This is a genomic window from Halomonas sp. 3H (assembly GCF_024206005.1).
Lineage (GTDB): Bacteria > Pseudomonadota > Gammaproteobacteria > Pseudomonadales > Halomonadaceae > Halomonas > Halomonas campaniensis.
Genome location: NZ_CP100360.1, coordinates 1,233,289 through 1,289,807 on the forward strand (window position 1 = coordinate 1,233,289; position 56,519 = coordinate 1,289,807).

Here is a 56,519-nt window from a genome sequence, read left to right on the forward strand (position 1 = left end):
CCGACCGCGGGGCCAAGCCGGCGGTGGACGAGGCCTCGCGTCGGGCGCTGCTCGAGGAGCTGGGGCCGCGCCTGGCCGACCAGGGGGTGGTGGTGCACGCCATCGCCTTCTCCGACGACGCCGACCTGGCCCTGGTCGAGCGGCTCGCCCAGTCCACCGGCGGCCTGCCGGCCCTGGCCGAGACCCCCGAGGGCCTGCTCGGCGCCTTCCTCGACATCGTCGAGCGCATCTTCCCCGCCGACCAGGTCCCCCTGGAGGCGGGGCGCTTCGTGATCGAACCCGGCGTCGAGGCCTTCACCGCGCTGCTCTTCCACGAGCCCGACGGCGAACCGCTTGCCCTGGAGGCCCCGGACGGCACCGTCTACCGGGCCGACGACCCGCCGCCCGGCGGGCAGTGGCAGGTGGAGCCGCGCTTCGACCTGATCCGCGTGCCAGACCCCGCCGCCGGCGAGTGGCGTCTGGAGGGCGAGATCGCCTCCGACAGCCGTATCGGCGTGACCTCCTCCCTGACCCTGCGCACCGGCGATCTGCCGGCGACCCTCTACCTGGGCTTCCCGGTGCCGGTGGAGGCCTGGCTGGAGCGTGCCGGCGAGCCCTATGGCGCCGAGCTCGAGTCGCTGGCGCTGCACGTGGAGCTGCGGGACCCGGAGAACGAGGTGCTGGCGGCCCTGCGGCTGCAGCCTCGCGGCGAGCGCTTCGTCGGCGAGCTGCCGGCGCCGGCGCTGGTGGGCGGCGCCCGCCTGCTGATCCGGGCGGAGGCCGACGGCCTCACCCGCCAGCGCTGGCAGGCGGTCAACGTGCTGCCGGCCATCGCCGCGCGCCACGAGCCGGCCGCCTCCCGGGTGGTGCTCGAGGCCGAGCACCCGGACCTGGACCACGACAATACCGAACTGGCGGCGGAGCTGGCCGGCGAGCGCCTGGCCGCCGAGGCGGTGGGCGAGCGGCGCTGGCACATCGAGCTGCCGCCGCTGGATGACAGCATCAGCCAGCCGCTGCTGCTGGCGGCCCGGGTCACCCTGGACGGCGATACCCGCGACATTCGCCTGCCCCGGCTGCTGCTCTTCCCCGAGGCACAGACCGGCCTGGGCCTGGCCCGGGACGCCGAGGGCCGCCCCCTGGCCGAGCGCTTCCACGAGGACCTCGACACCGGGCGCCGGGGCGGGGCGATGCCCGACAGCGCCGCCGACCGCTTCGTGGCCTTCGTCAACGACCTGCCGGCGCAGGCCAGGGCCCTGTGGCAGGCGGGATGGCCCGGCGTACAGCGGCTCGCCGAGGCCCATGGCCGCGACCCGCGCCTCTGGGCGGTCGGCCTGGCGTTGCTGCTGCTGATCGTGATTCTCCTGGCGGTGCGGCGCTCGCGTCGCACCCGCCGGGTCGTGCACCGGGAGGAACCCCATGTGTGAACTGCTGGGCATGAGTGCCAACGTGCCCACCGACATCTGCTTCAGCTTCACCGGCTTCCTGCATCGCGGCGGCGGCACCGGGCCGCATCGCGACGGCTGGGGCATCGCCTTCTACGAGGAGGGGGGCTATCGCGACTTCCGCGATCCCCACCCCTCGGTGGGGTCGCCCATCGCCCGGCTGATCACCGACTACCCGATCAAGTCGAACATTGTCATCAGCCATATCCGCCAGGCCAATGTCGGCCAGGTGCGGCTGGCCAATACCCACCCCTTCGTGCGCGAGATGTGGGGGCGCCCCTGGTGCTATGCCCACAATGGCCAGTTGGACGGCTGGCGGGGGATGCCGCTTACCTACTACCGCCCCATCGGCGACACCGACAGTGAGCACGCCTTCTGCTGGCTGCTGGGCGAGCTGCGCAGCCGCTTTCCCGAGCGACCGACAAGCGATGCCGAGCGCCAGGGGCTGTGGCGACTGCTTCACCAGCTCTGCGAGCGGCTGCGCGGCCTCGGGGTCTTCAACCTGCTGCTGGCCGACGGCGACTACCTCTACACCTTCTGCTCTACCAAGCTGGCGCACATCACCCGCCGGGCGCCGTTCGGGCGGGCGAGCCTGTCGGACGCCGAGCTCACGGTGAACTTCGCCGAGCACACCACGACCCGGGATATCGTCTCGGTGATCGCCACCGAGCCGCTCACCGACAACGAGGCCTGGGAGCGCATGGCGCCCGGTGATCTGCTGGTCTGGCGGGACGGGGTGATCCAGGCGCGCATCGGCCAGCGGGCCGCCTGAGCGGCTCGCATGCCCCTCCGTCATGGGGCGAGGGCGGTGCCGGTCGGCAGGCAAACAAGGGTTTCAATCGACCGTTTTACAGCGTGGGCCCGCCGGTATAAGGTAGGGCCCCGGGACAACAAGAAGCGTCGATGATCCATCGGCAACATCGCGGAGACTACGCCTATGAGTGAGCATGCCAACGCCCCGATCCTGTCCGGCCCCGAGCTCACGGGGCTGGAGGAGTACCACGCGGTCACCGATGTCTTCCATGCCGCCGTGAAGCGCTACGCCGACCGGCCCGCCTTCTCGTGCATGGGGCAGACCCTCACCTTCGCCGACCTGGATCGCCTCTCCGGCGACTTCGCCGCCTGGCTGCAGCACGAGACCACGCTGCAGCCGGGGGACCGCATCGCCATCCAGCTGCCCAACGTGCTGCAGTTCCCGGTCGCGGTGTTCGGCGCCATGCGCGCCGGGCTGGTGGTGGTGAACACCAACCCGCTCTACACCGAGCGGGAGATGGCCCACCAGTTCAAGGACTCCGGCGCCCGGGCGATCGTGATCCTCGCCAACATGGCCGACAAGCTCGAGAAGGTCCTCGACCGCACCGACATTCAGCACGTGGTGGTCACCCAGCTCGGCGACCTGCACGGCTTTCCCAAGCGCCCGCTGATCAACGCCGTGGTCAAGTACGTCAAGAAGATGGTGCCCCCGTTCCGGCTGCCCGGCCACACGCCCTTCCGCCAGGCGCTCAAGGAGGGGGCGGCACGCCAGCACCGCGAGGTCCCCCGCGAGCTCGACGACATTGCCGCGCTGCAGTACACCGGGGGCACCACGGGCCTGGCCAAGGGCACCATGCTCACCCATCGCAACCTGGTGGCCAACATGCTGCAGGCCGGCCAGGCCATCGGGCCGGGCCTCAACAACGGCGAGGAGGTGGTGATCGCGCCGCTGCCGGTCTACCACATCTATACCTTCACGGTGAACTGCCTGTTCCTGATGGAGACCGGCAACCACTCGATCCTGATCACCAACCCCCGCGACCTGCCCAACTTCGTCAAGGAGCTGAAGAGCCTGCCGTTCACCGCCTTCATCGGCCTGAACACCCTGTTCAACGCCCTGTGCAACCGTGAGGACTTCCGCGCGCTGGACTTCTCCAGGCTGCACCTGACCATCTCCGGCGGCATGGCGCTGACCAAGGCGGCGGCGGACCGCTGGAAGGAGGTCACCGGCTGCGATATCGCCGAGGGCTACGGGCTCACCGAGACCTCGCCGGTGGTCAGCTTCAACCCGGTGGATGCCATCCAGATCGGCACCATCGGCAAGCCGGTGGCCGGCACCCGGGTCAAGGTGGTGGACGCCGACGGCAATGACCTGCCCTTCGGCGAGCCGGGCGAGCTCTGCGTGCAGGGCCCCCAGGTGATGAAGGGCTACTGGAACCGCGACGACGAGACCATCAAGGTGATCGACGACGACGGCTGGTTCCACACCGGCGACATCGCCGTGCTCCAGGACGATGGCTACATCCGCATCGTCGACCGCAAGAAGGACATGATCCTGGTCTCGGGCTTCAACGTGTACCCCAACGAGGTCGAGGACGTCGTCGCCACCCACCCCGGCGTGCTGGAGTCCGCCGCGGTGGGGGTGGCCGACGAGGCCAGCGGCGAGGCGATCAAGCTGTTCGTGGTGCCCCGCGGCGATGACCTCGACCCCGAGGAGCTGCGCGCCTGGTGCAAGAAGGAGATGACCGGCTACAAGGTGCCCAAGTACGTGGAGCTGCGCGACGAGCTGCCCAAGACGAATGTGGGGAAGGTACTGCGCCGCCAGCTGCGCGATGAAGAGCGCGAGAAGGCCAAGACGGCCGGCTAGCCAGCGCGCTGCCCAAGACGCTCACATGTGCGGGAAGTGCTGCGCCGCCAGCTGCGTGACGAGGAGCGCGAGAAGGCCAAGGCCGCCTCCTGAGCGCTGGCCCGGCGATAGTCTGGCGGGCCGGACATCATAGCCAGTTTCAATGGCCTCGATTAGGCGCCGCCACGACCGCGGCGTTACAATGGACTGCCCGCCACGGCCACCGTGGCGGGCAGTTTCCTTTCCTTCTTACGGAGTCGCCGTGTCCGACGTGCCCACTGCCGCTTCCTCCACCGACACCGCCCCCCTGGCCGCCGCCGAGCGCCTGCGGGCCCTGCAGCGTGGCCTGGAGGATGCCATGCTGCGCGACCTGCCGACGCTGGAGAAGCGCCTGCGCGGGCTCGCGCGGCGGGTCCGGGAGGGCAAGCCGGTGGACCGCGGGCTGGCCGAGGTCGAGAAGGCCCTGGCGCGCTCCCGCGGGCTGGTGGCCCGGCGCCGCGAGCGCCCGGTCACCCTCGACTACCCGCCGTCGCTGCCGGTGGTCGAGCGTCGCGAGGAGATCCTCGCCGCCCTGCGTGACCACCAGGTGGTGGTGGTGGCCGGCGAGACCGGCTCCGGCAAGACCACCCAGCTGCCCAAGCTCTGCCTGGAGCTGGGGCTGGGGCGTCGCGGGCTGATCGGCCACACCCAGCCGCGCCGCCTGGCGGCGCGCTCGGTGGCCACGCGGCTGGCCGAGGAGATGGCCGTGCCGCTGGGCGACCAGGTGGGCTACCAGGTGCGCTTCACCGACCAGAGCGGCGACGACACCCTGGTCAAGCTGATGACCGACGGCATCCTGCTGGCCGAGACCCGCCACGACCCGGACCTGCGCCGCTACGAGGCGATCATCATCGACGAGGCCCACGAGCGCAGCCTCAATATCGACTTCCTGCTCGGCTACCTGAAGCGGCTCACCGCCCGGCGCCCCGACCTCAAGGTGATCATCACCTCGGCGACCATCGACGTGGAGCGCTTCGCCGAGCACTTCGGCAACCGCGACGCCCAGGGCGAACCGCGGCCGGCGCCGGTGGTGGAGGTCTCGGGCCGCACCTACCCGGTGGAGGTCCACTACCGTCCGCTGGTGCGGGAGGCCGACGACGAGGAGGATCGCACCCTGCAGGAGGGCATCCTCCATGCGGTGGAGGAGGTCGAGCGCATCGAGCGCGAGAAGCGCTGGTTCCACGGGCCGCGCGACATCCTGGTGTTCCTGCCCGGCGAGCGAGAGATCCGCGAGACCGCCGACACCCTGCGCCGCGCGGACCTCCGGGGCACCGAGATCCTGCCGCTCTATGCCCGGCTCTCCAACGCCGAGCAGAACCGGGTCTTCGCCCCCCACGCCGGGCGGCGCATCGTGCTCTCCACCAACGTGGCCGAGACCTCGCTGACCGTGCCCGGCATCCGCTACGTGATCGACCCGGGCCTGGTGCGCATCAGCCGCTACAGCTACCGCTCGAAGATCCAGCGCCTGCCGGTGGAGCCGATCAGCCAGGCCAGCGCCGACCAGCGCAAAGGGCGCTGCGGCCGGGTCGCCGAGGGGGTCTGCATCCGCCTCTACGACGAGGAGGACTTCCTCTCCCGGTCCGCCTTCACCGACCCGGAGATCCGGCGCACCAACCTGGCCTCGGTGATCCTCTCGATGCTGTCGTTGAAGCTCGGTGACATCGAGGCCTTCCCCTTCGTCGACCCGCCCGACTCGCGCTTCGTCAGCGACGGCTTCCGGCTGCTCTTCGAGCTGGGTGCGGTGGACGCCGGCAACCGGCTGACGCCCATCGGGCGCAAGCTGTCGCGGCTGCCCATCGACCCGCGCCTGGCGCGCATGGTGCTGGCCGGAGCCGAACAGGGCGGGCTGCGCGAGGTGCTGATCGTGGTCGCCGGCCTGGCGGTCCAGGACCCCCGCGACCGCCCGGCCGACAGGCGCCAGGCGGCCGACCAGGCCCACCGGCGCTGGCAGGACCCGGATTCCGACTTCATGGCCCTGCTCAACCTGTGGGACGGCTTCGAGGCGGCCCGGGAGACGCTATCCGGCAACCGGCTGCGCCGCTGGTGCAAGGACCACTACCTGAACTACCTGCGCCTGCGCGAGTGGCACGACACCTTCCGCCAGCTGCGCCAGCTGCTGCGCGACATGGAGATCGAGGTGCCGCCGCCGGCGCCGTGGCCCGCCCCCGAGGAGGGCGACCCGGAGCAGGCGCGCCAGGAGGCCCGCCGCCGCCACGCCGCCACCCTGCATCGGGCGCTGCTGCCGGGGCTGCTGTCGCACCTGGGGCTTGCCACCGAGAACCGCGAGTACCTGGGGGCACGCAACCGCAAGTTCGTGATCCACCCGGGCTCCGGCCTGGCGAAGAAGTCGCCCAAGTGGCTGATGGCCTTCGAACTGGTCGAGACCACCCGGCTCTTCGCCCGCACCGTGGCGAAGATCGACCCTCAGTGGATCGAGCCGGTGGCCGACCACCTGGTCAAGCGCAGCTACGCCGAGCCCCACTGGGAGATGAAGCGCGCCCAGGTGGTGGCCAGCGAGCAGGTGACCCTGTTCGGCCTGCCCATCGTCGCCGGGCGCCGGGTGCACTATGGCCCCATCGCCCCCGCCGAGGCCCGCGAGCTGTTTATCCGGCGGGCGCTGGTGGAGGGCGAGTTCCGCACCCGCGGCGCATTCTTCGCTCACAACCGGGCGCTGGTCGAGGAGGTCGAGGACCTCGAGGATCGCGCGCGGCGTCGCGACATCCTGGTGGACGAGGAGACGCTCTTCGCCTTCTACGACGAGCGCCTGCCCGAGGGGATCCACAACGGCAAGGGCTTCGAGGCGTGGCGCAAGCAGGCCGAGGCGTCGGACCCCGACGTGCTCAAGTTCGACCGCGCCGCGCTGCTGGCCCGGGAGGCCAGCGAGGTCACCCAGGCCGACTACCCGGACGAGCTGGTGCTCGGCGGGGTGCGCTATCCGCTGGCCTATCACTTCTCGCCCGGCGCGCCGGACGATGGCGTTACCCTCACCGTGCCGGCGGCGATGCTGCCCCAGCTTCCCCTGGCGCGGCTCGAGTGGCTGGTGCCGGGGCTGCTGCGCGAGAAGTGCATCGCGCTGATGAAGTCGCTGCCCAAGGCGGTGCGTCGCCAGGTGGTGCCGATTCCCGACTGGGTGGATGCCGCCCTTGAGGCGCTGGTACCCGACGACGTGCCGCTCACCGAGGCGCTGGGCGAGTTCCTGCGCCGCCGCACCGGCGTGCGCGTCCACCCCGACGACTGGCAGCTCGACCAGCTCGAGCCGCACCTGGTGATGAACCTCAAGGTGGTCGGCCACGACGGCAGCGTGCTGGGCCAGGGCCGCGATGCCCGGGAGCTGGAGCGGCGCTTCGAGGCGGCGGCGGGGCAGGGCGCCCGGGCCCTGGCCGAGGAGGCGCGCCTGGAGGCCCCGGTGGCGGGCCTGCCCGAGGCGCCGCTGCCCGAGTCGCGGGTCACTTCCCAGGCGGGCATCCGGGTGGAGGCCTACCCGGCCCTGGTGCCCGACGGCGAGGCCTTCCGGGTGGAGCTCTTCGACCATCCCGACAAGGCCCGCGAGGCCCACCGCGATGGCGTGGTCCGGCTGGCCAGGCAGCGCCTGCCCGAGGTGGTGCGGGCCATCGAGCGCCTCAAGGGGCTCGAGACCTGCGCGTTGCTGTTCGCCAAGGTGGGCAGCAAGCGCCAGCTCGGCGAGGACCTGGTCACTGCGGTGTTCCGCCAGGGGGTCGCGGTGTCGCCCCTGCCGCGCTCGGCGGGTGAGCTCGAGGCCCGCCTGGCCGAGGCCCGCGAGGCGCTGGTGCCCCTGGCCGAGGCGCACCTGGCCACCCTGGAGGCGGCGCTCAAGGGCCACCTGGCGGTGACCAAGGCGTTGAAGGGCAACCTCAGCCTGGCCTTGGCGCTGGTATACAGTGACCTCAAGGCCCAGATGGCGCGGCTGGTCCACCCCGGCTTCATCAGCGAGGCGGGGGAGTGGCTCGAGGAGTACCCGCGCTACATGGAGGCGGCGCTGATCCGCCTGGAGAAGGCCCCCCGCGAGCGCATGCGCGACCAGATGCACATGCAGGAGGTCCAGGCGTTCGAGGCGCGCCTGGCCGCCCGCCGCGAGAGCGAACGCCGCGGCGGCATCGACGACCCGGCGCTGGTGGCGTTCGGCTGGTGGATCGAGGAGCTGCGCGTGTCGCTCTTCGCCCAGCAGCTGGGCACGAAATTCCCCGTCTCCGTCAAACGCCTGGAGAAGCGCTGGGCGGAGCTCACCGGCCGCGCCTGAGCGGGGCCGGCAGCGAATCACTGGCCACCGCCGACGCGGTGGTCCGGGCGGCCTGGCCGCGACAAGGGAGAACAGCATGAACCAAGTGGTGATCACCGGCACGGGACTCTTCACGCCGGAGCACGCCATCGACAACGACGCCCTGGTGGCCTCGTTCAACGCCTGGGTGGATGCGGAGAACGCGCATCACGCCGAGGCCATCGCCGCCGGCGAGCGCGAGCCGCTGGCCCACTCCAGCAGCGAGTTCATCGTCAAGGCCTCGGGCATCCACAGCCGCTACGTGCTGGACGCCGAGGGGATCCTCGACCCGACGCGCATGCGCCCGAAGCTGCGCGAGCGCGGCAACGACGAGCCGTCGATCCAGTGCGAGATGGGCGTCAAGGCCGCCGGCCAGGCGCTGGAGGCGGCCGGTGTCGCCGCCGGCGACATCGACCTGGTGATCGTCGGCTGCTCCAACCTGGAGCGCCCCTACCCGGCGGTGGCGGTGGAGCTGCAGGCGGCGCTGGGTGCCGGCGGCTACGCCTTCGACATGAACGTGGCCTGCTCATCGGCGACCTTCGCCATCGAGACCGCGGCCAACGCCATCCGCGCCGGCAGCGCGCGGCGCGCCCTGGTGGTCAACCCGGAGATCTGCTCGGCGCACCTCAACTTCCGCGACCGCGACAGCCACTTCATCTTCGGCGATGCCTGTACCGCCATCGTGCTGGAGAGCGATGCCGTGGCCAGCGCCGGGACGCGCTTCGAGATCCTCGGCACGCGCCTGGTGACCCGCTTCTCCAACGCCATCCGCAACAATGCCGGCTTCCTCAACCGGGTCACCGACGCCGACCCCGGGGCCGTGGACAAGCTCTTCGTGCAGGAGGGGCGGCGGGTGTTCAAGGAGGTCTGTCCCATGGTGGCGGCACTGATCACCGACCACCTGGCGAGTCTCGAGCTCGCCGGCGACGACCTGTCCCGGCTCTGGCTGCACCAGGCCAACCGCCACATGAACGACCTGATCGCCCGCCGGGTGCTGGGCCACGAGCCGAGCGAGACCCAGGCGCCGATCATCCTCGATCGCTACGCCAACACCAGCTCGGCGGGCTCGATCATCGCCTTCCACCTGCATCGCGCCGATCTCGCCGCCGGCGACACCGGGGTGATCTGCTCCTTCGGCGCCGGCTACAGCGCCGGCAGCGTGGTGGTGCGGCGTGCCTGACGCGATCAAAGGCCGCCCGGCGGCCCCCATGGACAAGGAGACCGGCATGACCCATCAGCACAGGGAAGGGCGCGCGGGGCGTCGGCCTGGGCGCCTCGTGGCGGCCCTGCTCGCCGTGGCCCTGCTTGGCGGCTGCGCCACCACCGCCGCCGTGGAGGAGCGCCACCCCGACGACCCCTGGGAGGGCTTCAACCGTCGGGTGTTCGCCTTCAACGACGCCGTGGATCGGGCGGTGCTCAAGCCCACGGCGCGCGGCTACCGGGCGGTCACCCCGCAGCCGGTCCAGACCGGCGTGGGCAACTTCTTCTCCAACCTGGGGGAGCCGCGCACGGCGGTCAACAGCCTGCTGCAGGGCAAGCCGGGCAACGCCGGCATCGCCCTGTCGCGCTTCGTGATCAACACCACGGTGGGGATCGGCGGGCTCTGGGACTTCGCCACCCACATGGAGATCACCGGCCGCGAGGAGGACTTCGGCCAGACCCTGGCGGTGTGGGGCTGGGAGGAGTCGCGCTACCTGGTGCTGCCGCTGCTGGGGCCGAGCACCCTGCGCGACACCGGCGGCCTGCCCGCCGATGCCGTGACCTACCCGCTCTACTACCTGAACGATGCGGAACTGGAGATCGCGCTGACGGCGCTGCGGATCGTCGACATGCGCGCCGGGCTGCTCGACCAGGAGGAGCTGATCCGCGGCGATCGCTACAGTTTCATCCGTGACGCCTGGCTGCAGCGGCGCCGCTTCGAGGTCAACGATGGCGCGATGGGCGACGATCCCTTCGCCGGCGAGGACTTCGAGTTCGACGATGCCGATTTCGATGACGCCTTCTCCGATTGAGGCCTGATGCCATGGACCGACCCAAGCAGCTGATCGGTGTGATCGATGTCCCGGGCAAGGCCCGGGACGCCCTGGCCGAGACCATCGCCCGGGATGGCCTGGCGGTGTTCGCCGCCGACCGGGCCGACGAGCTGCCGGCCGATGTTGCCCTGGTGGTGGCCCATGCCCGGGCGGTCCCGAGCGAGGACTGGGCCGCGCTGAATGCCCGCCTGCCGACCCTGGTGGTCAGCGATAGCCGCGTCGAGCCCGAGCTGATCGAGGCGGTGGATGCGGGCCTGGTCGACTACATCGTCGACCCGCTGCGCCACGGCCAGCTGCTGCGCCGGATGATCCGCAAGGCGATCGAGCTGCACCGGCTGGCCGAGGAGCGACGCCGCGACCAGGTGCGCCTGGAGGAGCTCAACGAGAACCTGGAGACTCACCTGGCCATGCTGCGCCTCGACCAGCAGGCCGGCAGCCAGATCCAGCGCAAGCTGTTGCCGCCGCGCCCCCAGGCCACCGGCGGGGTCGCCTGCGACTACTGGTTGGCGCCCTCGCTCTATCTCTCCGGGGACTTCCTCGACTTCCAGCGCTACGACGACCGCTACCTGCTCTTCTACTTCGCCGATGTCTCCGGCCACGGGGCCTCCTCGGCCTTCGTCACCGTGCTGCTCAAGTACCTGGCCAACCGCTGGCTGACCGAGTGGGACGGCCAGGCGCCGGAGGCCCTGGCGCCCCACTGGCTGGGCGAGCTCAATCGGGAACTGCTGGACACCGGCATCGGTAAGCATGCGACCCTGTTCGTCGGGGTCATTGACCTGGAGCGCCGCTATCTGCACTATTCGCTGGGCGCACAGCTGCCCATGCCGGTGCTGGTGGCGGATGGCGAGGCCCATTTCCTGCCGGGGGAGGGCATGCCGGTGGGGCTGTTCCCGGCTGTCGGCTACCCCTCGCTGGGGTGTCCGCTGCCGGAGAACTTCCGCCTGTGGCTGTGTTCCGATGGGATACTGGAGTGCCTGCCGGGCGATACGCTCGACATGCGGCTCAGGGAACTCGAGCGGCGGGTCCGGGCCAGCGAGACGCTGGACGACCTGCGGGGTAGCCTGGAACTGGGCGACCTGCCCGACGACGACGAAGCCGTCGTCGAGGATGGGCCAGGGCATGAAGCGCTGCCCGATGACCTGACGATCATGATGTTGAGCGGATTTGGCCATGCTGATTCATGAAGGACGCATCAAGGCGGCATTCGACGCCGGAGTCTTCGTCCTGAAGCTCTATGGCGACGTGCGCCTGACGCTGTGTGCCACCCTGGACCGCCAGGCGCAGCAGCTCGCCGAGACGCCGGGCCTGCAGACGCTGATCATCGACCTGCGCGATGCCACCAACGTCGACTCCACCGCGCTGGGCTTCCTGGCCAAGGTGGCCATGGCGGTGCAGGGTCGGCTGGCCGAACGGCCGACCATCGTCGCCGACCACCCCGATGTCCAGCGCATGCTCGATGTCATGGGCTTCGCGCGCTACTTCACCCTGGTGGAGTCGCCCATCACCGAGACCTGCGAGCTCTGTGACCTTCCCGAGGTGCCCGCGGACGTCGAGGAGACCCGCCGCCGCATCCTCGAGGCGCACCGCATCCTGATGCGCATGAACGAGCACAACCGCGAGGAGTTCCAGCCGCTGGTGGAGATGCTCGAGGCCCAGGAGGCCGCCTCTCACCACCACTGAACTCCCTCGCCATCCCGGGTCCGGTGCGCCCTGCGGGAGCCGGGCGCTGCCGGCTCCCGGCGATGGGTCACCCCCGGCGCAGCTCGCCGAGCAGCGCCTCCAGCTTGCGCTGGTCCTCCATGAACTTGCGAATGCCCTCGGCCAGCTTCTCGGTGGCCATGGCGTCCTCGTTGAGCTGCCAGCGGAAGTCGGCCTCGTCGAGGGGCTCGGGGGCCCGGGTCTCGGCATCCAGCGGGGCGAGGCGGCGCTCGAGGGTGCCGCGGGTCTCGGCCAGCTCGCCGAGCAGGGCCGGGGAGATGGTCAGGCGATCGCAGCCGGCCAGGGCGAGGATCTCGCCGCTGTTGCGAAAGCTGGCCCCCATCACGACGGTCTCGTAGCCGTGGCCCTTGTAGTGCTCGTAGATCTGCCGGACCGAGCGCACGCCGGGGTCCCGGTCGCCGCCGAAGTCTGCATCCGGTGCCTTCGCCTTGTGCCAGTCGAGGATACGCCCCACGAAGGGCGAGACCAGCGTCACCCCGGCATCGGCGCAGGCCTGGGCCTGGGCGAAGCTGAACAGCAGGGTCAGGTTGGTGTGGATGCCTTCCCGCTCCAGCTGGCGGGCGGCGCGGATGCCTTCCCAGGTGGCGGCGACCTTGATCAGGATACGCTCGGGGCCCACGCCGTGGCGGCCGTAGCGCTCGATCAGCGCGCGGGCCCGGGCCAGGGAGGCGTCGGTGTCGAAGGAGAGCCGGGCGCTCACCTCGGTAGAGACATAGCCCGGCACCAGGGCGCTGATCTCGCTGCCGATCTCCACCGCCACGGCGTCCAGGGCATCGTCGATGTCGGCGGCCTGGCGGGCGATCTCGGCCAGGCGCTCGCGGCGCTCGGGCTGCTGGGCGGCCTGCAGGATCAGCGACGGGTTGGTGGTGGCATCGGTGGGTTCGAACCGGCGGATGGCGTCGATGTCGCCGGTGTCGGCGACCACGGTGGTCATCTGGCGGAGTTGCGAAAGCAGGTCGTCGGCCATGGGGCGGCTCCTGATGGAATCGAGCCTGCCACTTTAGCAAGCCCGCCCGACAGGGAACAGGCGCCGGCCGTCGCGAGGCGCGCACGGCAGCCTGCGGGGGAGGCCCCGATGGGCTATCATTAGCGGCCTATCCAACGATCTCCCTGACGCGCAAAGGAGCTGCCTTGACGCTGAGTGCGAAACGCGTGGCGCTGCTGGTGGCGGCCAACACCGCCCTGGCGCCCTTCGCCATTGACGCCTACCTGCCCGCCATGGGGGCCCTGGCCGAGTCGGTGGGGGCGAGCATCCACCACACCGAGCTGTCGCTCTCCACCTTCCTGGCCGGCTTCGCCCTGGGCCAGCTGCTGTTCGGGCCGCTCTCGGACCGGCTGGGGCGCAAGCCGGTGCTGATGGGCGGGCTGGTCGCCTTCTTGCTGGCCAGCCTGGTGATCACCACGGTGAGCTCGCTGCCCGAGCTGCTGGCCTGGCGCTTCATCCAGGCACTGGGCGGCGGGGCCACCGTGGTCAACTCGGCGGCCATCGTGCGCGACTGCTTCAGCGGGCGCGAGGCGGCGAAGGTGATGTCGACCATGGCGATCATCATGCTGCTGGCACCGCTGGTGGCGCCGGTGGTGGGCAGCGGGCTTCTCTACCTCGCCGACTGGTGGCTGATCTTCGTCTTCCTGGCGGCCTACGCGGCCTTCCTGATGTGGCTGCTGGGTACCCGGCTGCCCGAGACCCGAGCCCCCGGCTCGCCCACGGCCACGCCGCGCCAGGTGTTGGCCAACTACGCCAGCGTGCTGCGCCACCGCGAGGCCATGGGCTACGTCTGTGCGGCCTCCATGTCCTTCGCCGGGCTGTTCGCCTTCATCACCGCCTCGCCGTTCCTCTACCTGGAGCACTTCGACCTGTCGCCCGGGCTCTACCCCCTGGTGTTCGGCGTCAACGTGCTGACCATGGCGGCCTCCAACCGGCTCAACATCCGACTGCTGAGAGGGCGCAGTCCCCAGCAGAACCTGCGCCTGGGGCTGACGATCCAGCTGGGCGCGGCGGCGGGGCTGGTGCTGGTGGTGGCCAGCGGCCTGGAATCGTTGTGGACCATGGTGCCGCTGATCATGGTGTTCGCCGGCACCATCGGCCTGGTGGCGCCCAACGCCATCTCCTCGCTGCTCGATCACTTCCACCACATGAGCGCCACCGCGGCGGCCCTGCAGGGCAGCATCCAGTTCTCCTGCGGGGCACTGGCCGGCGTGCTGGTGGGAGCCTTCGAGCTCGACAGCGCCTGGCCCATGGTCGGCACCATGCTCGGCGCGGCGCTGATCGGCAACATCGGGCTGCGCCTGCTGGCGGGACGCGCCGGCCATGGCTGAGGCGCTGCTGGCCGGGGTCGACATGAGCCTCGGCACCTGGCTGGGCTGCGCGCTGGTGCTGGCGCTGGGGGCCTTTGTGCAGCGGGCCACCGGCTTCGGCCTGGCGGTGGTGGGGGCGCCGCTGCTGCTGATGCTGGAGGCGCGGCTGGTGCCGGTGATCCTGGTGCTGTTCGGCTTCACGGTGGCGTTGACCACCCTGCGCCACTACTGGCGCGAGGTGCGCCTGGCCGAGATCGGCACGGCCCTGGTGGGGCGTATCCCCGGCAACGCCCTGGGGCTCTGGCTGCTGCTCGCCGCCCCCATGGCGGTGCTGGAGAAACTGATCGCCGGCAGCGTGCTGTTCGCCGTGGCGGTGACCCTGTTCCGCTTCCGCCTGCCGGTGAACCGCGCCACCCTGTTCGGAGCGGGGGTGCTCTCCGGCGTCTTCGGCACCGTGGCGGCGCTGAGCGGCCCGCCCATGGTGCTGCTGCTCCACGGCTTCCCCCCGGACCGGCTGCGCGGCACCCTCTCGGCCTTCTTCGTGGTCACGGCGCTGATGACCCTGCTCACCCTGGCCCCGGCCGGGCTGGTCAGCGCCTGGCACTTCGGCCTGGCGCTGACCTTCGCGCCGGGGGTGCTGGCCGGCAGCTGGCTCGCCGGCCGGGTGGCCCATCGCCTGGACCGCCGCCTGCTCCAGGGGGCGTCGTTGGCGCTTTGCACCCTGGCGGCGCTGGGACTGCTGCTCTAGCCGCTCGACGGGGGTGTCGCTTCCCCTCATCTGTCATGAAGGTGTCATCTACGTGGGGCAATGTGTGCCGTGCGAAGGCCAGATACCTATCACTGACAGGAGTGACTCGCATGAACCGCATCCTCAAGACCACCGTAATCGCTGCCGCCGTCATGGGCGTTGTCGGCGTGGCACAGGCCCGCGATCAGGTCCGCATCGTCGGCTCCAGCACCGTCTACCCCTTCTCCAGCTACGTGGCCGAGGAGTTCGGTGCGACCACCGACTACCCGACCCCGGTCATCGAGTCCACCGGTTCCGGCGGCGGCGCTCGCCTGTTCTGCAACGGTGTGGGCGAGGGCACTCCGGACATCACCAACGCCTCGCGCCGCATGAAGGCCTCCGAGCTGGAGCGCTGCATCGAGAACGGCGTGACCGATGTCACCGAGGCCTTCATCGGCTATGACGGCATCGCCTTCGCCCAGTCCAACGCCAACGACCCCATGCCGGTGACCCGCGATCAGATCTTCCTCGCCGTGGCCGCCCTGGTGCCGGTGGACGGTGAGCTGGTCGAGAACCCCTACACCAACTGGAGCGAGATCGACGAGAGCCTGCCGGATCGCCAGATCGTGATCGTCGGCCCGCCCACCACCTCCGGTACCCGTGATGCCTTCGAGGAGCTGGTCCTCGAGGCCGCCTCCGAGAACTACTCCGAGGCCTACGGCGGCGAAGCCTACTCCGACGTGCGCACCGACGGCGCCTGGGTCGACGGCGGCGAGAACGACAACCTGATCGTCCAGCGTCTCACCCAGGACACCACCGCCTTCGGTATCTTCGGCTTCTCCTTCCTCGAGGAGAACAGCGACGCGCTGATCGGCTCCACCATCGACGGTGTCGAGGCCGGCCCGGAGACCATCGCCAGCGGTGAGTACCCGGTGGCCCGCTCCATGTTCTTCTACATCAAGAACCAGCACGCCGACGAAGTCCCGGCCATGTACGAATACGCCGAGATGTTCATGAGCGAGCAGATGATCGGTGACCTGGGCTATCTCAAGGGCATCGGCCTGATCCCGGCCGCCGAGCAGGCCCGCGCCGAGGCCCGCGAGGCCGTGGCCAACCGCGTCACGCTCGACGTGTCCGACCTGCACTGATCGGGGTCGAACGCTGACGACGAGGCCGGCAGCTCGCGCTGCCGGCCACGTTGCATGACTGGCTCCCACGGAGCCGAGACGTCACGAGAGAATGCCGATGCCAAACCATCCCCTGCTGCTGTTCCTGGTCGCCGTGCTGGTACTCGGGATCCTGGCCTTCCTGGTGGCCCGTGCCAAGGCCGTGCGGGTTCGGGCCAGCGGCACCGCCATGTACGCCCAGCCCGACCAGTACGCCTGGTTTGCCGCCCTCTCCACCGCCGGGCCAGCCCTGCTGGTCAGCGGTGTCGGCGGCTTCCTGCTGCTGCTGCTGGGCGCCGAGATTCCCTTGCCCTGGCTGCTGGCCGGCAGCCTGGTCGTCGCCGGGGCCGGCGCGACCCTGGGGCTGCGCCTGGTCACCCCCGATTTCCACGCCCGCCAGGCCATCGAGCGGGTGATCCGCTTCATCCTGGCCGGCGCCGCGCTGATCTCCATCTTCACCACCTTCGGCATCCTGCTGTCGATCATCTCCGAGGCGCTGCGCTTCTTCCGCATGCACGGCTTCTGGGAGTTCATCACCGGCACCGTCTGGGCGCCGGGCAACAGCTTCCTGGCCGCCGCGGGCCGCGCCGACGACGCCGCCAGTGCCGCCCGGTTCGGCTCGGTGCCGCTGTTCGCCGGCACCTTCATGATCACCGCCATCGCCATGCTGGTGGCGATCCCGGTGGGGCTGATGGCGGCCATCTACATGTCCGAGTTCGCGCCGCGTCGGGTGCGCACCCTGGCCAAGCCGGTGCTGGAGGTGCTCGCGGGCATCCCCACGGTGGTCTACGGCTTCTTCGCCGCCATCACCGTGGCGCCGCTGGTGGTCTCCGTGGCCGGCAGCCTGGGACTCAGCGCGTCGTTCAACAACGCCCTGGCCCCCGGGATCGTCATGGGCATCATGATCATCCCCTTCATCTCGTCGCTCTCCGACGACGTGATCAACGCCGTGCCGGACAGCATGCGCCAGGGGTCGCTGGCGCTGGGCATGACCCGCGGCGAGACCATCCGCCACGTGGTGGTGCCGGCGGCCATGCCCGGCATCATCTCCGCCTCGCTGCTGGCCGTCTCGCGGGCGCTGGGCGAGACCATGATCGTGGTGATGGCGGCTGGCATGCGGCCCAACCTCACCGCTAACCCGCTGGAGGAGATGACCACGGTGACCGTGCGCATCGTGGCGGCGCTGACTGGCGACCTGGAGTTCGAGAGTGCCGAGACGCTGTCGGCCTTCGCCCTGGGCCTGGTGCTCTTCGCGGTGACCCTGAGCCTGAACCTGGTCTCGGTGATCATGATCCGTCGCTTCCGCGAGAAGTATCGCGTCAACAACCTGTAACGCCGAGGAATCGCCAAGATGAGTCAATCCTTCGACGAGATCAGCGCCCAGCTGCGCAAGCGACACCGCCAGTCGGCGCGGCTCAAGTGGATGTCCCTGGGGGCCCTGCTGCTGGCGCTGGCCTTCCTGGTGGTGTTCTTCGCCGACATGCTCGGCAAGGGCCTGCCGGCTTTCCAGCAGGCGCAGATCCAGGTGGAGGTGGACTACAGCGAGCAGGCCAGCCAGCTGCCGCTGGCCGCCGTGGACGAGGAGGTGCGCGACCTGGTGAGCCGCGGCTGGCTGCGTACCCTTCCCATGCAGATGCGGGACAATCCCGAGCTGCTCGGCACCACCCGCACCGAGTGGGTGCTGGCCGATGGCCAGGTGGACCAGTACCTCAAGGGCCATGCCAGCCGCCTGCGCGACGACGCCAAGGCCCGCGTGGACCAGTTGGCCGCCGAGGGGCGTGCCGAGCTGCGTTTCAATACCACCTTCTTCAGCCGCGGCGACTCCAAGATGCCGGAGCTGGCAGGGATCATGTCGGCCGCCATGGGCACCGTCATGACCATGCTGGTGACCCTGGCCGTGGCCTTCCCGATCGGGGTGATGACGGCGGTCTACCTGGAGGAGTTCGCCCCGGACAACCGCTTCACCCAGATGATCGAGATCAATATCAACAACCTGGCGGCGATCCCCTCGATCCTGTTCGGCCTGCTGGGCCTGGCGATCTTCATCCAGTTCTTCGGCATGCCGCGCTCCTCGCCGCTGGTGGGGGGCATGACCCTGGCGCTGATGACCCTGCCGATCATCATCATCTCCACCCGCACCGCGCTGCGCAGCGTGCCGGACTCCATCCGCCACGCCGCCTTCGGGGTCGGCTGCTCGCGCTGGCAGGTGGTCCGCGACCATGTCCTGCCGCTGGCGATGCCGGGCATCATGACCGGGTCGATCATCGGCCTGGCCCAGGCCATGGGCGAGACCGCCCCGCTGATCATCGTCGGCATGGTGGCCTTCATCCCGGACGTCGGCGCCACCTTCACCAACGCGGCGACCGTGCTGCCGGCCCAGATCTTCACCTGGTCGGGGGAGCCCGATCGCGCCTTCGTCGAGAAGACCGCCGGCGGCATCCTGGTGCTGCTCTCGGTGCTGATCTTCCTGAACGCCACCGCGGTGGTACTGCGCAAGAAATTCGAGCGTCGCTGGTAGGCACCGGCACGTCACAGAGGACATCGACATGAACATGCAAACCGCTCCCCGTGCGTCCCATCCGGCCGGCAAGCCCGAGGTGGGCCAGCCCCATACGCGCAACGAGTCGGCCTGCCACGACCTGAGCATCCGGGTCCGTGACCTTAACCTCTGGTATGGCGAGAGCCAGGCGCTCAAGGGCCTGGACATCGACATCTTCCAGAAGAACGTGACCGCGCTGATCGGCCCCTCCGGCTGCGGCAAGTCGACCTTCCTGCGCTGCCTCAACCGCATGAACGACCTGATTCCCGGCGTGAGTATCCGAGGCCTGGTGGAGATGGACGGCCGCGACGTGAATGCCGCGAAGATGGATGAGGTGGCACTGCGCCGCCGGGTGGGCATGGTCTTCCAGAAGCCCAACCCCTTCCCGAAGTCGATCTACGAGAACGTCGCCTATGCGCCGCGGATGCATGACATGGTCAGCCGCAAGCCGGAGCAGGACGACCTGGTGGAGAAGGCGCTGCGTGACGCCGGCCTCTGGGAGGAGGTCAAGGACAAGCTGCAGCAGCCGGGCACCTCGCTCTCCGGCGGCCAGCAGCAGCGCCTGTGCATCGCCCGTGCCATCGCCGTGCAGCCCGACGTGATCCTGATGGACGAGCCCACCTCGGCGCTGGACCCGATCTCCACGGCGACCATCGAGGACCTGATGGACAAGCTCAAGTCCCAGTTCACCATCATCACCGTGACCCACAACATGCAGCAGGCCGCGCGAGTGGCGGACTACACCGCCTTCTTCCACCTGGGCGAGATCATCGAGTACAACGACACCAAGACGATGTTCTCCAACCCGGCGACCAGGAAGGCCGAGGACTACATCACCGGGCGCTACGGCTGAGCCGGTGACGGCCGGCGGGACACGACAGCGGGGAGGCCACGGCCTCCCCGGCTTGGTCAGGCGCTGTCACACCGCTGACACGCGGCTTCGCTATATATGACATCCCCAATGTCCTCAGGAGTGAATTCCCCATGGCCAAGCAGCGCGTGCTCTTCCTGTGCAATGCCAACTCCGCCCGTTCGCTGATGGGTGAGGCGCTGCTGCGCCACCTGGCCGGCGACCGCTTCGAGGCCTACAGCGCCGGCAGCGAGCCCGATGCGCCCCAGGCCCTGGCCTTGGCGGCGCTGCAGAGGCAGGGCATCGCCACCGAGAAGCTGGCCAGCAAGTCGCTGGATGACTTCGCCGGCGAGGCGTTCGATGCGGTGATCGTGCTCTGCGACAAGGCCCAGCAGGCCTGCCGCGACTGGCCCGGCTGGACGGAGCAGCGGCTGTTCTGGGATATCCGCGACCCGCGGCTGATCGGTCGGACCGACGCCTACGAGCAGGCGCTCCAGGAGATCCGCCGTCGCCTGATGCTGTGGCTCGAGATCCATCGGGTGGGGTGAGGAACACGCTCACACCGCGAGTCCCCGGAGGCGTGTCTCCCAGATGGGCTGCTGTCGGGCGGGCTTTGGAGTAGAATCGATTTTTTGCAGCGCCACGATGAGGAAGCCCTTGATCGCTCTCGAACCCGCTCGACTGCTCAAGTGCCTGGGCGACGATACCCGCCTGACCCTGACCCTGCTGATCCGTCGCGAGGGCGAGCTGTGCGTGTGCGAGATGACCCACGCCCTCGACGAGTCACAGCCCAAGGTGTCGCGCCACCTGGCGCAGCTTCGCACCTGCGGCCTGCTCAGCGATCGCCGCGAGGGCCAGTGGGTCTACTACCGCATTGCCGAGACGGCGCCGGAGTGGGTCGTGGAGATGCTGCTGGCCGCCGAGAAGGGGCAGGCCGAGCGACTTGCTGGCCTCCAGGCGCGCCTCGAGGGCATGGGCAACCGCCCCGAGCGGCGCGCCGCGCTCTGCTGATCAGCGCTTCAGCAGCGTCTGGAGCTCCTCGGCACTGGTCACCTTGCCCTCGATGACCAGCTCGCCGTCGACCCCGAGGGCTGGCGTATGCATCACGCCGGCATCGATGATGGCGTTCATGTCGGTGACCTTCTCGATCTCCACCGTAAGGCCCAGGGCCTCGGCAGCCTGCTTCGCGTTCTCGGTGAGCTGGTCGCACTTCTTGCAGCCCTTGCCATAGATGCTCAGTTTCATGGGGCTCTCCTTGTGAAAGGTGTCGAATTCACGGCCACAGCTGGCCGTAGAGATAGCCGGTGAGGGTCGCCATGACCACCACCAGCGTGCAGTAGACCAGGGTCTTCTGGGTGCCCATGATGGTGCGGATCACCAGCATGTTGGGCAGCGACAGCGCCGGACCCGCCAGCAGCAGCGCCAGGGCCGGGCCCTTGCCCATGCCGTTGCCGATCAGCCCCTGGACGATGGGCACCTCGGTGAGGGTCGAGAAGTACATGAAGCCGCCCAGCAGCGAGGCGAGGAAGGTGGAGCGGAAGCCGTTGTCGCCCACCGCCAGCACCACCCACTCGGAGGGAATCAGCCCCTCCTCCCCTGGGCGGCCCAGCAGCAGCCCGGCCACGAAGACCCCGATCAGCAGCAGCGGCATGATCTGCTTGGTGAAGTCCCAGCTCTGCTCGGCCCACTCCCGGTCCTCGTCGCGCAGGGTGGCAATCAGCATCAGGCCGATGATGCCCACCGCGAAGGCCAGCTCCGGCACCCCGGGCACCAGCAGGGCGGCCAGCACCACGGCGCCGGCCAGCACCGCCACCTGATGCAGCGGCCAGCCCCAGCGGCGGATCAGCAGCAGGGCGAAGAGGCCGGCGAATACGGCGGTGATCTGCCACTTCCAGGCGTGGATGGCCATCCAGGTGGGGCTGTCGGCGGCGGCCCAGTTGGCGAACACCAGGATGCCCACCATCAGCCCGAAGAAGAGGGCGATCTGGCCCAGGGGACGGGAGAGTTCCCCGTCGAAACCGCGGCCGTTGGCGACGGCGCGCGCCTGCTCCTCGCGGCGATAGATCAGGTGCATGATCACCCCGATCACCACGGCGAAGACGATGGCGCCGATGGCGCGCGCCAGTCCCAGCTCCATGCCCAGCACCTTGGCGGTGACCACGATGGCCATGACGTTGATGGCCGGGCCCGAGTAGAGGAAGGCCACTGCCGGCCCCAGCCCCGCGCCGCGCCGGTAGATGCCCCCGAACAGCGGCAGCACGGTGCAGGAGCAGACCGCCAGCAGGGTGCCGGAGATTGACGCCATGCCGAAGGCCACCGGCTTGGGGGCATTGGGCCCCAGGTAGCGCATCACCGCCCCCTGGCTCAGGTAGGCGGCCATGGCGCCGGCGATCACGAAGGCCGGCAGCAGGCAGAGGATCACATGCTCCTGGGCGTACCAGTGGGTCAGCCGGATGCCCTCCAGCACGGCGTTGTCGAAGCGCGCCGTGCCGGCGGGCAGGAAGTAGATCAGCAGGAAGATGCCCACCACGGCACCCAGCCATCGGACCTGCTCGGGGTTCTCCCTGGCGAGGCCGATCAGGCGGCCGGAGAAGGAGGAGGGAGCGGGCTTGGATTCCGACATGCAGCGCCTCGTGTGATGCAGGAAAGGGTGGGCGACAAGAATATATGCTTATGCATATATTATCTACGTCGATCCGCCGGAAACTCGAGGGGCATCAAGTTCCCGGCGGCCGGGGAGGGAAGGGAAAATAGGGAGTGGGCTGGGGTCAGAGGTGTTCCAGCGCCAGGGCGATGCCCTGACCGCCGCCGATGCAAAGGGTGACGATGCCGCGCCGCTGGCCGTTGCGCTGCATGCCGTGCAGCAGGCGGGTGGTCAGCACCGCGCCGGTGGCGCCGATGGGGTGGCCGTGGGCGATGGCGCCCCCCTCGGGGTTGACGATCGCCTCAGGCAGGCCGAGCTCTCGCTGGCAGGCCAGGGCGATGGCGGCGAAGGCCTCGTTGATCTCCACCCGCTCCAGGTCGCCCACCGACCAGCCGGCGCGCTCCAGCGCCTGCTTGACCGCCGGGACCGGGCCGATGCCGAAGTAGTCCGGATCCACGGCGCCGACGCCGAAGGCCACCAGCCGGGCCATGGGCGCGAGGCCATGCTTCTCGGCCCAGTCGCGCTCGGCGACGATCATCGCCGCCGCACCGCTGTTGAGCCCCGGGGCATTGCCGGCGGTGATGGTGCCCTCCTTGCGGAAGGCGGGCTTGAGTCGGGCCAGGGACTCCGCGGTGGTATCGCCGCGGTTGTGCTCGTCCCGGGCGAAGGTGGTGGTGCCCTTGCGGCTGGTGAGCTCCACGCCGGCGATCTCGGCGTCGAAGTGGCCGGCCTCCTGGGCCTTCGAGAAGCTCAGCTGGGAGCGCAGCGCCCAGGCGTCCTGGTCGTCGCGGGAGATGGCATAGCGGGTGACCAGGTCCTCGGTGTGCCAGCCGGCGTGCTTGCCGCTGAAGGCGTCATTGAGGCCGTCGAGCAGCATGGTGTCGTGCATGGTCACGTCGCCCATGCGGGCGCCCCAGCGGCCCTGGGGCAGCACATAGGGGGCGCGATCCATGTTCTCCATGCCGCCGGCGATGGCGCAGTCGGCCATGCCGCTCCAGATCTCCAAGGCGGCGCTGGCAATGGCCTGGGCGCCGGAGCCGCAGACCCGATTGACGGCAAGTGCCGGGACCTCCACCGGCAGCCCGCCACCGATGCCGGCCTGGCGGGCGGCGTTCATCTTGCAGCCGGCCTGGATCACGTGACCCATCACCAGCGACTGCACCTTGTCGGCGGCCAGCCCGGAGCGGGAGAGGGTCTCCTGGATGACCCGCGCGCCCAGGTCGGGTGCCGGGGTGTCCTTGAGGCTGCCTCCGTAGGTGCCGATGGCGGTGCGCACGGGATGGCAGATAACGACGTCTCGAGTTGACATGGCAGACTCCTGGTGGCGAAAGGGCGACGAGCTCAGGGGTGTGACACTCCGTATAGCACATCGGCGGGGCTATCACCGTGACATCCCTCGGGTCCTGGCGAGGTGGGTGTCCTCAGCGCTTCGCCACTCCGGGTGTGGGGTCGCTCAGGGCGAGGGGGCGCAATACCCACAGGCCAAGCAGCGGCCCCGGCAGCAGCCACCACAGCACCCAGGTGCCCTGGAGCTCCCACAGGGTGGTGGTGAGCGAGATGGCCGGGATGGTCAGGGCGAAGCCCACGGCGTTCATCACCGCCAGGGTCGAGCCTACCCGCTCGCGCGGCGCACTGGCCGCGGCCAGCGCCGAGAACTGCGGCGAGTCGGCGATCACGGTGAGCCCCCACAGCGCCAGCAGGGCGAGCAGCAGCCAGGGCGGCAGCCAGGTCACAAGCGGGTAGGCCAGGCAGATCAGCCCCGAGGCGGCCAGCGCCCGGCGTGCCACCCACAGGCTGCCGAGCCGCCGGCTGAGTTCGCCGCCGCCCACGCAGCCCAGGAACCCCAGGGCAATGACGCCGAACGCCAGCCAGGGAATCCAGTCCGCCGGGGCGCCGAGCCGCGCCACCTCCCGGGCCACCAGGAAGGGGGTCAGGGTCCATAGCGCATAGAGCTCCCAGCAGTGGCCGAAGTAGCCCCCGGCCACGGCGCGGAAGCGCGCCTCCTTCAGGGCCGCCAGGCCGTCGAGCAGCCGGGCCCTGCCGCTCGATGGCGGCAGGTGGGGGCCATCCCCCAGGGCAAGGATCAGGGCGCCACCCACCAGGGCCAGCAGCGAGGCCCCCAGCAGCGGCCACTCCCAGGGTAGCCCCAGGGTGGAGCCCCGCAGCAGGTGGGGCAGGGCGGTGCCCAGCGTCAGCATGCCGACAAGCCAGGCCAGCGCCGCGCCGGTGTGCCGCGGCGTCCAGCCGATCACCAGCTTCATGCCCAGCGGGTAGATGCCGGCCAGGCAGAACCCGGTCAGCAGGCGCAGGGTGATGGCGAGGGACCACTGGTCGGCCACCAGCACGAAGCCGGCGTTGGCCAGGGCCCCGGCCAGGCAGGCGGCGGCGAAGATGCGGCTGGCGCGAAAGCGGTCGGCCAGGCCCGTGGTGGCGATGAACAGGGTGCCGGCGATGAAGCCCGCCTGCACGGTCAGGGTCAGCCGGCCCAGGTCCGCCTCGGAGAAGCCCAGATCGCGGGAGAGCGAGAGCCCCACGCCGTTGACCGAGAACCACAGCGAGGTGCCGAACAGCTGGGCCAGTACGATGAGCACCAGCGGGTGGCGCTGCCAGAGGGAGGGAGTCATGGCCTGATCCTCACCGCCTCGCGGTCGAATGGCAAGCCGTCGGCCTCTCAACGCCTCAGGGGCGCACCGTCCACATAGAGGTGACGAAACTTCCACCAGCCTTCCAGCCCCACCCGCAGGCCCTCGTCGACCAGTTCCGGGGCGATGAACAGGATCAGCCCGTCCCGATCGATACGCCGGTAGGCTCCGGGATCGTCGGGAGCGACGGCCTCGGCCACGGCGAGGCTGGCGATCCCGCCGCAGCAGCCATGACGGGGCGAGAGACGCACGGTCAGCACGCCTCCCTGCGCCTGCACCCACGCCCGTGCCCGGTCGCTGACCTCGATGGCCATGGGTCAGCCCCTGGCCTCGGCGGGGGCCTCGGCCGGGGCCTCGGGGAAGTGGTGCCGGGTCTTGTTGGCGATGCGCACCAGCGCCAGCATCAGCGGCACCTCGACGAGCACGCCCACCACCGTGGCCAGCGCCGCCCCTGACTGCAGGCCGAACAGCGCGATGGCGGCGGCCACGGCCAGCTCGAAGAAGTTGCTGGCACCGATCATCGCGCCGGGGGCCGCCACGTTGTGGGGCACCTTCCACGCCTTGGCCCAGCCGTAGGCGATGAAGAAGATCAGGAAGGTCTGGAGGATCAGCGGGATGGCGATCAGCACGATATGCAGCGGGTTGGCGATGATCACGTCGCCCTGGAAGGCGAACAGCAGCACCAGGGTGATGATCAGCCCGATCGGGGTGATCGGCCCCACCTTCCTCATGAAGACGTTGTCGTACCATTCGATGCCGTGGCGGGCGATCAGGGTGCGCCGGGTCAGGTAGCCGGCGGCCAGCGGGATGACGATGTAGAGCACCACCGACAGGGCGACCGTGTCCCAGGGCACCTGGATGTTGGAGACCCCGAGCAGGAAGACCACGATGGGGGCGAAGGCGAACAGCATGATCAGGTCGTTGAGGGCGACCTGCACCAGGGTGTAGGCGGCGTCACCCCGGGTCAGGTAGCTCCAGACGAAGACCATGGCGGTGCAGGGGGCGGCCCCCAGCAGGATGGCGCCGGCCAGGTACTGGCTGGCCAGGGGCTCCGGGATCAGCGGGGCGAACACCACCATCAGGAAGAACCAGGCGATGGCGAACATGGTGAAGGGCTTGATCAGCCAGTTCACCGAGGTGGTGATGATCAGTCCCCTGGGCTGGCGACGCACGCCGAGCACGGCGGAGAAGTCGATCTGCGCCATCATCGGAAAGATCATCGCCCAGATCAGGATCGCCACGGGGATCGACACCTGGGCATATTCGAAGCGCGAGAGCGTCTCGGGCACCGCCGGGGCGAACTGCCCGAGCAGCACCCCGGCGACGATGGCCAGCGCCACCCACACCGAGAGAAAGCGCTCGAAGCGCCCCATGCCCTCCGTGGTGCTGGGTGTCTGGGATTCTTGGGAAACGGTCATATACAAGGTCCTTTGGCCGGGGCGGGGCGCACATATGGATTTGCATATATCTTACGTCCCATCGCGGTACTTGGCCAATCCATGGGTGCCCCTGACTCCTCTTATGGCGCGTTGCGCTGATCCGGGGCGCGCTGGAAGGCCGGCGAGACCTCGGTCGGGTCCTGCTTCAGGCGCTGCTCGGCGGCGGCCTCGGCCCACCAGGTGAGCTGGCCCAGGGTGCGGCCGAAGTAGCCGGCCCAGCGGTCAGGGTCCTCGCGGAAGCGGCCCTCCTCGTCGAGGGCCTCCTGGGCCTTCGGCACGTGGATCATCGCCGAGACCGGCAGGCAGCCGAGCTCGGCGAGGAAGGTGCGCATGGACACCGCCGCCCGGGCGCCGCCCCACTGGCCGGCGGAGTAGGTGACGATGGCGCTGGGCTTGAAGGCGAACAGCGAGCTGCCGAAGTGGTTGAGCAGGTGCGAGAGCGCCGGGCTCATGGCGTGGTTGTACTCGGGGCTGACCATGACGTAGCCGTCGGCGGCCTCGATCTTGCCGGCCAGGGTCTCCAGCGCCTCGGGCACCTTCGCCTTCGCGTAGGCGAAGTGGGGCTTGAAGACGGCCCCGAGCTCGATCTCCAGCGGGTCGACCAGCTCCACCTTGGCGCCATCCGCCTCCAGCAGCTCCACGCAGGCGCGGGCCACGCGCAGGCCGAGGCGGGCGGGGGCGGGCGGGGTACTGTCGCGGGCCGAGCCCAGGAAGACCAGGAAGTGAGCCATGAAAATCGCTCCTCGGTGGGGTGGCAGGAGCGTCAGCCTAGCATGCGGGACGGGGGCGAGCGTGGGGAGAGGCCGCCAAAAAGGAAAGGGGCCCATCGGGCCCCTGAAGGATGCGGCTGCCGTCAGTCTCCGGCGGCCAGGAACCTCGCCACGATGTCGGCGAGCACCTCCGGGCACTCCCGGTGGGGCACGTGGCCGGAGGGCAGCAGGCTCGGCTCGGCGGGCCCGGGGGTCCGGGACGCGATGCGCCGGGGCTGGGCCAGGGAGCCGAACTCGTCGTGCTCGCCATGGATCGCCAGGGTCGGGCAGCGCACCCGGGGCAGGGCGTCGTTCAGGTGCCAGTCGTCGAAGGCCTCGGAGTGCCAGTTGTCGACCCAGCTTCTCAGCACCCACTCGGCCTTGTCGCCGTGGTAGCGCTCGAGCCGGCGCATCGCGCCCGGCTCGGCGAAGGCCGCCTCCGCCTCGCGGATGCCGGCCAGGGTGCGCGGCTCGAGGAAGGCCTGGGCCGCCACGGTGATCAGCGCCTCGCAGCCGTCGGCGTGCTGTCCCGCCACCTCGATGGCCATGCTGCCGCCCACGCTGTGGCCCAGCAGCGCGAAGCGCTCGAGCGCGAGGCTCTCGCGCAGGGTGGCGAAGGTCCCGTTGGCCTCGTCGGTGACGAAGGTTGCCGGCTGGGGGGCGGGGCAGGGCGCCGACTCGCCGTAGCCGAGCCGGTCGTAGGCGATCACCTCGCGGCCGCTGGCCTCGGCCAGCAGCGCGGGGAAGTCGCGCCACAGGGCGATGCAGCCCAGCGAGTCGTGCAGCAGCACGATGGGGCCGGCGTCCGGTGGTGCGCTCGCCGGCCGCCAGCGGGCGACATGGATGCCGCCCGCCGGCGTCTCCAGGGGGAAGGCCGTCATCAGTCGACCAGCTCGACCGCCACCGCGGTGGCCTCGCCGCCACCGATGCAGAGGCTGGCGATGCCGCGCTTGCCGCCCCTGGTGCGCAGGGCGTGGATCAGGGTGGCGATGATTCGCGAGCCGGTGGAGCCGATCGGGTGGCCCTGGGCACAGGCGCCGCCGAAGACGTTGACCTTGTCGTGGGGGATGTCGAGTCCGTCCATGGCCAGCAGGGTAACCACCGCGAAGGCCTCGTTGATCTCGAAGAGGTCGACGTCGTCCACCGTCCAGTCGAGCTTCTTCATCAGCTTGTCGATGGCGCCCACCGGGGCGATGGTGAACTCGCTGGGGTGCTGGGAGTGGGTGCTGTGGCCCAGCATGCGCGCCAGCGGCCTGGCACCCAGGCGCTCTGCCGCAGAGGCGGTGGCGAGTATCAGCGCCGAGGCGCCGTCGGAGATGGAGCTGGAGTTGGCCGCGGTGATGGTGCCCTCCTTGGCGAAGGCAGGACGCAGCGAGCGGATCTTGTCCAGCTTGGCCTGGAAGGGCTGCTCGTCGTGGTTCACCACGTTCTCGCCCTGGCGGGTGGTGACGGTGACCGGGGCCATCTCGGCGTCCAGGTGGCCGGCATTGGTGGCCGCCATGGCGCGCTCCAGCGAGGCGATGGCGAAGTCGTCCAGGCGCTCGCGGCTGTAGTCGCGGGAGGTGGCGACGTCCTGGGCGAATACCCCCATCAGCTTGCCGGTCTCGGCGTCCTCCAGGCCGTCCAGGAACATGTGGTCCTTCAACTCGCCATGGCCCAGGCGATAGCCGGTGCGGGCCTTGGTCAGCACGTGGGGGGCGTTGGACATGGACTCCATGCCGCCGGCCAGCATCACCTCGGCGCTGCCGGCGCGGATCAGGTCGTGGGCCAGCATGGTGGCCTTCATGCCCGAGCCGCACAGCTTGTTGATGGTGGTGGCGCCGATGCCATCGGGGATGCCGGCCTGGCGCATGGCCTGGCGGGCCGGGCCCTGCTTGACGCCGCCGGGCAGCACGCAGCCCATGATGCCCTCGTCGATGGCGGAGGCCTCGATGCCGGCGCGCTCGATGGCGGCGCGGATGGCCACCGCGCCGAGCTCAGGGGCGGTCATGCTGGCCAGGCTGCCCAGCATGCCCCCCATGGGGGTGCGGGCGGCGGAGAGGAAGACGATATCGCTGGAGTGGCTCATGGTGGTTCTCCCGATGTGGCGTGCGGTTCCCGATGGAGCCGCCTTGTGATTGTAAGTCGAGATCGCGGGTTGGCCCGCGCCGCGTTGACCCGTCCGCAGGGCTGTGGTTTTCTCAGGGTCAACCAAGCAAGCGCTAGTGTAAACGTCGATGAATGTAATGAATGAGTCCCCGCGCCGCAAGGAACTGACCCGCCTGGCCGCCCAGCTGTTCGTCCAGGAGGGCTTCGACCGCACCACGGTGCGCATGCTGGCCCAGGAGATGGGCATCAAGTCCGGCAGCCTGTTCCACCACTTCCGCGACAAGCAGGAGATCCTCACGGCGGTGATCGAGGAGGGGACCCAGAACGCCCTGGTCATCGCCAGGGACGCCCTTGCCCGATGCGACCACAGCGCCTCGGCCCGGTTGCATGCCATGGCCCGCGCCCACCTCGAGACCCTGCTCACCGACCGCAACGCCCACGTGGTGGCGCTCTACGAGTGGCGGCGGCTCGACCCCGAGGCGCGCTCCCACCTCAGCCACCTGCGCGACGCCTACGAGGCGCTGTGGGAGCAGGTCATCGACGAGGCCCTGGCCGAGGGGCTGATCCACGGCGACCGCTTCCTGGTGTCGCGCTTCGTGATGGGTGCGCTCAACTGGACGGTGCGCTGGTATGACCCGAAGGGCCCCCGCACCCCGGACGACCTGGCCGACGAGCTGGTGGCCATGATCACCCGTCGCCCCGCCTGAGCCCTCTCGGACCCCACGCGGGCCGCCGCCGGGCGGCTCGCTCGACCATGGTCTAGTCGCCTTTCTCTCGCCAGGGGTTGCCCTGCCTCGTGCAAGTTACTACGTTGTACCGAGCGCTTGCTAGGTTGACGCTTACGTCAACTGCATATAACACGGTTAGACAGAGATAACACGGTAGAGAGGCCCGCACGCCGGCGCCGATCCCTGCCGCCGCCTTGGCCGACAACAAGCACAAACCGCGAGAGGGCAGTCACTCCATGAGCACCCAAGCGAACCTTCCCGATTACCGGACCTACCTGGAAACCTTCTCCGTCGACGACGTGATCGCCCGGCTCGACGATCACCGCGACGGCAAGGCCAACGCCTTCGAATCCTGCTGCGGGCGCCACCTGCGCGCCGGACGGGGCGAGGTGCTGGCGCTGGTCCACGAGGACACCCAGGGCAATGTCAACACCCTGACCTATGCCGAGCTCGAGGCCGAGAGCGCCCGGCTGGCCGGCTGGTTCGCCGAGCGCGGCCTGGGCGTGGGCGACCGCATCGCCTGCATGCTGCCGCGCTCCCCCCAGCTGCTGGTGGCGGTGCTGGCCACCTGGCGCATCGGCGCCGTCTACCAGCCGCTGTTCACCGCCTTCGGCCCGGACGCCGTGGACTACCGCCTGGGCCGCGCCGACACCAAGCTGGTGATCACCGATCACGCCAACCGCTTCAAGTTCGACGGCCTGACCCAGTGCCCGCCGGTGCTGGCGGTGGGCGGCCCGGACGCCGACCACGGTGACGACCTGGGCTGGGCCGACGCGCTGGCCCACTCGCCCATCGAGGCCAACCCGCCGCGCCTGGGTCGCGACGCGCCCTTCCTGCAGATGTTCACCTCCGGCACCGTGGGCAAGCCCAAGGGCGTGGCCGTGCCGCTGGCCGCCATGCCGGCCTTCGCCCTCTACATGGAGCTGGCCGTCGACCTGCGCGAGACCGACCGCTTCTGGAACATGGCCGACCCGGGCTGGGCCTACGGCCTCTACTACGCCATCGCCGGGCCGCTGCTGCTGGGGGTGACCACCCACTTCTGCGAGGCGGGCTTCTCCGCCGAAGGGGCGCTTGACTTCATGAAGCGCCACCGCATCACCAACTTCGCCGCCGCGCCTACCGCCTACCGGCTGATGAAGGCCTCCGGCCTGTTCGATGACGCCCACCAGACCCTGGAACTGCGCGCGGCGAGCTCCGCCGGCGAGCCGCTCAACACCGAGGTGGTGACCTGGGTGGAGCGCTCCCTGGGCTGCCCGGTGATGGACCACTACGGCCAGACCGAGACCGGCATGACCTGCAACAACCACCATGCCCTGGACCACCCCAAGCACGTCGGCGCCATGGGCGTGCCGATGCCGGGCTACCGCCTGGCGATCCTCGACGCGGAGTATAACGAGCTGCCCCCGGGCGAGCCGGGCGTGCTGGCGGTGGACATCAAGAACTCCCCGGCGCACTTCTTCGCCGGCTACACCTGGCAGGAGAAGCACCCCTTCGCCGAGGGCTACTACCTGACCGGCGACGTGGTGATCCGCAACGAGGACGGCACCTTCCAGTTCGCCGGCCGCGACGACGACATCATCACCACCGCCGGCTACCGGGTGGGCCCCACCGACGTGGAGAACAGCGTGATGACCCACCCGGCGGTGGCCGAATCCGCCGCCGTGGGCCAGCCCGACGAGATCCGCGGCGAGATCATCAAGTCCTACGTGGTGCTGCGCGAGGGCTTCGAGCCCAGCGACGCGCTGGCCGACGAGATCCGCAAGCAGGTCCGCGAGCGGCTCTCCACCCACGCCTTCCCGCGGGTGATCGAGTTCGTCGAGGAGCTGCCCAAGACCCCCAGCGGCAAGATCCAGCGCTTCAAGCTGCGCGCCGATGCCGTCGACAAGGCCGAGACAGGCACCGCGCAATGACAACCGCAAGCGTCTGAAGCGAGAGGCGCCGGGGGCAGGGCGAAGAGGGGGTCCTATGCCAGGGATGGCATCGGTAGCGCCCAGGGAGGGGGTCACAGCGCCCCCTCGCAGCCCTGGCGACGGAACAACCTCGAGCGCTTTCGGCCGCTGCCTTTCAACTCCAGGAACCTGATATGCACGTCAAGGACAATACCTTTCTGATCACCGGTGCCGCCTCCGGGCTGGGGGCGGCCACCGCCGAGCGGCTGGTCGCCGCCGGCGGCCGGGTCGTGCTCTGTGACCTGAGCGATGCCGTCGAGGCCCACGCCGAGCGCCTGGGCGATGCCGCCCGGGCGGTGCGCGGCGACGTCACCTCGGGTGACGACATCCAGGCCGCCGTGGACGCCGCCGTCGAACTCGGCGGCGGCCGCGGCCTCGCGGGCGTCGTGCACTGCGCCGGCATCGTCAGCGTGGCCAAGCTGGTCGACCGCGAGGGCAACCCCGCCGACCTCGAGGCCTACACGCGCACCATCAACATCAACCTGGTGGGCACCTTCAACGTGATGCGCCTGGCCGCCGCCGCCATGGCGAAGAATGCGCCGGGCGAGGACGGCGAGCGCGGGGTGATCATCAACACCGCCTCCATCGCCGCCATGGATGGCCAGGTGGGGCAGTGCGCCTACAGCGCCTCCAAGGCCGGCGTGGTGGGCATGAGCCTGCCCGCGGCCCGCGAGCTCTCGCGCCACGGCGTGCGGGTCATGGCCATCGCCCCCGGGGTGTTCGAGACCCCGATGATGAGCGAGATCCCCGACGAGGCCGCTCAGGCCCTGGCCGCCGCCGTGCCCTTCCCCAAGCGGCTCGGCAAGCCCGACGAGTTCGCCCGCCTGGCCGAGCAGATCATCACCAACCCCATGCTCAACGGCGAGGTGATCCGCCTCGACGGCGGGATTCGCATGCAGTAGGGCCTTCGGCCAGCTGCAAGCTACAAGCTACAAGGAGCAAGCGTCAAGGAACCCCCTTGGCTTGCTCCTTTTTTCATCTTGCGTCTGGATGGCATCCCTCGCGCCTTGTCGCTTGAAGCTGGAATTTAAACGAACGCTTGACTCCGTATTCGCTCGCGCGTAATTTCAAACACATGTTTGAAAGCGGCCGCCGCCGCCTTCCTGCGCCCGGTCACCGGCGCCATTGATTGTGGAGAGATCGAGATGCCCGACTATCAGGCCCCCCTGCGCGATATCCGCTTCGTCATGGACGAGATGCTGGACTACCCGGCCCACTACGCTCGCCTGCCCGGCGGCGAGGAGGCCAGCCCCGACGTGGTCGCCGCGATCCTCGAGGAGGGCGCGCGCTTCGCCCGCGAGGTGCTGCTGCCGCTGAACCAGAGCGGCGATCGCGAGGGCTGCCTGCTGGAGGGCGGCGAGGTGAAGGCGCCGAAGGGCTTCAAGGAGGCCTACGCCCAGTACGTGGAGGGCGGCTGGCCGAGCCTCGCCGCCGAGCCCGCCCACGGCGGCCAGGGCCTGCCGCACTCGCTTGCCATGGTGCTCAACGAGATGATCTGCTCCACCAACCTGGCCTGGGGTATGTACCCGGGGCTCTCCCACGGCGCCGCCGACGCCCTGCGTCACCACGGCACCGAGGCGCAGCAGGCCACCTACCTGACCAGGCTGGTGGAGGGCACCTGGACCGGCACCATGTGCCTCACCGAGCCCCACTGCGGCACCGACCTGGGCCTGATCAAGACCCGCGCCGTGCCCACCGATGACGGCGCCTTTGATATCACCGGCACCAAGATCTTCATCTCCGCCGGCGAGCACGACTTGGCCGAGAACATCGTCCACCTGGTGCTGGCCAAGCTGCCCGACGCCCCCGAGGGCTCCAAGGGCATCTCGCTGTTCGTGGTGCCCAAGTTACTGCCCAACGAGCAGGGGGAGCCCGGCGAGCGCAACGGCGTAGTGTGCGGGTCGCTCGAGCACAAGATGGGCATCCACGGCAACGCCACCTGCGTGATGAACTTCGATGCGGCCAAGGGCTTCCTGGTGGGCGCGCCCAACAAGGGCCTGGCCTGCATGTTCACCATGATGAACGCCGCCCGCATCGGCGTCGGCATCCAGGGCCTCGGCCTCACCGAGGCGAGCTTCCAGAACGCCCTGGCCTATGCCCGCGACCGCCTGCAGATGCGCGCCCTCTCCGGCCCCAAGGCGCCGGAGAAGGCCGCCGACCCGATCATCGTCCACCCGGACGTGCGTCGCATGCTGCTGACCCAGAAGGCCTTCGCCGAGGGCGGCCGGATGCTGACCCTCTACACCGCCCAGATGATCGATATCGTCGAGCACGGCACCGATGCCGCCGAGAAGGAGCGCGCCGAGACCCTGCTGGGCCTGCTGACCCCCATCGTCAAGGCGTTCCTCACCGAGGTGGGCTTCGAGGCCACCAACGAGGGCGTCCAGGTCTTCGGCGGCCACGGCTTCATCCAGGAGTGGGGCATGGAACAGCTGGTGCGCGACGCCCGCATCACCCGCCTCTACGAGGGCACCACCGGCATCCAGGCCCTCGACCTGCTGGGCCGCAAGGTGCTGATGAGCCAGGGCGAGAGCCTCAAGGTCTTCACCAGGGAGATCCACAAGTTCTGCCAGGCCGAGGAGGGCATCAGTGAACTCGCCGAGTTCGTGCGCCCGCTGGCCAAGCTCAACGCCGAGTGGGGCGAGCTGACCATGGGCATCGGCATGAAGGCCATGGCCGACCGCGAGGAGGTGGGTGCGGCCAGCGTCGACTACCTGATGTACGCCGGCTACGTGACCCTGGCCTACCTGTTTGCCCGCGCCGCGAAGCAGGCCCGGGCGGCGCTGGCCGAAGGCACCGGGGAGGCCCCCTTCTACCGCGCCAAGCTCGACACCGCGCGCTTCTTCTATCAGCGTCTGCTGCCGCGCACCCGCGCCCACAAGGCCGCCATCGAGGCCGGCGCCGAGCCGCTCATGGCCATCAGCGCCGAGGATTTCGGCCTCGGCTTCGAGATCTGATGACGTAACGACACACCAGCGAGCACTCTCTCGATCGTGCGCGATCGGTGGCTTGGCGGCGGGGGGAGACCCTCGCCGCCTTTTTTGATGGTGGCGCCCGCTGGCACGCCGGACGAGCGAGAGGCATCATGATCGCCTGGAACCGCAACCCGCAAGGATGACCCGCCCGCATGCCCCCGACTGCCCGCCCCGACGCCATGCTGGCCTCCCTCGATGACGGGGCGAGCCCTGAGGCCTGCCTGGCTGCCCTGTTCGGCTACCTGCGCGACGGCCCCGCCGGCGAGGCCGCCGACCGCCTCGCCGACCTGGTGGAGCGCCTGGGCGACGACCCGGCCCGGGCCCGCTCGCTGGCGGAGGGCCTGCTGGGCGGGCTGGCCGACCTGGAGGTCTATCCGGCGCTGGTGCGACTGGGCATCCTCTCCCGCGACGGCCTGGTGCGCGAGATCACCACCCGGCTCTACGACCGGCTGAACCCGCCGCCGCTGGCCAGGACGGACGCCAGCGACCTGCTGGCCGGCGCCATCACCCGGCACGACAAGGCGTGGCTCGAGGCGCTTCCCGCCCATGCCTGGCTCGGCCTCTGCCGCGTGCTGCTGGCGGCGCTGGGGCCGGACACCCTGCGCCGGGTGCGCGGGCATCTGGAGGAGGAGTGCCTCTACGCCCTGGAGATGCTGGCCATCTGGCTGGCCGCCGAGGAGCTCGACCCCGAGCTGATGCGCATCGACCAGCGGCTGGCCCGCATCGATTCCCCCTTCATCGCCCTGCAGCGGGACATCCATGCGCTGGTGGAGGCGAGCAGCGACGGCCAGGGCGGGCCGGCCCTGGACGATGACGCGCTCGACCACCTCTGGGTGATGCTGGAGCAGTGCAACGAGCAGGTGGCCCGCTTCCGGCGGCGCGGCGGCGGCAACCTGGGGTCGTCGCTCAATGCCTCCCACCTGATCGAGCGGCTGGAGGATACCCTGGGGCGCATCGAGACGCTGATCGTGCTGGTCAGCCCGCGCCACCGGGGCGGCCGGGCCCGGGCGGCGCTCAGGCTGTGGAAGGCCCTGCTGCTGGCCACGGCGGAGAAGGGCAGCATCGCCGCCGTGTGGACCAAGAGCACGCGGATGGTGGCGCGCAGCATCACCCAGAACAAGAGCGACCACGGCGAGCACTACATCTCCCGCGACCTGCCCAGCTACCTGAGGCTGATCGCCTCCGCCGCCGGGGCCGGGGTGATCATTGCGGTGATGGCGCTGCTCAAGATCCGCATCGAGACCTGGGGGCTTTCGCCGCTGCCCCATGCGGTGATGGTCAGCCTCAACTACGGGCTGGGCTTCGTGCTGGTCCACCTGCTGCACTTCACCATCGCCACCAAGCAGCCCGCCATGACGGCGGCGAGCTTCGCCGCCGAGGTGGAGCGCAATCGCCGGGGCAGGGCGGTCAGCCGCAACCTGGCCGGCCTGCTGCTGGACGTGAATCGCTCCCAGTGGGCCGCGGTGTGGGGCAACGTGGGGGCGGCCCTGGCCACCGCCTTCCTCATCACCGCCGCGGTGATGGCCGCAAGCGGCAGCCCGCTGCTCTCCGGCGAGCAGATCGCCTACCAGCGCCAGGCCATCTCGCCGTTTGCCAGCCTCGCGCTGTTCCATGCGGCGATTGCCGGCGTCTGGCTGTTCTGCTCGGGGATCATCGGCGGGTTCTTCGACAACCGCGCCGATCACCTCCAGCTGGAACAGAGGCTGGTCGGGCATCCCGCCCTGCGGCGCTTCTCCTCGGCGCGGCGCGAGCGGCTGGCCCACTACCTGCACGAGAACTACGGCGCCCTGATGGGCAACTTCCTGTTCGGGGTGCTGCTGGGCATGACCGGCTACGTGGGCCATCTGCTGGGCCTGCCGCTGGACATCCGCCACGTGGCCTTCTCCTCGGCCAACCTGGGGTTCGCCAGCTTCAGCGACTTCCCGGGCGTGGCGACCTTCCTGGTCGGCCTGCTGTTCGTGATGATGATCGGCTTCATCAACCTCTGGGTGAGCTTCGCCCTGGCCCTGATGGTCGCCTTGCGCTCCCGCGCCTGCCGGATCGAGCCGGGCGTGCTGCTGGCCGGCGTCAAGAATGAGTTCCTGGCCAACCCCCTGAGGTTCTTCTTCCCGGTGGCGAGGCCCGCCGGCCGGCGCCGCCAGGGGGCCGCGCGCCACGACCGGCCGTGAGGCGCGGCGCACGCCATCCGCCTTCAACGCTCCGGCTCCACTACCCTGTAAGCTGACCGACGCGACGGGCCGGGCGCCCGTCGCCCCATCATCCAGCAGGGAGGAGCGCCACTTGCCCGCCTTCGACGAGATCAGCATCGACACCTTCCAGGCGCGCCTCGCGCGCGGCGAGTGCCAGCCCCTCGACTGGTGGCACGCCTGCCGGGCGCGCATCGCCGAGCGGGAACCCAGGGTGCAGGCCTGGCAGCACCTGGCCGACGCGACACCGCCGCCGTCCGGCGCGGGGCGCCTCACCGGGGTGCCGGTGGGCATCAAGGACATCATCGACACCCGCGACATGCCGATCGGCTGGGGCACCGACTACCTGCACAGCCCCGGCGCCCTGGTGGATGCGCCCCTGGTGAGCCTGCTGCGCGAGCAGGGCGCGCTGATCATGGGCAAAACCGTCTCCACCGAGATGGCCTACTTCACCCCGGGGCGCACCCGCAACCCGCTGGACCCCGCGCGCACCCCCGGGGGCTCCTCCAGTGGCTCGGCGGCGGCGGTGGCGGACGGCATGGTGCCGCTCGCCTTCGGCACCCAGACGGCCGGCAGCATCATCCGCCCGGCCAGCTTCTGCGGCGTGTTCGGCTTCAAGCCGACCTTCGACCTGGTCAGCTGCGCCGGGGCCAAGGCGTTCTCACCGTCGCTGGATACCCTGGGCTGGTTCGCCCGCACCATCGACGACATCTGCACCACCTTCTCGGCGCTGACCCGGGCCCCGGCGGTCACGGCGCTGCCGAGCCTGGCCGGGGTACGGGTGGGGCTGCGCAGCCTGCCCGGCGACGAGGCGCTGGCCCCCGAGGTGCGCCAGGCGCTGGACGAGGTGGCGGGGCGGTTGGAGCGGGCCGGCGCCGAGGTGGTGCCGCCGCCGCTGGACGGCCGCTTCGACGGGCTGGTGGAGGAGCAGAAGGTGGTGATGGCCTACGAGGCCGCCCAGACGCTGGCCAGCGAGTATCGCCAGTTCGCCGACCGCATGGGACCGAAGCTGGTCGAGCTGCTGGAGGCGGGCCGCGCGCTGCCCTTCGTGCGCTACCGCGAGGCGCGCGCCCAGGCGACGGCGCTGCAGCCGGTGCTGTCGCGGGCCTTCGCCGAGCAGGTGGATGTGATCCTCGCCGCCAGCGCCCAGGGGGTGGCCCCGACGGGGCTCGATGCCACCGGCGACCCGCTCTACTGCCGCGCCTGGACGCTGCTCGGCGTGCCCTGTCTCAACCTGCCGCTGTGCCGGGGCGAGGGCGGGATGCCGCTGGGCGTGCAGCTGGTCGGCGACCGCTTCGGCGACGAGCGGCTGCTCACCATCGCGCGGACCCTGATGCAGGCCACGCCCTGACCCGCGCCAGTCGGTTCACGACAGCAGGCAGGGTGATGGCTCCAGGGATGGTAGGCTGACGGATGAAAGCGGCATGCTGCCGCTGTCGCTGACTAGGGCGCGATGCCCTGATGTGCTGGAGGGGCTCCCATGCGTGTCTTTGCCAATCCGGTCGGCCACGGGGCTCTGTGGTTCGACAACCTGGCTACCGCCACCGGCACGCCGGTGGCCTATGACCCCCAGGCCAGGGCCTTCATCACCATGCCGCCGTTCTGCGCCAACCGCGACGTCATCGGCTGCAACTGGATCGCCCCCCGGCAGGGCGGCTTCTGTCGCGCCTGCGCGATGACGGCGCTTGCGCCGGACCCCTCCGTGCCCTCTGCCATGCCCCACTGGGCCTGGACCGAGGCCGCCAAGCGCTGGGTGATCGACAACCTGGGGCGCTGGAACTGGTTCCGGCCGGAGGATCCCGGGGCGCCCCCGGTATTCTACATGCTGGCCGAGGGGCCGACGCCTGTGGCGATGGGGCATGCGGGGGGCGTGGTCACCATCAGCGTGGCGGAGGCAGACCCGGTGCTTAGCACGACACGTCGCGAGGCGCTGGAAGAGCCCTACCGCACCATGATCGGTCATATGCGGCACGAGATCTCGCATATGCTCTGGTGGCGGCTCAGCCTGCGAGACGACTTCCTCGAGGCCTTCCGGAGCATGTTCGGCGACGAGCGGGAGGATTACGCCGAGGCCCTGCAGCGCCACTACCGCCAGGGCCCGCCGGCGGGATGGCGCTCGAACTTTGTCAGCACCTATGCCTCTGCTCACCCCCACGAGGACTGGGCCGAGACCGCGGCTCACCTGCTGCACCTGACGGATATCGCCGACAGCTTCGTGGCCGCCGGCCTCTCCTCGCCCGACCTGCCCTATCCCGGGTGGGATCCCTACATGGAGGCGGATGCCGAGCGCCTGATCCACGTGGCGACGCACCAGGTCATGGCGGTCAACCATATCAATCGCTCCATGGGGCTATCGGATCTCTACCCCTTCGTGCTGTCCGATATCACGCGTCGCAAGCTCGTCTTCATGCACGACTGGTTGCGCCGAGGCGCCCAGGGCCTCTGAGCCCACCAACTCTCTTCTAGGGCGTACCCGGCCGTGCGTCGCCGCCCGTGGATCACTGACCGAGGAACCGGCATGTCACGAACGACTCGCCTGCAGGACCTGATCCGGGTACTGCGCCACCACCCGGGCCCGATCGGCGGGCCCGAGCTCGCCGCGGCGTTGGGCGTCACCCTGCGCCACCTCTATCAGGACATCGCCGTGCTGCGTGCGGTGGGGGTCGAGGTGGTCAACGAGCCGGGCCGCGGCTATGTGCTACCGCCTGAGGTCAGGCTGCCGCCGGCGGCCCTGGCCGAGCCGGCGCCGGCCGATGGCGCCCCCGCCGAACGAGGCCCGGCCGACGGCAGCCCCGCCCAGCTCACCTTCTACACCAATCCGCTCTCCCGGGGCGGCATCGTCCACTGGATGCTCGAGGAGCTGGGCGCCACCTATCGCATGGTGACCCTGGAGTACGGCGCCGCCATGAAGGCGCCGGAGTACCTCGCCATCAACCCGCTGGGTAAGGTGCCGGCGATCCGCCACGGCGAGACGGTGGTGACCGAGGCTGCTGCCATCTGCGCCTACCTGGCCGATGCCTTTCCCGAGGCCGGCCTGGCGCCTCCGCCCGCTGCCCGGGGCGACTACTACCGCTGGCTGTTCCTGGCCGCCGGCCCCCTGGAGAGCGCCATCGCTCTGAACGACCTGGGCGTTGCGCCCACGCCGGAGCAGGCCATGCGCCTGGGCTGCGGCGACTACTGGACCCTGGTCGACACCCTGGCCGCCGCCGTGGCGGGCAGGCCCTTCATTGCCGGGGACGCCTTCAGCGCGGCGGACGTCTACGTGGGCTCGCACATCGGCTGGGGCATGCAGTTCGGCACCCTGCCGCGCCGCCCGGAGTTCGAGACCTACTGGGCCGGGCTTCGCGAACGGCCGGCCCACCGGCGCTGCGAGGCCTATATCGAGCAGGTGCTGACCCGGTAGGACCCATGGCGATGGCACGCAGGGGCGCTCTTTTTCCGGTTCTCTCGTGGCACCTCGCCCTGCCGGTGTTGGTGCTGCTGCTCTGGTCGCTGGCGGATGGCGCCTGGGCCCGCTGGCTCTTCCTGCCCGCCTGGGTGCTGGCCACCCAGCTGATCGCCGCCGGCAGCCTGGAGGCGGCCCGCCTGCGCCGCCGTGCCTGGCTGGGACAGTACCTGCGTGACGGCTCCCCCTGGCATCGTCGTCTGCGCGGCGGCGCCGTGATGGTGGCCCGCCACCAGCTCCTCGGCGCCCTGCTGGCGCTGGTGCTGCTGGTGAAGTTGCGGGGGCTGCCCCTGACCGCCTGGCCGCTGCTGCTGGCGGGGGCGGTCGGCATCGCGCTTGCCCGGGGCTGGCTGCACCAGCGCCTGGCCCCGCACGTGATAGAGGCGCGTCTGCCGGCGGTCACCCGTCGTCTGCTGGTGGGACCGGTCGCGGGCCTGCTGGCCCTGGCGCTGGTCGGGATGACCCTCTGGCTGCCCCAGCCATGGCTCGTCGACCTGGGGTGGGAGGCGGCGCTCCTGCGCCACCTGCCGGCCGGCGAGGGCGGATCGCTGCTCACCTTCTTCGAACGGCTGGCGGCCGCCGCCGAGATCACCCGGGCCTGGGCAATGCAGAATGCCGAGGCGCAGCTCTCGCTCGGAACGCCGCTGGCGCTGCTGGGGTGGCTGCTGATGCTGCTGACCCAGGGCGCCCTTGCCTGGGCCTTCGTGCGTCTGCTGGTCGGTGCCGATGCGCTGCGCGGCGAGGGAGCAAGCAGTCGGCGCCTGGAGGAGCACCCATGAGCGACGCGACCCTGCCTCGTCGGGAGGGGCAATCCCTCGCGCGCGGCTGGCACCGCTGGGGGCTCTCGCTGCTGGCGGTCCTGCTGCTGCTGGTGCTGCTCGAGGGCGGCCACCGCTGGCTGGAGTCGCGCAGCCAGGCGCCGCTGTTCCGGGTGATCGTGGCGGGGGAGGCGCTGACCCTGGATGCCGAGACCCATGCCGACTTCACCCAGGACCTCGCGACGCTCAGCGGCGAGACCCAGACGCGGCTCGTGGGGGGCATGGCGCCCTGGTGGGAGGCGCGCCTCGAGGCGGCCTTCGCCCCGCTGGCCGCCGCGGTGCCGTCCTACCTGGACTGGTACTTCTCCGCGCCGGGCAGTTACCAGCGGCTTGCGGTGGCCCTCGTCGGTGACCTGGATGCGTGGCTGGACGAGCAGCTCCACGAGCGGCTGGTGGCTCCCGGCGGCATCGAGGCGGCGCTGGCCGAGCTCCAGGCGGACTACCCCGAGCGCCTGGCCCGCGAGCAGCAGGCCCTCGCCGCGGGCCTGGCCGCCACCCTCCACGAGCGCTATGCCCCGCGCCAGGCGGCGGCCGATCCGGGGGAGGGCGAGAGCCTACATCTCGATCTGGACGCCGTGCTACAGCACGCTCTGGATGAGGGCCTGGACCGCTCGCGCTGGCAGGCGGCGGCGGTGGGAGGAAGCGGGGTGGGGCTGGTGGCGGGCCGAGCCCTGGCCGGTCGGCTGGGGGCCGGGGCGGCGGTGCAGGGCAGCCGGGTGGCGCTGCGCAGCCTGGCACTTCGTGTGGGCGCCGGTACGGCGCGCTCCCTGGCCAGCGGCGGGGCGGCGGCGGTGGCCACCTCGCCGACCGGTCCAGGCGCCCTGGTGGCGGGCACCCTGACCGCCGCGGCGACCCTGGCCGGCATCGCCGGCAGCGAGTACGTCCTGCTCAAGGGACAGGAGATGCGTTATCGCCCGGCCATGGAAGCGCAGCTGCAGGCGGCCCTCGACGAGGCCCGTGCCTCCCTGGCCCTGAGCCTCGAGGCCGCCACCGCCGCCACGGCACGGGACCTGGAGTCGCGGTTGAGTCGCGCCGTCTTGCCGGATGGTGCGACGGGTGAGGCAGGTAATCAGACGCCCGAGACGTACCGTATCCTCGGCAGGTGAGGCGGTGCGCCTCGGGATTCCTACCGTCTCCCGTCAAGGTCGGGATACACTCGATGTTCGCGAACCGGACGCCCTGACCCATGCCCGTTGATCTGCAAGCCCTCTATCCCAAGCTGGTCCACCTGATGCTGGACACGGTCTTCGTGGTCGACAGGGACAATCAGATCGTGTTCGTGAGCGATGCCTGTGAGGCACTGCTCGGTTACCGTGCCGACGAGCTGACGGGCACGACGATCACGAATTACATGCATCCGGACGATCTGGCGGCCTCTCTGGCCTCTATCACCCGGGTCATGAACGGGCAGCCCCACGTCGATTTCCGTAACCGCTACCTCCGCAAGGATGGCGGTATCGTGCATATCCTGTGGTCTGCCCGCTGGTACGAGGAGGAGGGGGTGCGGATCGGTGTCGCCCGGGATGTGACGGCCCTCAGGCAGGCCGAGGACGAATTACGCTACCTCGCCCATCATGATGCGCTCACGGGGCTGACCAACCGGTCGCTGTTCTATGATCGACTGGACTCGGCGCTGCATGCGGCCCACCGCCATCGGAGCGGCCTGGCGCTGCTGTTTCTGGATCTCGATGACTTCAAGCTCATCAATGATGCCCATGGCCATGCGGTGGGAGATCGCGTGATCTGTACGGTGGCACGACGGCTGGAAGGCTGCGTGCGCGAGACGGACACCGTGGCGCGGATGGGCGGCGATGAATTCACCGTCCTGCTGACGGACATCCACTCGACGGATGCCGTCTCGAGGAAGGTGGAGCAGATCCTCGCGGTCCTTTCCGAGCCTCTGGGCGGCGAACTGCACGGGATCGCGCCCTCCTGCAGTATTGGCGTGGCCTGCTATCCCGCCGACGGGGAGGATGCCGACACCCTGCTGAGCCATGCGGATGGCGACATGTACCGGATCAAGAGGCACCGCTCGGCCGCTCGGTGATGAGCGGCCTGGCAAGTCAGGCGCCGTGCAGGCGGCGGTGCAGGGTGCGGATTCGCTCGGCGAAGGCCGGCACCGGCCCCTCGACCACGGCATTGGGCACCACCTGCCGGATCGGCAGCGGTGCCACCGGCGCCGGCGAAGCGCCGATCTCCGTAAGCCATCCCGCGAGCTGCTCCGACGAGCTGGCATAGACGATGCGCCCCAGGCCCACCCAGCCGTGGGCCGCCGCGCACATGGGGCAGTGCTCGCCGGAGGTATAGACGGTGGCCCGCGCCCGCTGCGCGGGCGTCAGGTGCTCCGCCGCCCAGCGCGCCAGGAAGAACTCCGGGTGCCGGGTGGCATCGCCGCCGGCCACGTGGTTGTGGTCCTCCGCCAGCACCTCGCCATCCCCGCTCACCAGCACCGAGCCGAAGGGCTCGTCGCCAGCCTCCAGCGCCTGCTCCGCCAGCGCCGCGCAGCGCTCCAGGTAGGCCATGTCCGTCTCGTCGATCATCGTTCGGGCTCCTTGGGTTTCCGAGTCCCCCAGCATACGCCAACCACGCCGTTGGCCAACCCAGGCCAGCCCCATGGTGGGGCGGTCGGGCTCGGTCCCGGGAAGAAAGGCAGCAGCGGTGGGTCACGGCAACACCATGCCGGATGGGGCAGGCGTTGCGGATGGCCATTGAGGACGCTCCCGTGAGTATCAAATAATCATGAGGTTGGTTGGGTTATGGGGCGGTTGGAGGGAGCCGGGCGCGTGAGTCTTCAAGGAGCTTCGCGGATAACATTGCCGATTGATATACACTGTACCGTACGGTGGCTGCTGGGGCCGCTTGTCGCGAGAATCCCAAGGAGAGGTGGCAGCATGGGGGCGCGTCAATCCAGCCTCGCCAGGTGTTTTCTGTTCTCTTTCAACAGGAGAAGCCCATGCAGGATATAAACCGCCTTGAGGTGGGCATGACCACAAGGATTGGTACGAATCAGGTTCAGCAGCCTGAGGTGGGCAGGGAATATGTTCGCGGCCTCGATACCAATAGCTGGCTACTGTTTACCGAAGACCCTGCCGAGGACCGCACCGTTGTTGTTCGCATTGATAGAATCGACGGTGATGTGTGCCATTGTACGGTCACAAGAAAGCTGACTCGATAGCAGCTCTCTGACCCGTATCTCGACTCTGGGCCATGGCCGACTCCCCGTACCATGATCAACCGCTTGTTGCCCGTCATCGCCGCGCGAGCCTAACCTGATCATGGTGCGATGCTGGCGGCCCAGCCAGTCCCTGCTGTGCCTGACCCGTCGACCCGGCAGTACGTCTTGTGCTGTTGCGCCAGGGGACGACATTTTCCTGCCGTTTGTTTCTTGCCTTGTATTCGCCATTGGCCATTGCCAGGTTCTGGCGAATGATCCCGTTAGCACTGTCTCCGCACGAGATGTCCTAACCTGGGCGACTTATGAAGGATCGGGCGGCGGCTGCCGTGCGGCCCGCTCGCGGTCGCGGCGTCGCTGGCGGGCCAGGGCGTTGCCGTTGGCCAGGTGGGTCAGGAATTTGATTTCCTCGTCGCTCAGCGGTTCGCGCTGGCGTCGAACGCCCTTGCTCATGGCGGCTTGCCTGCTCGGTGGGGTCGGTTTCCCAGCCGACGCTATTCCCGGCAGGTGACAGTGGCGTCACAGGGCGATGACAGCCAGATGGCAATGGCAATGTCGGCAGCGGCGCCCCCGGATGCCACACTGGGGTGATCCCTTCCCATCAGGAGCGCGCCATGAGCAATGGACCCTACGGGCAACTCGCCTGCCGCTGCGGTGCGGTATCGCTGCTGGTATGCGGTGCCCCCCTGGGCGTCGCCCGGGATTCCGCAGGCGCACCCGTGACCTTCTGGCCGCTCTCGGCCATCCAGCTCGGCCAGGGCGGCGACGAACTCGAGCTCTTGCCGGATGAGCGTGGCGGCGAGGCCTGGCACTGCCGGCGCTGCGATGAGCGCCTGCTACATGCCGATGATGAGGCCGATGTGGCGGTGCTGGCGGGGCTCCCGGAGGACACCGATGGAACCGACGTGGCGCTGACCACCTCGCGGCAGCGCCGGCTCGAGGCGCTGGGCTATCGGGTGGCGGCCGACTCGTAGCGGTGGATCATCGGCTATGGACTGGCACGCCGGGTCGGGGATGTCACGAGGGAGGGCGGCTTCCGTGAGGTGACCGCACTCGAAAGGGGAGATGCCTTGGCATCTCCCCTTATGGTTATGGCCCGGGCTGTTGCCGGCCCATCGGCCCGGCAACAGTCAGGCTTACTGGCTCGCCTCGTCGATGGCGGCGAGCATGGCATTGAGCAGTTCGGTGCCCGTTTCGCCATAGCGGTCCTCGATCACCTCGCGTACGGCGGGCTGAGCGGCCGTCACGAAGGCCTCGCGTGCCTCGGGGGTGATGGCGTTCACCGCCATTCCGTCGGACAGCTTGGGCAGGCCGCTTTCGGAGGCCTCGATGATACGCGACATGGAGCGCCCCGCATCCACCGCCACCTTCGAGGCCCAGTCGATGATCTGCTGGTGCTCTTCCGGCAGGCCGTCGTAGAAATCATCGTTGATCAGCCAGAGGTAGGGGGTGATCAGGTGGTTGCTGATGGTCAGGTAGCTCTGTACCTCATCGAAGTTGGCGAAGGCGGTCTGCTGGATCGGGTTCATTTGCCCATCGGCCACGCCGGTCTGCAGGGCGGTATAGACCTCCGACCATGCCAGCGGCGTCGCCCGGGCGCCCAGCGCATTGATCATGGCCTCGTGGGTCGGCAGCGTCATGGTACGAATCCGCAGCCCTTCCATGTCGGCGGGCGAGGTGATCGGTCGCTCCGAGTTGGTGAAGTGGAAGAAGCCGCCGCTGTCGAGCAGGCCGAGCAGCTTGAGCCCGTCGGTCTCGGCTTCCAGGTCGGCGGCCAGCATCTGGCCGAAGTCGCTGGAGAGGTCGATCACCTCGGTGGCCACCCCGATGTTGGGAAAGGCGAAGGGGATGTCGAAGATGCCGATGCGCGGGTAGTGCTCGGCGATGCCGCCGGCCGACGAGATCGACGACTCGACGATGCCCTGGCTGACCTGGTTGATGACGTTGGCGTCCTCGCCCAGCTGGCCGGCGGGGTAGACCTCCACCAGCAGTTCGCCGTTGCTGGCGGTTTCCACCAGCTGCTTGAATACCGCGGTCATGGCACCGGAGTTGCTCGCCGTCGCCTCCGGGGGATTGAGGTGGGCGATGCGCATGGTGGTGGCCGCCTGCGCCGACACGCTCGCCAGCAGGGTCAGCGAGAGGGTGGCGGTGGCAAGGGTCCGGCGCGAGAACATGACGGAGCGGAAGGTATGGGACATGGATGACTCCTTGGTGGCAAAGGGTCCGCCAGGTGCCGGCATCAGCCGGCCAGCCCGAGCAGACGGGGGAAGAACAGGGTGATGGGCTGCCAATAGGCCGCCACGACGAGCACCAGCAGCTGCACCAGGATGAATGGCCACAGCGAACGGGTGATGGACTCGATGCGCTCGCCGGTGACGGAGGCCAGCACGAACAGGCAGGCACCGACCGGGGGCGTCATCAGCGAGATGGTCAGGGAGAGGATGATGATCATGCCGGCGTGAACCGGCTCCATGCCGATCGCCAGGGTCAGCGGCGCCAGCACCGGTGCCAGGATGATCAGCGCGGCGTTGATGTCCATGAACAGCCCGATGAACAGCAGCAGGGCGATGATCATGGCCACCACCACGGCCGGGTTCTCCGAGATCGACAGGAAGCCGCTGGCGATCAGCTGCGGGATCTGGTTGAAGGTCATCCACCAGCCGAGGATCGACGCCGAGGCGATGATCAGGAAGATCACCCCCGTGATCAGGGTGGTGCGGGCGAGCATCTGGTAGAGATCGCGCAGGCCGATGTTGCGATAGACCACACACCCCACGAAGAGCGCGTAGAACACGGCCAGCGCCGCGGCTTCGGTAGGCGTGGTGATGCCGGTCAGGATCGCCGTCAGGATGAACACCGGCAGGATCAGCGCCAGCAGGCTGTAGCGGAACTCCCGGAGGATGCGGGCGAGGCTGGGGCGGCGGTCATCCTTGGGCAGGTTCAGGCGACGGGCGGTCGCGGCGATCAGGCACATGCAGACCAGGCAGAGCAGCAGCCCCGGAATGATCCCCGCGGCGAACAGGCCGGCGATCGACACGCCCATCAGCGAGCCATAGATGATTGCCAGGGTGGACGGGGGAATGATCGGCCCGATGATCGAGCCGGCGGCGGTGACCGCGCAGGCGTAGGACCCCGAGTAGCCGGCCTTCTTCATGGCCGGCACCAGGGTATTGCCGAAGGCGGCGGCATCGGCGGTGGCCGAGCCGGTGAGGCCGGCGAACATCACCGAGGCGAGCATGTTGGAGTGGGCCATGCCGCCGCGCAGCCAGCCGACCAGCGCCTGGGCGAAGTTGACCAGGTTCATGGTCAGCCCGGAGCGGTTCATGATCTCGCCGGCGAGGATGAAGAACGGCATGGCGAGGAAGGGGAACAGGTTGAGCCCCGAGAAGAAGCGATCCGGCACCATGGCCAGGAAGCGCATGCCACCCGTGTCGAAGATGCCGATCATGCCGGCGACTCCCAGCACGATGCCCACCGGCATGCCGAGGAACAGGAGAACGAAGAAAGCGGAAGCGACGATCAGCATGAGGCGTGTCCTGTCAGGCGCGTGCTTGGGCAGGCTGAGGGGCCCGCTCCAGGAGGTCGCGGGCGGCGGCGAGGGCGAGCTGCAGGCAGGCCAGGCCCGAGGCGATGGGGATGATCAGGTAGGGGTAACCGCGGGGAATGCCGAAGATCATGGTCGACTGGTTGAAGCCTCGCTCCACATAGGTGAGCCCGTGATAGAACATCACCGCGAAGAACAGGATGCCGATCAGGTCGAAGGAGAGCGCGAGACCCTTCCTCACCCGTTGAGGCAGGCGATCGAAGATCACCAGCATGCCGACATGCTGGCGCTTGCAGATCCCCAGGGAGATTGCCAGCAGGGCCACCCAGATCATCAGGTAGCGTGCGAGTTCTTCGGTGAAGGTGAGGTTCCAGGGCAGGACATAGCGGGAGAGGATGCCCAGCCAGACGGTGACGACCAGCACGGACAGCAGCGCCACGGCACAGCGCTCCACCCAGAGGTTGAGCGCTTCACTGATTCGGGTGAGTCGATGGAGGAGGGTGGTCATGTCGGTGGAAGCTCTTGGCGAATTGTCTCTTCAACTCCATTCAATAAGCGTTCCAGTTGGCGTGTTTCTTTTTAAAAACAGGTCATTGAAAGTTCGGCCCCGGCGAGAGAAAGGGCCGGTGGTTTTGATTCTTGCGGTATCATGGTGCGCGCGATGCACCGTGATGATGCATCGATGAAATGTGGGGAAGGGGCGTGGGATTGACAGGTAAAAGCGGGGGATATGGCTGGAGCAATTCAAGCGCTGCAAGGGAGAGTTGATAAAGATAAATACAGGGAAGTAGGCGAAATCATAAAATCATTCGCCATATATAACAAGTAGATATGATGAAGTGCCTTCTGGGAAGAAAGCACCTTGATTGTCGGATGGATTTTCCTGTTACGAGTCGGGCTTTCCCAGATTGCGTTGCGAGAGCCAGCTCAATGCGTCGAGCTCGTCGAGCTCGTCGTGCAGTGTTTCGATGCACTTGAGCCGTTCCTGGCCTCGGTTTATTTCGTGATGGAACAGCGAGGTGCAGAGCAGGTTGATCACGCTCATGGCGGCCGAATAGCTGTCAAAGAGTGACTGGGAGCGCACCTCGCAGGTGAGGGTCCAGGTAGCATGGTGGGTCGGCTCTGCCGCCGAGGGGTCCGTCAACAGCAGGGTGCGGGCTCCCTGCTGCCGGGCGATCTCCAGGATGCGCGTGACCATGCCCACGCGGCGCCGCATGCCCACCATGATCAGCACGTCATCCTCGGCGATGTCGACGAGGTCCTCGGCCAGGGTCTGACCCGTTCGGGGGAGCAGCGCCACATCGGGCCGCACGATCTGCAACTGCAGCTGCAGGTAGCCGGCGATCATGTGGCTGTTGCGAAACCCGGCCACATGCACGCGCCTGGCGCGGGCAATGGCATCCACCGCATCGCGCAGGCGGTCCGGGCGAATGGCCTCCAGGGTGCGGGTCAGGTTGTGGCTCTCCTGGGCCAGGTGGTCGGCAATCGGCTGGCTTGGCATGCCGCTGCCGCCTTCTCCGCCGGCCGTGGTGCCGGAGGAGAGGTAGACCGGCGAACCCCATCGCTTGGCATCCCGCGCCTGCTGGCGCGCCTCGTTGAAGTCCCGGTAGCCCAGTCGCTGGAAGAACCGCGAGGCCGCGGCCCGTGACGTGCCGGCCGCCTCCGCCAGTTCTCCGGCACTGTAGGTGGCGATGTCACCGGGAAAGCTCAGCAGCAGGTCGCCCAGGCGTTTCTCCGCCGGTGGCAGGGCGTCGTAGTGGGCGTGAATCCTTGCCTCGAGGGGCTGGGCATCATGGGATCTGGTCATGGGGCGATGATGGCATGCCGTGAGAAGATTGGAAACCAATTTTCAAACGTTGACATGTTGAAAATAATATTTCAGATTGAGGGGCAACCGATCGAAAACGTTCAACCCGCCGCTTCCGGCCCGGCCTGCCGCCTGCTCCAAGGATGCCCATGCGCCCCCTGATCCCCCATGACACCGTGCTCCATTTCGCCAACCCCCGCGTCCGACGAGGCGAGCCGATGGGCGAACGCCCCCGTGCCGTGCTGACCCAGTCCGGGATGATCGAGGCCCGCGACGAGATTCGCCGCTGGCCGGGCTACGCCCCCACGCCGCTGATCTCCCTGGCTGGCCTGGCGGCGGCTGCCCGGGTCGACAAGGTGTTTTACAAGGACGAGGCGCACCGCTTCACGCTCAACAGCTTCAAGGCGCTGGGTGGCGCCTATGCCGTACTGCGGCTGCTGAAGTCGAAACTGCCGGCCGGCGCGACCACCGACGACCTGCTGGCGGGGCGCTACCGCGAGGCCGTCGCCGACATCACGGTCTGCTGTGCCACCGATGGCAACCACGGGCGTTCCGTGGCCTGGGGAGCGCAGCAGTTCGGAGCGCGCTGCGTCATCTACCTGCATGCCACGGTCTCCCGGGGCCGTGAGGATGCCATCGCGCGTTTCGGGGCCGAGGTGCGTCGGGTGGGGGGGAACTATGACGATTCCGTCCGCCAGGCGGCACGCGACGCCGAGGCGAATGGCTGGTACGTGGTCTCCGACACGTCCTACCCGGGCTACATGACGGTGCCGCGGGATGTCATGCAGGGCTACACGGTGATGGTCGACGAGGCCGTCCATCAGCTCGACGCGCCGCCGACCCACTGCTTCATCCAGGGCGGCGTCGGTGGGCTGGCCGCGGCCACCCTGGCTCAGCTCTGGGAAGCCTATGGCGCCGACAGGCCGCGGATTGTGGTGGTGGAGCCGGACCAGGCCGCCTGTCTCTATGCCAGTGCCCGTGCCGGCACGCCCACTGCCGTGGCGGGGGAGCTGGAGACCCTGATGGCGGGGCTGGCCTGCGGTGAGGCCTCCCTGCTCGCCTGGGAGGTATTAGATGAAGGCGTCGACGACTTCATGGCCGTGAGCGACGCCGCCGCCGTGGAGGCGATGCGGCTCCTGGCGGACGGGGTCGGTGACGATGCCCCGCTGGTGGCCGGCGAGAGTGCAGTGGCCGGGCTGGCCGGGCTGCTGATCGCCCGTCAGGACCGCGAACTCAGCCAGGCGCTGGGGCTGGATGAGCACAGCCGGGTGCTGCTGATCGGGAGTGAAGGGGCCACCGACGAGGCGGTCTATCAAGAACTGGTGGGCCGCTCGGCGGCCGAGGTGATGGCGGAGGCCGATACCCATGCGTGATGCCCTTGAAATCAATGGCCGCCGCCTGGCGGCGAGACTGGAGTCCCTGGGCGAGATCGGCGCCCTGCCCGGCGGCGGGGTCTGTCGGCTGGCGCTTAGCGAGGAGGATCGCCAGGGGCGCGAGCGGGTCCTGGCGTGGATGCGTGAGCTGGGACTCGAGGTCAGCGTCGATGCCATGGGCAACCTCTTCGGGCTGCGGCCCGGCCTCGAGGCGGGCCCGCCGGTCATGACCGGCTCGCATATCGATACCGTGCGCACCGGTGGCCTCTACGATGGCAACCTGGGCGTGCTGGCCGGCCTCGAAGTGCTCGAGACCCTCAACGACGCCGGCATCACCACCCGTCGCCCGCTCTGCGTGGCGGTGTTCACCAACGAGGAGGGCGCCCGCTTCGCTCCGGACATGATGGGCAGCCTGGTCTACGTGGGCGGCATGCCACTGGAGGAGGCGCTGGCCACCCGGGGCATCGATGGGGAACGGGTCGGCGACTGCCTGGAGGCGATCGGTGCAAGGGGAGAGCCCCCGGTGGGCGCACCGAGCGTTCATGCCTTCGTGGAACTGCACATCGAGCAGGGCCCGGTGCTGGAGGAAGCCGGGGTGACCATCGGGGCCGTGGAGAAGGTGCAGGGCATCTCCTGGACCGAGTTCACCTTCACCGGCACCTCCAACCATGCGGGCACGACGCCGATGCGGCTGCGTCACGATGCGGGCTATGCGGCCATGGCCACCGCCACCTTCGTGCGGGAGCTGGTCACCCGCATCGGCGGCGACCAGGTCGGCACGGTGGGCTCACTGGAGATCGCGCCCAACCTGGTGAATGTGGTCGCCAACCACGCCCGTTTCACGGTGGACCTGCGCAATACCGACAACCAGCGGCTGCAGCAGGCCGAGCAGGAGCTCGCCGACTGCGTGGAGCGGCTGGCGGTGCAGGAGGGCATCCAGGTCGAGCGCCGCACCCTGGCCCGCTTCGACCCGGTCCCCTTCGATGCGGCCATGGTAGACCGCGTGGAAGCCAGCGCCCGGGCGCTTGGCCATTCGGTGATGCGCATGCCGAGCGGCGCCGGCCATGATGCCCAGATGCTGGCGAGGGTCTGCCCCACCAGCATGATCTTCGTGCCAAGCGTCGGGGGCATCAGCCACAACATCAACGAATTCACTGCCTTCCATGACCTCGAAGCCGGTGCCAACGTGCTGCTGCAGGTGCTGCTCGACCTGAGCGAGTGATAGCGAGAAGCGTGCAAGCCTCCCATTCGGTCACCACAAGGAACTTCCATGAGCCGCAAACTCATCGTGGGCGCTGCCCAACTGGGCCCCATCGCCCGCCAGGACACCCGCCGCCAGGCCGTCAACCGGATGGTCGAGCTGATGCGACAGGCTCATGCGCGTGGCGTGAAGCTGGTCGTCTTCCCGGAGTTGGCGTTAACCACCTTCTTCCCGCGCTGGTACTTCGACGACCCGGCGGAGGTGGACGCCTTCTTCGAGCGTGAAATGCCTGGCCCCGAGACCCGGCCCCTGTTCGAGACGGCACGTGAACTCGGAATCGGGTTCTATCTGGGCTATGCGGAGCTGGCGTGTGAGGCCGGGCGAGCGCATCACTTCAATACCTCGATCCTCGTCGATGGTCGCGGCGAGGTCGTGGGCAAGTACCGCAAAGTGCATCTCCCCGGGCACCATGAGCATGAGCCCTGGCGCCCGTTCCAGCATCTCGAGAAGCGCTACTTCGAGCCGGGCAATCAGGGATTCGGGACCTGGCAGGCCTTCGGCGGGACCATGGGCATGGCGCTGTGCAACGATCGGCGCTGGCCCGAAACCTACCGCATGCTCGCCCTGCAGGGGGCAGAGCTGATGATGCTTGGCTACAACACCCCGATCCACTATCCGCCGGTGCCGACCCATGATCACCTCCAGGGCTTCCATAACCACCTATGCATGCAGGCGGGTGCCTACCAGAACGGCATGTGGGTAGTGGGGGTGGCGAAAGCCGGGCGCGAGGAGGGCTGCGACCTTCTGGGCCAGAGCTGCATCATCGCGCCTACCGGCGAGATCGTGGCCATGGCCGGCACGGTCGAGGATGAGCTGATCACCCACGAATGCGACCTGGACCGCACCCGCGAGATCCGCGAACACATCTTCAACTTTGCCCTTCACCGCCGCCCTGACACCTACGGCCTGCTCACCGAGCCGATGTAGGGGCTTCAGGCCTCCCGCAGGTCGCAGCTGACCGCCGGGTTGAAGGGCTCGAGGTTGCCGCTAGGGTTGTCGCGGAACCAGACGTGCTGGTCGTAGTGGGGCTCGAAGCCGTGGGCCTGGTCACCGGGAATGGCCGGGTCGTCGGCCATGTAGTCCCAGGTGCGGCCCAGAAAGCTCGGCGGCTCGCCGTGGCCGGCCTCCTGCCAGGCTTGGGCAAACACCAGGTTCTCGACCCCCACCAGCACCATGCTGCCGTCCGCCTGGGGCTCGTAGAGCAGGATGGCGGGGTTCATGAAGTCGGTATGGGTGCCGGCGCCGTTCACCCGCGGTTCGGTAGCGGTGATGCCTAGCAGGTCCGGCCGCAGGTAGTGGATGCCCATGTGACCGAGCGCCGGCGGCAGGCCGTGCTCCCCGGCCTTTACGCACTCGCCGGAGGGGTCCGGGACATAGCCCTCCGCCAGCGCCACGTTCACGTCCTCGAAGCGTTCCGCCGCCGCACGGATCGCCGCGATCGTCTCGGTGATCTCATCGGCCTGGCTGCTGCCGGCAGGCACGCCTGCCGCGGTCAGCCCGACCACGATGACGCCACTCCACAGGATGCCACGCATGACAGTCTCCTCCGGATGATGCCGTGTCGCCGAGGCCGTGGTGGCCGCGGTCGGGCACGACGCTGGCCCCTGCGCCGGTGGGCGAGGGGCCAGGGTGGGTAGGGTCTATCTCCTTGACTATAGCCCCGGCGCGGGGGCGCCAGCGGCTGATAAATGCCCCGTGCCGGGCATCAGCGGGATAGGGTCGGGGAAATGATCGAGGAGTGGGCGAGAGGACACTCAAGGGCGCTCAGGTGAGGTGCTTGAAGCCCTGCAGCAGGTAGCGCGATGCGGTCTGCCAGCGCGAGGCATCGGGGGGCGACGGCGTGCGGTCCAGCGCGGTGATGGCCTGGCCCAGGGCCTCGAGGATGACATCCAGATGATGGTGGCAGAGGGTGCTGTCCAGGTCGCCGGGGCAGCGGGCCAGGAGCTGGTTGCAGGCGTCCCGGGCGTCCGCCAGGGGCCGGTGGGCCGGGTCGTGGTCGTCGGTCTCGTTGCAGCAGGCCTTCAGGTCGCGGCAGAGCATGCCGAGCATGCGGGTGTCGAGCCAGCAGGGCAGGCCGTCGCCGGCCTTGCCGGCCATGGAGTCCTTGATGGCGCGGAAGGAGACCTGAAGGAAGACGGCGGTGTAGTACGCCTTGGGGCGCTCTGTGCTCATGGAGGCCGGCTCGGTGATTTATTAACAATGAGAATCGTTATCGATGATAGGCGCCTCGCGGCGCCACTGTCAATCAACGGTCGTCGGCGGGCTCGGGCAGTCGGTCGGGCAGCGCCTTGAGGCGCTCCAGCGGCACGGGGCGCGAGAAGCGGTAGCCCTGCAGCAGGTCGCACTGGCGGCGCACCAGGTCCTGCTGCTGCTCGCGGGTCTCGATGCCCTCGGCTACCACCACCAGGTCCATGTGGTGGGACATGGTGATGATCCCCTCCACGATGGCGGCGTTGCTGCGGTTGGTGGTGATGTCATGGACGAAGGCGCGGTCCAGCTTGACCTTGTGGATCGGCAGGTCGCGCAGGTAGCTCAGGCTGGAGAAGCCGGTGCCGAAGTCGTCCAGGGCGACACGGATGCCCAGCGCCTTGAGCCGGTCGATCAGCGCGATGGCCTGGTCGGCGCCGTCCAGCAGCAGGCTCTCGGTCACCTCCAGCTCCAGCAGCTCCGGCGGCAGCCCGCTCTCGGCCAGGGCCTGCTGCACGTCCTCGAGGAAGCCGTCGCGGCGGAACTGCAGCGAGGAGATATTGACCGCCACCGGCAGCATGCGCCGCCCGTCGGCGAGCAGCTCGGCGGCGTCGTTGCAGGCGCGCTCAAGCACCCAGCGCCCCAGGGGGATGATCTGCCCGGTCTGTTCGGCCAGCGGGATGAAGTCGCCGGGAGAGACCATGCCGCGGCTCGGGTGGTGCCAGCGCAGCAGCGCCTCGAGCCCGCGCATGCGGCCGCTGCCTGCCTCCACCACCGGCTGGTAGTGGAGCTCGAACTGGTCGCCCTGCTGCAGGGCCACCTGCAGGTCGTGGCGCAGCAGCACATTGCGCCGGCTGATGCGCTGCACGTTGCCCTGGTACCACTGCCAGGTGTTGCGCCCCTGCTGCTTGGCCTCGCCCATGGCCAGGTCGGCGCGCTGGAGCAGCTCGTGGGCGTGACGGGCGGTGTCGTCGCTGCCGGCGATGCCGATGCTGGCGCTGATGTGCAGCGCCCGGCCCTCGATCTCGAAGGGGGCGGCCAGCCCCTCGATCAGCCGGTCGGCCAGGGCGTTGGCGGCCTCGCGGTCGGGCAGGTCGGGCAGCAGCAGGCCGAACTCGTCGCCGGTCAGCCGGGCCAGGGTCTGGCCCTCGCCGAGGGGCTGGCGGAGTCGCTCGGCCACCGCCATCAGCAGCCGGTTGCCGATATGGTGGCCCAGCCCCTCGTTGATGGTCTTGAAGCCGTCCAGGTCGAAGTGCATCACCACCGCCAGCGCCCCCTGCTGCCGGGCGCGGGCGAACGCCTGCTCCAGCCGCTCATCCAGCACGCTGCGGTTGGGCAGGCCGGTCAGCAGGTCATGGGTGGCCTGGTAGGCGATCTGCGCCTCGTGGTCGCGCTGCTGGGTGATGTCCTGCTGGATGCCGATGAAGTGGGTGCAGGTGTCGTGCTCGTCGAACACGGGGCTGATCGACAGCCGGTTCCAGAAGGTAGTGCCATCCTTGCGGTAGTTGAGCAGGGTGACGTCCACGTCGCTGCGCTCGGTCAGCGCCCGGCGGGTGGCCTCCACGGCGTCGGGGTCGGTCTCCGGGCCCTGCAGGAAGCGGCAGTTGTGGCCGAGCACCTCCTCCGGCCGGTAGCCGGTCATCTCGTAGAAGGCCTGGTTGGCATAGACCAGCGGGGTGTCGGGGCGCCGGGCGTCGGCCATCACCACGCCGTTGGGCGTCGCCTCGATGCCCCGCTGCAGCAGGCGCAGCGAAGCCTCCTGCCGCTTGCGTTCGGTGATGTCGCGGTCGCGAAGGATCGCCAGGGCCAGCAGCGCCGCCGCCTGGCGCAGCTTGCGCCGGCTGGGCT

51 protein-coding genes (2 of these 51 only partly in view) are annotated in these 56,519 nt (G+C 69.3%); 32 read left to right on the forward strand and 19 right to left on the reverse strand.

The window, feature by feature from the left end; translation table 11 throughout:
- The 8 genes from NFC98_RS05855 to NFC98_RS05890 all read left to right on the forward strand — a co-directional run.
- Positions 1 to 1,403 carry the 3' portion of a vWA domain-containing protein gene (locus NFC98_RS05855; protein WP_254277179.1) on the forward strand. The gene continues 445 nt to the left of window position 1, outside the view, so 1,403 of the gene's 1,848 nt are visible here — the last part of the coding sequence; its start codon lies beyond the left edge, outside the window; its stop codon occupies positions 1,401 to 1,403.
- Entirely contained in the window at positions 1,396 to 2,193 is a 798-nt protein-coding gene (locus NFC98_RS05860; protein WP_254277180.1) for a class II glutamine amidotransferase, read from the forward strand. Before NFC98_RS05855 ends, NFC98_RS05860 begins: the two co-directional genes overlap by 8 nt.
- Positions 2,194 to 2,358: 165 nt before the next feature.
- Entirely contained in the window at positions 2,359 to 4,041 is a 1,683-nt protein-coding gene (locus NFC98_RS05865; protein ID WP_254277181.1) for an AMP-binding protein, read from the forward strand.
- 250 nt (positions 4,042 to 4,291) lie between these two features.
- Positions 4,292 to 8,317 carry an ATP-dependent RNA helicase HrpA gene (gene hrpA, locus NFC98_RS05870; RefSeq protein ID WP_254277789.1) on the forward strand — a complete coding sequence of 1,342 codons (4,026 nt, stop codon included), beginning with the start codon at positions 4,292 to 4,294 and terminating at the stop codon, positions 8,315 to 8,317.
- 76 nt (positions 8,318 to 8,393) lie between these two features.
- Positions 8,394 to 9,515, forward strand: a complete 1,122-nt coding sequence (locus tag NFC98_RS05875; protein WP_254277182.1) for a beta-ketoacyl-ACP synthase III — start codon at positions 8,394 to 8,396, stop codon at positions 9,513 to 9,515.
- A gap of 46 nt (positions 9,516 to 9,561) precedes the next feature.
- Positions 9,562 to 10,347, forward strand: coding sequence for a VacJ family lipoprotein (locus NFC98_RS05880; RefSeq protein WP_254277183.1), 786 nt, complete (start codon positions 9,562 to 9,564; stop codon positions 10,345 to 10,347).
- Positions 10,348 to 10,358: 11 nt separating this feature from the next.
- A complete protein-coding gene (locus NFC98_RS05885) occupies positions 10,359 to 11,552 on the forward strand; it encodes a PP2C family protein-serine/threonine phosphatase (protein ID WP_254277184.1) in 1,194 nt (397 codons plus the stop codon).
- The gene (locus NFC98_RS05890) at positions 11,539 to 12,048 is read left to right on the forward strand and encodes an STAS domain-containing protein (protein WP_254277185.1); all 510 of its coding nucleotides are present in this window, start codon (positions 11,539 to 11,541) and stop codon (positions 12,046 to 12,048) included. The genes NFC98_RS05885 and NFC98_RS05890 overlap by 14 nt, the downstream gene beginning before the upstream one ends.
- Before the next feature lie 67 nt (positions 12,049 to 12,115).
- On the opposite strand, the gene tal is transcribed toward NFC98_RS05890, so the two are convergent.
- A complete protein-coding gene (gene tal, locus NFC98_RS05895; protein ID WP_254277186.1) occupies positions 12,116 to 13,054 on the reverse strand; it encodes a transaldolase in 939 nt (312 codons plus the stop codon).
- A 164-nt stretch (positions 13,055 to 13,218) separates the two neighbouring features.
- Between tal and NFC98_RS05900 the strand changes: the two genes are divergently transcribed.
- The 8 genes from NFC98_RS05900 (at position 13,219) to NFC98_RS05935 (ending at position 20,675) form a co-directional block, all read left to right on the forward strand.
- Entirely contained in the window at positions 13,219 to 14,403 is a 1,185-nt protein-coding gene (locus NFC98_RS05900) for a Bcr/CflA family multidrug efflux MFS transporter (protein ID WP_254277187.1), read from the forward strand.
- Positions 14,396 to 15,130, forward strand: a complete 735-nt coding sequence (locus NFC98_RS05905) for a sulfite exporter TauE/SafE family protein (RefSeq protein ID WP_254277188.1) — start codon at positions 14,396 to 14,398, stop codon at positions 15,128 to 15,130. Before NFC98_RS05900 ends, NFC98_RS05905 begins: the two co-directional genes overlap by 8 nt.
- Positions 15,131 to 15,240: 110 nt before the next feature.
- Positions 15,241 to 16,257, forward strand: a complete 1,017-nt coding sequence (locus NFC98_RS05910; RefSeq protein WP_254277189.1) for a substrate-binding domain-containing protein — start codon at positions 15,241 to 15,243, stop codon at positions 16,255 to 16,257.
- Positions 16,258 to 16,354: 97 nt separating this feature from the next.
- On the forward strand, positions 16,355 to 17,608 hold the full coding sequence (gene pstC / locus NFC98_RS05915; RefSeq protein WP_254277190.1) for a phosphate ABC transporter permease subunit PstC: 1,254 nt from the start codon (positions 16,355 to 16,357) through the stop codon (positions 17,606 to 17,608).
- Between the two features lie 18 nt (positions 17,609 to 17,626).
- Entirely contained in the window at positions 17,627 to 18,793 is a 1,167-nt protein-coding gene (pstA, locus tag NFC98_RS05920) for a phosphate ABC transporter permease PstA (RefSeq protein ID WP_254277191.1), read from the forward strand.
- Positions 18,794 to 18,827: 34 nt separating this feature from the next.
- Complete coding sequence (gene pstB / locus NFC98_RS05925) at positions 18,828 to 19,667, forward strand: phosphate ABC transporter ATP-binding protein PstB (protein ID WP_254277790.1); 840 nt, start codon at positions 18,828 to 18,830, stop codon at positions 19,665 to 19,667.
- A gap of 131 nt (positions 19,668 to 19,798) precedes the next feature.
- On the forward strand, positions 19,799 to 20,212 hold the full coding sequence (locus tag NFC98_RS05930; protein WP_254277192.1) for an arsenate reductase ArsC: 414 nt from the start codon (positions 19,799 to 19,801) through the stop codon (positions 20,210 to 20,212).
- Between the two features lie 97 nt (positions 20,213 to 20,309).
- Positions 20,310 to 20,675: a metalloregulator ArsR/SmtB family transcription factor gene (locus tag NFC98_RS05935; RefSeq protein ID WP_254277193.1), complete on the forward strand. Its 366-nt coding sequence runs from the start codon at positions 20,310 to 20,312 to the stop codon at positions 20,673 to 20,675.
- Here the strand turns inward: NFC98_RS05935 and NFC98_RS05940 are convergent, their stop codons facing one another.
- The 9 genes from NFC98_RS05940 to NFC98_RS05980 form a co-directional block, all read right to left on the reverse strand.
- Complete coding sequence (locus NFC98_RS05940) at positions 20,676 to 20,909, reverse strand: thioredoxin family protein (RefSeq protein WP_254277194.1); 234 nt, start codon at positions 20,907 to 20,909, stop codon at positions 20,676 to 20,678.
- A gap of 28 nt (positions 20,910 to 20,937) precedes the next feature.
- A complete protein-coding gene (locus NFC98_RS05945) occupies positions 20,938 to 22,287 on the reverse strand; it encodes a permease (RefSeq protein ID WP_254277195.1) in 1,350 nt (449 codons plus the stop codon).
- Between the two features lie 145 nt (positions 22,288 to 22,432).
- Positions 22,433 to 23,617: a thiolase family protein gene (locus tag NFC98_RS05950; protein ID WP_254277196.1), complete on the reverse strand. Its 1,185-nt coding sequence runs from the start codon at positions 23,615 to 23,617 to the stop codon at positions 22,433 to 22,435.
- Positions 23,618 to 23,729: 112 nt separating this feature from the next.
- A complete protein-coding gene (locus NFC98_RS05955; protein WP_254277197.1) occupies positions 23,730 to 24,932 on the reverse strand; it encodes an MFS transporter in 1,203 nt (400 codons plus the stop codon).
- A gap of 47 nt (positions 24,933 to 24,979) precedes the next feature.
- Entirely contained in the window at positions 24,980 to 25,264 is a 285-nt protein-coding gene (locus NFC98_RS05960; protein WP_254277198.1) for a CC/Se motif family (seleno)protein, read from the reverse strand.
- Between the two features lie 3 nt (positions 25,265 to 25,267).
- On the reverse strand, positions 25,268 to 26,368 hold the full coding sequence (arsB, locus tag NFC98_RS05965) for an ACR3 family arsenite efflux transporter (RefSeq protein WP_254277199.1): 1,101 nt from the start codon (positions 26,366 to 26,368) through the stop codon (positions 25,268 to 25,270).
- Positions 26,369 to 26,469: 101 nt separating this feature from the next.
- Positions 26,470 to 27,120 carry an NADPH-dependent FMN reductase gene (locus NFC98_RS05970; protein WP_254277200.1) on the reverse strand — a complete coding sequence of 217 codons (651 nt, stop codon included), beginning with the start codon at positions 27,118 to 27,120 and terminating at the stop codon, positions 26,470 to 26,472.
- A gap of 122 nt (positions 27,121 to 27,242) precedes the next feature.
- Entirely contained in the window at positions 27,243 to 28,019 is a 777-nt protein-coding gene (locus NFC98_RS05975; RefSeq protein ID WP_254277201.1) for an alpha/beta fold hydrolase, read from the reverse strand.
- On the reverse strand, positions 28,019 to 29,206 hold the full coding sequence (locus tag NFC98_RS05980; RefSeq protein ID WP_254277202.1) for an acetyl-CoA C-acyltransferase: 1,188 nt from the start codon (positions 29,204 to 29,206) through the stop codon (positions 28,019 to 28,021). Before NFC98_RS05980 ends, NFC98_RS05975 begins: the two co-directional genes overlap by 1 nt.
- 157 nt (positions 29,207 to 29,363) lie before the next feature.
- On the opposite strand from NFC98_RS05980, the gene NFC98_RS05985 reads away from it, so the two are divergent.
- The 11 genes from NFC98_RS05985 (at position 29,364) to NFC98_RS06035 (ending at position 43,374) form a co-directional block, all read left to right on the forward strand.
- The gene (locus tag NFC98_RS05985; protein ID WP_254277203.1) at positions 29,364 to 29,933 is read left to right on the forward strand and encodes a TetR/AcrR family transcriptional regulator; all 570 of its coding nucleotides are present in this window, start codon (positions 29,364 to 29,366) and stop codon (positions 29,931 to 29,933) included.
- Positions 29,934 to 30,190: 257 nt separating this feature from the next.
- A complete protein-coding gene (locus NFC98_RS05990) occupies positions 30,191 to 31,864 on the forward strand; it encodes an AMP-binding protein (RefSeq protein WP_254277204.1) in 1,674 nt (557 codons plus the stop codon).
- A 173-nt stretch (positions 31,865 to 32,037) separates the two neighbouring features.
- Positions 32,038 to 32,805 (forward strand): SDR family NAD(P)-dependent oxidoreductase, encoded by a 768-nt coding sequence (locus NFC98_RS05995; RefSeq protein WP_254277205.1) that lies wholly within the window; start codon positions 32,038 to 32,040, stop codon positions 32,803 to 32,805.
- A 243-nt stretch (positions 32,806 to 33,048) separates the two neighbouring features.
- Positions 33,049 to 34,860 (forward strand): acyl-CoA dehydrogenase C-terminal domain-containing protein, encoded by a 1,812-nt coding sequence (locus NFC98_RS06000; RefSeq protein WP_254277206.1) that lies wholly within the window; start codon positions 33,049 to 33,051, stop codon positions 34,858 to 34,860.
- 170 nt (positions 34,861 to 35,030) lie between these two features.
- Positions 35,031 to 37,046, forward strand: a complete 2,016-nt coding sequence (locus NFC98_RS06005; RefSeq protein WP_254277207.1) for a site-specific recombinase — start codon at positions 35,031 to 35,033, stop codon at positions 37,044 to 37,046.
- A 112-nt stretch (positions 37,047 to 37,158) separates the two neighbouring features.
- Positions 37,159 to 38,415, forward strand: a complete 1,257-nt coding sequence (locus tag NFC98_RS06010) for an amidase (protein WP_254277208.1) — start codon at positions 37,159 to 37,161, stop codon at positions 38,413 to 38,415.
- A gap of 129 nt (positions 38,416 to 38,544) precedes the next feature.
- Positions 38,545 to 39,510, forward strand: a complete 966-nt coding sequence (locus NFC98_RS06015) for a putative zinc-binding metallopeptidase (protein ID WP_254277209.1) — start codon at positions 38,545 to 38,547, stop codon at positions 39,508 to 39,510.
- Between the two features lie 72 nt (positions 39,511 to 39,582).
- Positions 39,583 to 40,467: a glutathione S-transferase N-terminal domain-containing protein gene (locus tag NFC98_RS06020; RefSeq protein ID WP_254277210.1), complete on the forward strand. Its 885-nt coding sequence runs from the start codon at positions 39,583 to 39,585 to the stop codon at positions 40,465 to 40,467.
- Positions 40,468 to 40,478: 11 nt separating this feature from the next.
- Positions 40,479 to 41,288, forward strand: coding sequence for a hypothetical protein (locus NFC98_RS06025; protein ID WP_254277211.1), 810 nt, complete (start codon positions 40,479 to 40,481; stop codon positions 41,286 to 41,288).
- A complete protein-coding gene (locus tag NFC98_RS06030; protein ID WP_254277212.1) occupies positions 41,285 to 42,433 on the forward strand; it encodes a hypothetical protein in 1,149 nt (382 codons plus the stop codon). Before NFC98_RS06025 ends, NFC98_RS06030 begins: the two co-directional genes overlap by 4 nt.
- A gap of 80 nt (positions 42,434 to 42,513) precedes the next feature.
- Entirely contained in the window at positions 42,514 to 43,374 is an 861-nt protein-coding gene (locus NFC98_RS06035; protein WP_254277213.1) for a sensor domain-containing diguanylate cyclase, read from the forward strand.
- Positions 43,375 to 43,390: 16 nt separating this feature from the next.
- Here the strand turns inward: NFC98_RS06035 and NFC98_RS06040 are convergent, their stop codons facing one another.
- Positions 43,391 to 43,867: a nucleoside deaminase gene (locus NFC98_RS06040; protein ID WP_254277214.1), complete on the reverse strand. Its 477-nt coding sequence runs from the start codon at positions 43,865 to 43,867 to the stop codon at positions 43,391 to 43,393.
- A 413-nt stretch (positions 43,868 to 44,280) separates the two neighbouring features.
- Between NFC98_RS06040 and NFC98_RS06045 the strand changes: the two genes are divergently transcribed.
- Entirely contained in the window at positions 44,281 to 44,502 is a 222-nt protein-coding gene (locus NFC98_RS06045; protein ID WP_254277215.1) for a hypothetical protein, read from the forward strand.
- 300 nt (positions 44,503 to 44,802) lie between these two features.
- Here the strand turns inward: NFC98_RS06045 and NFC98_RS06050 are convergent, their stop codons facing one another.
- Positions 44,803 to 44,952 carry a hypothetical protein gene (locus NFC98_RS06050; protein WP_254277216.1) on the reverse strand — a complete coding sequence of 50 codons (150 nt, stop codon included), beginning with the start codon at positions 44,950 to 44,952 and terminating at the stop codon, positions 44,803 to 44,805.
- A 161-nt stretch (positions 44,953 to 45,113) separates the two neighbouring features.
- On the opposite strand from NFC98_RS06050, the gene NFC98_RS06055 reads away from it, so the two are divergent.
- Positions 45,114 to 45,473 (forward strand): hypothetical protein, encoded by a 360-nt coding sequence (locus tag NFC98_RS06055; RefSeq protein WP_254277217.1) that lies wholly within the window; start codon positions 45,114 to 45,116, stop codon positions 45,471 to 45,473.
- Positions 45,474 to 45,635: 162 nt separating this feature from the next.
- Here the strand turns inward: NFC98_RS06055 and NFC98_RS06060 are convergent, their stop codons facing one another.
- The 4 genes from NFC98_RS06060 to NFC98_RS06075 form a co-directional block, all read right to left on the reverse strand.
- A complete protein-coding gene (locus NFC98_RS06060) occupies positions 45,636 to 46,697 on the reverse strand; it encodes a DctP family TRAP transporter solute-binding subunit (RefSeq protein WP_254277218.1) in 1,062 nt (353 codons plus the stop codon).
- 41 nt (positions 46,698 to 46,738) lie between these two features.
- Positions 46,739 to 48,025 carry a TRAP transporter large permease gene (locus tag NFC98_RS06065; protein ID WP_254277219.1) on the reverse strand — a complete coding sequence of 429 codons (1,287 nt, stop codon included), beginning with the start codon at positions 48,023 to 48,025 and terminating at the stop codon, positions 46,739 to 46,741.
- A gap of 13 nt (positions 48,026 to 48,038) precedes the next feature.
- Positions 48,039 to 48,551, reverse strand: coding sequence for a TRAP transporter small permease (locus tag NFC98_RS06070; protein WP_254277220.1), 513 nt, complete (start codon positions 48,549 to 48,551; stop codon positions 48,039 to 48,041).
- 378 nt (positions 48,552 to 48,929) lie between these two features.
- Positions 48,930 to 49,850, reverse strand: a complete 921-nt coding sequence (locus tag NFC98_RS06075; protein WP_254277221.1) for a MurR/RpiR family transcriptional regulator — start codon at positions 49,848 to 49,850, stop codon at positions 48,930 to 48,932.
- A 149-nt stretch (positions 49,851 to 49,999) separates the two neighbouring features.
- Between NFC98_RS06075 and NFC98_RS06080 the strand changes: the two genes are divergently transcribed.
- The 3 genes from NFC98_RS06080 to NFC98_RS06090 are packed head-to-tail and all read left to right on the forward strand — an operon-like array spanning position 50,000 to position 53,411.
- Positions 50,000 to 51,223: a diaminopropionate ammonia-lyase gene (locus NFC98_RS06080; protein WP_254277222.1), complete on the forward strand. Its 1,224-nt coding sequence runs from the start codon at positions 50,000 to 50,002 to the stop codon at positions 51,221 to 51,223.
- Positions 51,216 to 52,445 (forward strand): Zn-dependent hydrolase, encoded by a 1,230-nt coding sequence (locus NFC98_RS06085; protein WP_254277223.1) that lies wholly within the window; start codon positions 51,216 to 51,218, stop codon positions 52,443 to 52,445. Before NFC98_RS06080 ends, NFC98_RS06085 begins: the two co-directional genes overlap by 8 nt.
- 48 nt (positions 52,446 to 52,493) lie before the next feature.
- The gene (locus NFC98_RS06090) at positions 52,494 to 53,411 is read left to right on the forward strand and encodes an N-carbamoyl-D-amino-acid hydrolase (RefSeq protein ID WP_254277224.1); all 918 of its coding nucleotides are present in this window, start codon (positions 52,494 to 52,496) and stop codon (positions 53,409 to 53,411) included.
- A 5-nt stretch (positions 53,412 to 53,416) separates the two neighbouring features.
- Here NFC98_RS06090 and NFC98_RS06095 read toward each other — a convergent pair whose 3' ends face one another.
- From NFC98_RS06095 to NFC98_RS06105, 3 genes are all read right to left on the reverse strand, one after another.
- Positions 53,417 to 54,019 carry a hypothetical protein gene (locus NFC98_RS06095; RefSeq protein WP_254277225.1) on the reverse strand — a complete coding sequence of 201 codons (603 nt, stop codon included), beginning with the start codon at positions 54,017 to 54,019 and terminating at the stop codon, positions 53,417 to 53,419.
- A 229-nt stretch (positions 54,020 to 54,248) separates the two neighbouring features.
- Positions 54,249 to 54,656, reverse strand: a complete 408-nt coding sequence (locus NFC98_RS06100; RefSeq protein WP_254277226.1) for a hypothetical protein — start codon at positions 54,654 to 54,656, stop codon at positions 54,249 to 54,251.
- Between the two features lie 73 nt (positions 54,657 to 54,729).
- Positions 54,730 to 56,519: the 3' portion of a bifunctional diguanylate cyclase/phosphodiesterase gene (locus NFC98_RS06105; protein ID WP_254277227.1), read on the reverse strand. Its footprint extends 442 nt past the window's final position; the window shows 1,790 of its 2,232 coding nt (coding positions 443-2,232); its start codon lies off the right edge, out of view — the gene reads right to left on this strand; the stop codon is at positions 54,730 to 54,732.

Excerpts from the sequence above, each read along its gene's own strand:
- NFC98_RS05875 (WP_254277182.1), top strand. The coding sequence starts at position 8,394 with ATGAACCAAGTGGTGATCACCGGCACGGGACTCTTCACGCCGGAGCAC.
- NFC98_RS05985 (WP_254277203.1), top strand. The coding sequence starts at position 29,364 with ATGAATGAGTCCCCGCGCCGCAAGGAACTGACCCGCCTGGCCGCCCAG.
- NFC98_RS05880 (WP_254277183.1), top strand. The coding sequence starts at position 9,562 with ATGACCCATCAGCACAGGGAAGGGCGCGCGGGGCGTCGGCCTGGGCGC.
- NFC98_RS05885 (WP_254277184.1), top strand. The coding sequence starts at position 10,359 with ATGGACCGACCCAAGCAGCTGATCGGTGTGATCGATGTCCCGGGCAAG.
- NFC98_RS06045 (WP_254277215.1), top strand. The coding sequence starts at position 44,281 with ATGCAGGATATAAACCGCCTTGAGGTGGGCATGACCACAAGGATTGGT.
- pstB (WP_254277790.1), top strand. The coding sequence starts at position 18,828 with ATGCAAACCGCTCCCCGTGCGTCCCATCCGGCCGGCAAGCCCGAGGTG.
- NFC98_RS06040 (WP_254277214.1), bottom strand. The coding sequence starts at position 43,867 with ATGATCGACGAGACGGACATGGCCTACCTGGAGCGCTGCGCGGCGCTG.
- NFC98_RS05890 (WP_254277185.1), top strand. The coding sequence starts at position 11,539 with ATGCTGATTCATGAAGGACGCATCAAGGCGGCATTCGACGCCGGAGTC.
- NFC98_RS06100 (WP_254277226.1), bottom strand. The coding sequence starts at position 54,656 with ATGAGCACAGAGCGCCCCAAGGCGTACTACACCGCCGTCTTCCTTCAG.
- NFC98_RS06085 (WP_254277223.1), top strand. The coding sequence starts at position 51,216 with ATGCGTGATGCCCTTGAAATCAATGGCCGCCGCCTGGCGGCGAGACTG.
- NFC98_RS05930 (WP_254277192.1), top strand. The coding sequence starts at position 19,799 with ATGGCCAAGCAGCGCGTGCTCTTCCTGTGCAATGCCAACTCCGCCCGT.
- NFC98_RS06000 (WP_254277206.1), top strand. The coding sequence starts at position 33,049 with ATGCCCGACTATCAGGCCCCCCTGCGCGATATCCGCTTCGTCATGGAC.
- NFC98_RS05945 (WP_254277195.1), bottom strand. The coding sequence starts at position 22,287 with ATGTCGGAATCCAAGCCCGCTCCCTCCTCCTTCTCCGGCCGCCTGATC.
- pstA (WP_254277191.1), top strand. The coding sequence starts at position 17,627 with ATGAGTCAATCCTTCGACGAGATCAGCGCCCAGCTGCGCAAGCGACAC.
- NFC98_RS05980 (WP_254277202.1), bottom strand. The coding sequence starts at position 29,206 with ATGAGCCACTCCAGCGATATCGTCTTCCTCTCCGCCGCCCGCACCCCC.
- NFC98_RS05960 (WP_254277198.1), bottom strand. The coding sequence starts at position 25,264 with ATGGCCATCGAGGTCAGCGACCGGGCACGGGCGTGGGTGCAGGCGCAG.
- tal (WP_254277186.1), bottom strand. The coding sequence starts at position 13,054 with ATGGCCGACGACCTGCTTTCGCAACTCCGCCAGATGACCACCGTGGTC.
- arsB (WP_254277199.1), bottom strand. The coding sequence starts at position 26,368 with ATGACCGTTTCCCAAGAATCCCAGACACCCAGCACCACGGAGGGCATG.
- NFC98_RS06035 (WP_254277213.1), top strand. The coding sequence starts at position 42,514 with ATGCCCGTTGATCTGCAAGCCCTCTATCCCAAGCTGGTCCACCTGATG.
- NFC98_RS06095 (WP_254277225.1), bottom strand. The coding sequence starts at position 54,019 with ATGCGTGGCATCCTGTGGAGTGGCGTCATCGTGGTCGGGCTGACCGCG.
- NFC98_RS05865 (WP_254277181.1), top strand. The coding sequence starts at position 2,359 with ATGAGTGAGCATGCCAACGCCCCGATCCTGTCCGGCCCCGAGCTCACG.
- NFC98_RS06020 (WP_254277210.1), top strand. The coding sequence starts at position 39,583 with ATGTCACGAACGACTCGCCTGCAGGACCTGATCCGGGTACTGCGCCAC.
- NFC98_RS05950 (WP_254277196.1), bottom strand. The coding sequence starts at position 23,617 with ATGTCAACTCGAGACGTCGTTATCTGCCATCCCGTGCGCACCGCCATC.
- NFC98_RS06075 (WP_254277221.1), bottom strand. The coding sequence starts at position 49,850 with ATGACCAGATCCCATGATGCCCAGCCCCTCGAGGCAAGGATTCACGCC.
- NFC98_RS05955 (WP_254277197.1), bottom strand. The coding sequence starts at position 24,932 with ATGACTCCCTCCCTCTGGCAGCGCCACCCGCTGGTGCTCATCGTACTG.
- NFC98_RS05970 (WP_254277200.1), bottom strand. The coding sequence starts at position 27,120 with ATGGCTCACTTCCTGGTCTTCCTGGGCTCGGCCCGCGACAGTACCCCG.
- NFC98_RS05860 (WP_254277180.1), top strand. The coding sequence starts at position 1,396 with ATGTGTGAACTGCTGGGCATGAGTGCCAACGTGCCCACCGACATCTGC.
- NFC98_RS05935 (WP_254277193.1), top strand. The coding sequence starts at position 20,310 with ATGAGGAAGCCCTTGATCGCTCTCGAACCCGCTCGACTGCTCAAGTGC.
- NFC98_RS06055 (WP_254277217.1), top strand. The coding sequence starts at position 45,114 with ATGAGCAATGGACCCTACGGGCAACTCGCCTGCCGCTGCGGTGCGGTA.
- NFC98_RS06090 (WP_254277224.1), top strand. The coding sequence starts at position 52,494 with ATGAGCCGCAAACTCATCGTGGGCGCTGCCCAACTGGGCCCCATCGCC.
- NFC98_RS06065 (WP_254277219.1), bottom strand. The coding sequence starts at position 48,025 with ATGCTGATCGTCGCTTCCGCTTTCTTCGTTCTCCTGTTCCTCGGCATG.
- NFC98_RS06025 (WP_254277211.1), top strand. The coding sequence starts at position 40,479 with ATGGCACGCAGGGGCGCTCTTTTTCCGGTTCTCTCGTGGCACCTCGCC.
- NFC98_RS06080 (WP_254277222.1), top strand. The coding sequence starts at position 50,000 with ATGCGCCCCCTGATCCCCCATGACACCGTGCTCCATTTCGCCAACCCC.
- NFC98_RS06070 (WP_254277220.1), bottom strand. The coding sequence starts at position 48,551 with ATGACCACCCTCCTCCATCGACTCACCCGAATCAGTGAAGCGCTCAAC.
- NFC98_RS06060 (WP_254277218.1), bottom strand. The coding sequence starts at position 46,697 with ATGTCCCATACCTTCCGCTCCGTCATGTTCTCGCGCCGGACCCTTGCC.
- NFC98_RS06005 (WP_254277207.1), top strand. The coding sequence starts at position 35,031 with ATGCCCCCGACTGCCCGCCCCGACGCCATGCTGGCCTCCCTCGATGAC.
- NFC98_RS05905 (WP_254277188.1), top strand. The coding sequence starts at position 14,396 with ATGGCTGAGGCGCTGCTGGCCGGGGTCGACATGAGCCTCGGCACCTGG.
- NFC98_RS06030 (WP_254277212.1), top strand. The coding sequence starts at position 41,285 with ATGAGCGACGCGACCCTGCCTCGTCGGGAGGGGCAATCCCTCGCGCGC.
- NFC98_RS05975 (WP_254277201.1), bottom strand. The coding sequence starts at position 28,019 with ATGACGGCCTTCCCCCTGGAGACGCCGGCGGGCGGCATCCATGTCGCC.
- NFC98_RS05910 (WP_254277189.1), top strand. The coding sequence starts at position 15,241 with ATGAACCGCATCCTCAAGACCACCGTAATCGCTGCCGCCGTCATGGGC.
- NFC98_RS06015 (WP_254277209.1), top strand. The coding sequence starts at position 38,545 with ATGCGTGTCTTTGCCAATCCGGTCGGCCACGGGGCTCTGTGGTTCGAC.
- NFC98_RS05990 (WP_254277204.1), top strand. The coding sequence starts at position 30,191 with ATGAGCACCCAAGCGAACCTTCCCGATTACCGGACCTACCTGGAAACC.
- NFC98_RS05995 (WP_254277205.1), top strand. The coding sequence starts at position 32,038 with ATGCACGTCAAGGACAATACCTTTCTGATCACCGGTGCCGCCTCCGGG.
- NFC98_RS06050 (WP_254277216.1), bottom strand. The coding sequence starts at position 44,952 with ATGAGCAAGGGCGTTCGACGCCAGCGCGAACCGCTGAGCGACGAGGAA.
- NFC98_RS05940 (WP_254277194.1), bottom strand. The coding sequence starts at position 20,909 with ATGAAACTGAGCATCTATGGCAAGGGCTGCAAGAAGTGCGACCAGCTC.
- pstC (WP_254277190.1), top strand. The coding sequence starts at position 16,355 with ATGCCAAACCATCCCCTGCTGCTGTTCCTGGTCGCCGTGCTGGTACTC.